Below are 56,211 nucleotides of genomic sequence, written 5' to 3'. Positions count from 1 at the left end.
GCCCTTGCCCATAATGTCGAACGCCGAACCGTGGATCGGCTCGAACATCGACGGAAAGCGGCGTTCCGGATCGATGTTGCCGGTCGGCGCAATGCCGAGGCTGCCGGCCAGCGCGGCGGCCAGATCGCTGAGAATGTCGGCGTGCAGATTGGTCGCGACGATGGTGTCGAGGCTCGCGGGTCGGTTGATCATGCGCGCAGTCGATGCATCGACGAGTTCCTTGTCCCACGTTACGTCGGGAAATTCCTTCGAGACCTGCAGCGCGATTTCGTCCCACATCACCATGGCGTGACGCTGGGCGTTGCTCTTCGTGATCACGGTCAGCAGCTTGCGCGGGCGGGATTGCGCGAGGCGGAACGCGAAGCGCATGATGCGCTCCACACCGGCGCGGGTCATGATCGACACGTCGGTTGCCGCTTCGATCGGATGCCCCTGGTGAACGCGGCCGCCGACGCCGGAGTACTCGCCCTCCGAGTTTTCACGCACGATCACCCAGTTGAGGTCTTCGGGCTTGCAGCGCTTGAGCGGGGCGTCGATGCCCGGCAGGATGCGCGTGGGGCGCACATTCGCGTATTGATCGAAACCTTGGCAGATCTTCAGACGCAGACCCCACAGCGTGATGTGATCGGGAATGTCGGGGTCGCCTGCGGAGCCGAACAGGATCGCATCCTTGTCGCGGATCGCGTCGAGCCCGTCCGCCGGCATCATCACGCCATGCCTGCGGTAGTGATCGCCGCCCCAGTCGAAGTTCTCGAATTCGAATGCGAACGACTTCGTGGCCCTGGCGAGCGCTTCGAGCACCTGCGCGCCGGCCGGCACGACTTCCTTGCCGATGCCGTCACCGGGAATGGTCGCGATGCGATAGGTCTTCATGCTGTGTCTCCGGGAATGTTGTGCATGAGGACGACTGTATCGACATCTGTGCGCAAAAACCGGTGCTAAACTCAAAGCATCTTTAACTTTCATTCACAAGTGCCGCCCATGCGCGATACCGTTCAGCCGGCCGATCTGAGCTTTTTTTCGACGCTTGCGGCGTCCGGCAGCCTAAGTGCGGCGGCGCGTGAACTGGGATTGACGGCGGCGGCCGTCAGCAAGCGGCTCACGCAGATGGAGCGCCGCGCGGGCGTCGCGCTTGTCAACCGCACGACGCGGCGGATGATGCTTACGCCCGAAGGCGAGTTGTATCTCGGGCACGCGCGCCGAATTCTCGACGAAATCGACGAACTGGCCGAGTTGCTCGGTTCGGCAAAGAAGAGCCCGAAGGGACTGCTGCGCGTGAATGCCACACTCGGGTTCGGGCGCAGTCATGTCGCGCCCGCCATTTCGCGCTTTGTCGCGAAGTACCCGCAGGTGTCGGTGCAGCTTCAGCTATCGGTGACGCCGCCGCCGCTCACGGACGATACCTTCGACGTGTGCATCCGCTTCGGCGAGCCGCCCGACACGCGCGTGATCGCGCGGCGCCTCGCGGGCAACCGGCGTCTGCTCTGCGCGGCGCCGGCGTATATTGCGGCGCACGGCATGCCGATGACGCCGCACGATCTCACGCGGCACAACTGCATCGGCATTCGTCAGGGCGACGAAGCGTATGGCGTGTGGCGCCTGACTTCGGGCAAGGGCGCCTCGCAGAAGACGGAGGCGGTGCGCATCAAGGGCACGCTCACCACCAACGACGGCGAGATCGCAGTGAAGTGGGCGCTCGAAGGGCACGGCATTCTGATGCGCGCCGAATGGGACATCAAGCAGTATCTGGCCGACGGCTCGCTCGTTGTCGTGCTGCCCGGTTACGACACGCCGAACGCCGATATATTCGCCGTGTATTCGCAGCGGCATCAAATGTCGAACCGCATTCGCGCATTCGTGGATTTTGTCGCGCGGGAGCTCGGCGAAGTCGGGTGATGAGGCCATCCGCGGTGGCGTCGGCTCGTCGGTTTCCCGTAGCGTGTGTGCTGCGCGTCGGCGCTATTTCTGCACGGGCATGGGCATGCTCTGCATGGCCGGGTCCTGATCCATGAGCGCGCTCTTTTGTGCCGCATGCATGGCGGCGACTTTTCTTTCGGCTTCCTGAATGTCGGCAGGATACTGGCCGTCGTCGCCGAGCGACGGGTTGTATCCGGCGGCTTCCAGTTCTTCGAGTTCATGCATGACTTCGGCACGCGTGAGCGGATGACCGGTCTCGGGCGATGCTTGCGCACGTGCCCATGGCGACGCAATCATGAAGGCGACGGTGGAAATAAGGGAGAACAACGCGCGGGACGCCGCGCGGTTTGCATGGCTGGATTTCATGGCACTGCTCCTCGATGGACGAGCGAATCGTTCGAAAGCGGTTTGCGTTCGAGATGACTCGCTCTGCATCGGTAAACCAGTGACATCGGATAGTTATTCCCGCGAGGGCTCCGGCGCCCCGCGTTCAACGCTCCACAGCGCTAGCGTGATTTGATTCCGACCACCATCGAGTCCGGCCCCACCAGAGGCTCGATCCGCACGTCGGCAAAGCCCGCCCGCTTCATCCATTCGCGGCATTGCGCACCGGTGTAATCGAACCCGCCCGGCGTTTCGATCAGCATGTTCAGGCTCATCAGCAAGCCGAATGCATTGCTGCGTCGCTCGTCGTCAATGATGGCGTCGTAGACCACGAGCGAGCCGCCCGGCGGCAATGCGGCGTGGCATTTCGACAGGAGTTCGAGCTTTTGCGGCAGCGGCCAGTCGTGAAGAATATGGCCCATGATGAGGACGTCCGCGGAAGGACAGGGGTCCTTGAAAAAGTCGCCGGGATAAAACTTCAAGCGCTCGGTGAGGCCATGCGCCGCGACATATTCGTCGAATACGGGACCCACGAGCGGCAGGTCGAAGCCCCCGCCGCTCAAATGAGGATGGGCGAGCGCGACCTGCACGGGCAGCGCGCCTTGTGCCGCCCCGATATCGATGAACGTTTTGTACTCGCTCCACGGAAAGCGCTGCGCGATAGCACGCGCGGCACCGAGACTCACGCCGCTCATCGCGCGCAGAAAGCCGCGCAGCGACGCCTCGTCGCGGTAGATGGCGTCGAACAGGCTGCCGCCGGTTTTGGCTTCGTTTTGCGGCAGGCCGGTTCGCAACGCTTCGGTGAGCGAGCCCCAGAATGGATAAAGCCGCGCATTCGCCATTTCAAGCAGGCCGCCTACGTAGGAGGGTTTCGCCTTGTCGAGGAAAAGATCGGCATCCGGCGTATTGCTGTATGCACCGTCGCGACGTTCCAGTAGCGAGAGCGCTACCAGCGCATCGAGAAAGTCGAGCGCGGAGCGCGGATGAAGCCCGAGCGACTCCGTGAGCGCCGCCGCCTCGCGCGGGCCGCTGGCCAGTTGCGTGAATAGGCCCAGTTCGACGGCGGATAGCAGCGTCTTGGAAGCCCAGAATGCCATGCCCAGTTGCAGCAGCCGTTCAGGCGAGGGTTCCGGCGATGCCTCGCTTGAGGAGGCTGCGAAAGCACTGTCCGGCTCACGTTCCATAAGTCCTCCGTTCAGTTCACCTACGATTAAACCGCACGCAGACAAAACGTAAAGCAGATGAAGGCGCTTTGAAAAAGGTAGGGCGCTCGTTTCGCACGGTCAAGACGGATTTCTGCGCTGCTATGTGCGGGAGCGAACAGAATGTGTGCTGCGCGTGCTGCCGGTGCTTGCAGCCGCGCTAGTCTGCCTTCACGAATCCGCTCACCGATGCGCTGAGCCCCCGCCCATCGGCGTTATTGCGCAACGACAATCGCAACTGCTGCCGCTGCGCGATGCGCGCGGCGATGGCCAGTCCGAGTCCGCTGCCCGTGCCCTTGGTGTGCTGGCCGCGATAGAAACGATCGAGTACACGGTTCAGATCTTCTTCGGGAATCCCAGGGCCGGTGTCGACGACCTCAAAGCCGAAGCGATCGCCGGTGCGGGTCAGCACGACATCCACCTTGCCGCCGGGCGGCGTGTAGCGGATCGCGTTGTCGACGAGATTGTTCAGCAGCACGCTCACGCCGTGCGCGTCGGCGAGCACATTGCAGGCGTCGTCGCGGGTCACCGGTGGCCGGGATTCGAGGCCGAGGTCGAGCTGCTTGTCGTCGGCGAGCAGCGAGAAATCGCCAACCGCCTGCTCGCCGATTTTTCGCAAACTGACCACGGCGGCCGTGCTGGTCGATTCGGCATCCTCATGCGCGAGCGTCAGCAACTGGTGCACGAGGCGGATGAGCCGGTTAAGACGCGTGTCGATGCGTTCGAGCGTTTGTCCGTCGCCCGTCAGCGTGCCGTTCTTTTCCGCGGCCTGCAATTGCAGCTTCAATGCCGTGAGCGGCGAACGAAGCTCATGGGCGGCATCGGCGATAAACGTGCGCTGCGCTCTCGACGCCACATTCAGGCGCTGCAGCAGATCGTTGAGGGCATCCACGAGCGGTCGGATTTCGACCGGGACCTTGTCGTCCAGACGAATCGGTTCGAGCGATTCCAGCGAACGTGTGCCGAGCAGGCGCGATAATCCGCCGATCGGCGCAAGACCTTTGCCCACCACAAACAGCACCAGCACAATGGTCACCGGCATCAGGACGGCAAGCGGCCACAACGTGTGCAGCGCGAGGCGCAGCGCCAACGCGTCGCGCACGGAAACGGGCTGCGCGACCTGTACGAAGCGATCGGGTTGTTGCAGCGCCAGCACGCGCCAATGCACCTCGTTCCGCTCGATGGTGCGGATACCCTCGGGCACGCGTGTGAGAACAGGCGCCTGCCGTGAGTGATACACCAGTGTGCCTGACTTGTCCCAGATCTCGATCAGGATGAGATCGTCGGAAATGCCCTCGAATTCGGGGCCTTTCCGGTCGACGGTTTCCGCGGTCTCGAGATTGGTTGGCAACGACAACGCGACGGTGCGCAGTTCGTAGTCGAACAGCTCGCTCGCTTCCTCCCGTGCGGTGCGAAAGATACCGAACGCGGCCGCCGCCGAAGCTGCTGCGAGGCCGCAAATCAGCCAGCCGAGCAGCCAGCGGCGAATCGACGTCATTCGCACCTCTTCAGGCGATACCCGACGCCGCGCACCGTCACGATCTGCTCTGCACCGATCTTGCGGCGCAAACTGTGCACATGCACTTCTATCGTATTGCTGCCGACTTCCTCGCCCCAACCGTACAGCTTGTCTTCCAGTTCCGCCTTGGTGAAGACACGCGCCGGCGCCTCGATGAGGACTTGCAGCAAGGTGAATTCGCGCGGCACGAGCGGCACGGGCACGCCGCTTTTCGTCACTTCATGAGCGGCGGGATCGAGTGTCAGCTCGCCGTGCGTGTAGACGGGCTGCTTCTGTCCCGTGCGACGACGTGACAGTGCACGCACTCGCGCGGCCAGTTCGTTGAGATCGAATGGCTTGACGAGGTAGTCGTCCGCGCCGGCGTCGAGTCCGCGAATGCGATCGTCCACCGCATCGCGTGCAGTGAGAATGATGACGGATGCTTCGCCGCCTTGACTGCGATAGGCGTTGAGCACCTCGATGCCGTCTTTGCGAGGCAGGCCGAGGTCGAGCAGCACGAGGTCGTACACGCCGTTACCAAGCGAGAGCTCGGCGGCCCGGCCGTCCTGTGCCCAATCGATCGCGTAGCCTTCGCGGCGCATCGAGTCGAGCACCGGCTCGGCAATCATTTCATCGTCTTCTACGAGAAGCAGACGCATCGCATTCCCCGCGTTGTCGTTATTCCCCATTGTCGCGCAGATGAGGTTAACGCTTCCTTAAGGTACCTGTGCGGTGCCAGCGTGGTGACCGCGGCCTGCCTGCGAGGCATGCGATACGTGCACAGACCGCTCAATGATGCGCAAAAAGTGCTGCGCGTGCGCTGGGCAATATTGCATGCCCGGGCAACGCGCGCGATTCGGATGAGCCGCCGGCCTGCGTGCCGTAGCCGCCCGAGTCGACGGATTGATCCGGGCGCGCAGCTTGCTGCGAACCAGGGTAATGCACCTTCGAGCTCATGCGGTGGTCTTGCGCCGCCTGTGCGCTTTGCGCTCTCACATCCGCGCGGGTGAGCGGGCCGTTGGCGGTCTGTGCGAAAGCCGCTGCGGGCAGGACTGTCGCGATGGCGAGGGCGCTGGTAAGCAATAGACGTTTCATGGTGATCTCTCCGTTTTCGATTCCGGTTTGGCCGATGACATCGCGAAAACCGCGACGTACGGCTTCAGATTAAGCATCGAAAGTTAACGGACGCTTAGCCGGTTCGCGCCGCACGCCCAGCGGTTCGCGCCCGCTCGACGTCATGCCCTTAAGCAAGCGTTAACCTCTCGCCTATAGATTGGCGTGCCAATGCAACTGCCAGGAAGGAGCAAAGTGATGAACGACAGCTTGAAGAACTTCGCCGACGATGCCGTCAGCAAAGTGCCGCAAGTGACGCTAGGTTTCTGGATCATCAAGGTCGCGGCGACCACGCTGGGAGAAACCGGCGGCGACTGGGTGTCGATGTCGCTGAACCTCGGCTACCTGATCGGTTCGGCGATCTTTCTCGTGTTCTTCATCGCGCTGGTTTCCGGTCAGATCAAGGCGCGTGACTTTCATCCGTTCCTCTACTGGGCAACCATCATCGCGACCACCACGCTCGGCACCACGATGGCGGATTTCGCGGACAGGTCGCTCGGCATCGGCTATCCGGGCGGCGTCGCTGTGGTCGTGGCATTGCTCGCGGCGAGCCTCGCGATCTGGTATCGCTCGGAAGGCACGGTCTCCGTGCAGAGTATCGTCACGGCGAAGGCGGAATGGTTTTACTGGATCACGATCCTGTTTTCGCAAACGCTCGGCACGGCACTCGGCGATTGGGTCGCGGGCGAAGATCGCGGCGGTCTCGGCGTCGGCTATGAATATGGCGCGATGATCTTCGGCGCGGGTCTGCTGGTCGTCGCAGCGCTGTATTTCTGGTCGCGCGTGTCCCGCACGGCGCTCTTCTGGGCCGCGTTCATCCTGACGCGCCCGCTCGGTGCGACGCTCGGCGACCTGCTCGACAAGCCGGTTGCCGAGGGCGGCCTGCATATCAGCCGTCTCTATGCTTCGGGGATTCTCGTGGTGTTTATCGTCGCGTGTATCGCGCTGTTGCCGCAGCGTTCGGCGAGACGCGAGCCGGCGGTGTAAAGCAGAGTTGAACCGAGCGAAAACGCCCCTTCCGAGAGACCTATACGCTAAACATACATACGATGTGAGTGAATTGCTGCAAGTCATTGACAGTAATCAGCTTTCAGGACCGCCTCACTACGATGTGGCGATACATCGTAATACATCGAAACTTTCAAGCGCCGACGGCAACTTCGGCGCTTTTTTTCATGGAAGTTTGGGAATGACATCGCCCAGCACCTTGCGAACGGCACGGGCAAAGCCGACCTCGAACACCGTTCGTCCGCGCTCGTTGACGATTTCGCCGTGGCTTCCTTCCTTCAGGCCGCGCTCTTCAAGGTAGCTGGCCGACACCGCCTTCTGCAAGGCTTCGCGCTCGGATGACGTGAGCTGCGCGGACAAGGCAACCACGGCCACCGACTGTGTCCCTGGGGCAGATGAGACGGTCGCGCCCAAGGGACGCCGGTCCACGGTCACCTGCGTGTTGGCCTTCAGCACGTTGAGCTGCGCCTTGAGCTTGTCACGCTCGGTGACGATGGCCTGCATGATGGAGCGGATGGCCGGGTCGTCGATGCGCATCAGGTAATCGTGGCTCGCCAGGGTTTTAGGTGGCTTGGGCGCGGCGGGGCCCGCGTAGGCTGCCCAAGTTTCGATGAGCGTCCGATAGTCGGCGGACGGGGCGTTGTAGAGCGCTCGCCCCTTCAGGATGCCTTCGGCTTCTGCTAGGCGGCCGATGGCTGGCAGGGAGAAGTCGCGAGAGCCCGCCTCGTATTGCCTGCGGCAAAGCTCGTGCATCTTTGCCAAGTTCGCCCGCCGGTTAGAGCGCCCGCCCTTGTCGAGCAGCGACGTGAGCACCGCGTCAGGATGGATGTTCGTCATGCCCTTCATGCTTCAGCTCCCGTCAGGGTCCGGGGTCCGGCGGGGAACGTCTGTACGGGTCGGGAAGCATGCGGCAGCGAGGAGAGGTCAATGTCGAAGTGTTGGCTGAGGCGCACCCCTGCGTCCATCAGGCGAATCACTTCCCGCTGGCCCAGCGCGGGATTCGCAGGGTTCATCTGTTGGGCGAGTCGCCGCATGAAGGCATTGCCCGCGAGCAGTTGCTCTTGTTCGCTGAGAAGCATGAAGACGGGTGACCGGTCGTCACGGTAGAGCACGCCATCGAGCAGCTGGCTGCGGCGGAAGACCGCCTTGCCCGGCTGCAGGTCGGGGTAGACCTCGACGCTTTCGCAGACACCGGCCAACTGGAGGAGCTCCGACTCGGTCTCCTCAAAGGCCACCTGCACGTCGGCCACGGTGCCGGCCGTGACCAGTTGCGTGCCGTCGCCCTGCGGAGTATCGAGCGCCGCCTTGCAGCGTTCGATGAGACGCCAGCAGGCCACCAAGTCTTCCGCCATGTCGCTGAAGCGCTTCATTGCGCTTTCCCACACCCGCTCGGCCTGTCGGTAGGCGTCCTGACGGGCAAACGGCTGCCCCGAATCCTCCGCATCTATCCTCTGCTTCTTCAGACCTTGCAACTCATCTTCGCGTGCGAGACAGACGTTGCGTGCCTCGTCGAAGTGATAGGCCAGGGTGTTGAACTGGGCTGCCAGCGCGGGCAAGTGGTGCGGCTCGGTCACGAACCACCGACAGCGCACGCAGTTGCGGCTGCCGCCCGGAACGGGCCCATACTTTGGACTTGACGGTGAGCCAAGGTTTGGCCCGCCGTTGAAGCAGCCGCCCACCGAGCCGTTGTCCTCGACCTCGCTTGTGTTGCCACCGACCAGGCACATGCCGTGGTGCATTGGCATCCAACCGGCCGGGTTACGTGCGGCCGGATGCTGCGGGATGGCGGCGGCAAGGCTGGGTACGCTGTTGCAGATGGCTTTTTTCAGCAGTTCGTCGTGTGCGGTGTCGGGCAGGAAGTTCTGGATACTCGCTTCCTTGTTCGCCTCCAGCCGCTCCGTCGCGCCAAGCAGCAAGTCGCGGATGTGAGTCGCGCCGGGTTTGGTGTAGTAGATGGTCATCAGCAGGCGGCTATGGCCGACGAGCTTTTGCAGCACGGGGAACGGCACCCGTCCTTCCAAGGCCAGCGCAGTGATGAGAGAGACACGTAGGCTGTGCAGAGGGAAGAGGGTTTTCGGAGCGCCTGACCGCTCTTCAACCGCAGGTAGAAACACAATCGGCGAGCCATTGCGATGAGTCTCGCCCCGGTCGGCAAGCCGTAGCTCCAGCGCTTCGAGCATCGAAAACCAGCAGACATCGAGCCCCCCGTCCCTGATAGGCAGATGACGCTCGCCGTCTTGTGCCTCCGGCAACCTAAAAAGGAAGCAGGCGTCCGGATAGCCCGCGAGTTGTACGTCGCTTTTCACATTCATGTGGCGGCCATCCAGTTCCGCCCAAGATGTGCGCCTCGTCACGGGGTTGTACTTCTCCTGCCAGTTGCGCAGCTTCTCTAGCCAATAGAATACGTCCTGATGGACCGGCCCGCTAACAGACCATGGCAGCACGTAGCCCTTTTCAATCCCGGTCTTGGCGATGTCGGCGGTCTTGTTGGTGTTGATGTAGAGCACGGCCGGGACGGCCTCGCCGTCGGCGAGTGGGTTGCTGCGACGGAACACCCCTTGCTGGAGGGGGCGACGTTCGCTGCCCTGCGCGAGCCCGCTGGGACTCAACACCCAGACGCCCGCCTCGTAGCGCCAGGTATCAGCTTCGCCTGAATCGAGCATGCGGACCTGGAAGGTCCGCAGCGGCAGGATGAGTTTCACGAGCAGCGCAACCCAACGCACTGGGCTCCACATCTCTAGGCGTGTGCCGTTCTTCATCGGACGCTCACGCCACACGCAGTCCGGGTCGTTCCGGTCTATCTGGTCCTCGGCCACCTCGAACCAGTCGGGTCCGCTACGCCCGCGCTGGCCGATGTCGGCACCAAGCGCGCCCTGCGCCCACTGCCAGTCACGGAAGCTCGGCCCCGCCGCGAGCATGCGCCGCAGTTCGTCAATGTAGCCATATGGCAGCGGCGAATGCACGCTCTCGTCGCGCTTGGGAAAGCCAGCCATGGTCATCTTGGGGATAGGGTTGCGGAAGGCCGGTGAGACGACCATCTGGCCGTCGTCGGTCGCTTCGCTGAACTCGCGCAACAGCACGAAGTGCAGGAAGGCATGGACGTAGTTGTTGTAGTTGATGCCGTCCACCGAATCCGGACAGGTTGTGCGGTAGAAATCGGGCACGACAGTGTTGCGGGCCAGTAGCACCGCCGGGTCGACCGGCAGCCCCTGCTGGACGAGATAGCGCTCGAAGAAGGCGGCCAGAGCGAGGAGCCTTTTAGCAACCCCGCGCGTTTCGCCCTTGAGCCACATCAATGCCAAGGTGCGCCAGGCAGCCAGTTGCGGATGCTGGCGCTCCACCCACCCAAGGGATGTGTCCGATTCGCGCCGTACCCCTTTCACCTTGGAGGCCGTGGCTGCAAAAGCTTTAGGCGCGGTCGCTTTCTTCTTTTCGGTCATGCGGAATTTTCAGTCATTGAGTTTGATGCCCGTCGGCAGTCCGCCCGGAACGGAGGAAGTGCCGGCGGGGTTGTCCCGAAGCTGCCGAGCGGCTACCTCAAGCGCGGCCATGACCTCGCGAGTGGTAGCCTGCGTGTAGACCTCCTGGCTTTCCACAGAGGCGTGATGCATGAAGCGGCGGATGAAGGGTTTGTCGACGCCAGCGTTGCGCAGCCGCCGGCCGTAGGCGTGGCGGTGGCCGTGCGGGGTGGTACCCAATGCCTTGCCGACCGTTAGGCCGATGCGTTCACAGGCGGCGGCATGCGCCTTGTTGTATTGGGTCAGCGTGTACATCGCGCCCACGGGTTCGCGGCTCAGATTGATGAAGGCGAACGGGTGGTCACGCTCGACACGTGCTACCTGTTCCAGGTAGCGGTGCCACAGTTGCAGGAACCACTCGCCATACTCCGGCAGGAACCAGTACGCCTGCTTGTAGTAGGCCGCGTCGTGCATGCCGCCTTTCCAGCCGGCGTGACGTCGGTCCATCACTTCGGTGCGGGGCGCGAGGCCGAACTGCTGGGCGAGGTATTCCACGCGGTTGCCCTTACGCGTCTTGCCCCTCGCATCGCGCCAGTCGGAGGGTGCGGCGCCATGGCTCGGGTGATGGATGAGTACCTTGGCCTGGTGCGGGTTGGCAGGGTCCGGGAATACGTCAGAGATGTAGAGGTGGAAGGGCTCTGACTCGCGGAACCCCGCCCCATGCAGCAGCAGCGTGATGAGCATGCCGCGATAGTCCTGGCGTCCGCCCGCGCGGAATCCCTTGACGAGCAGTTCTTCGAAGCGCTCATCTGGGAAGGCCGGCGGCTCGCCTTTTTCGACTTTCGGAAGACGCTCACCCCGGACACGGTGCCCAGTTTCGGTGGGAGATGCGTTCGCCGCCCACGTGTGTCCGAGGAAAGCCTTGCTACGCCGAAACTGGTAGGCAGCCTCGTCGGTCTGCCGGTCGAAGGCCCCGCCCGCGTAACGCGGGTTCACTTGAGCCGTCTCGGGACGCATCTCGCCGAGCCAGTCGAAGAAGTCCGTCAGGTGGGTGACGATGTGCGAGGCGTCCTGCGGCGAGCGCGGCGTCCAGCACAGGCCACTGGGGTCGAGGCCGGTCGCGCGGTCGAAGGTGCCAGTATAGAGCCGCTGAGCAAAATTCTGGAACAGCAGGTAAGTGTCGCGCTCGGCCGGGTTGGATTGCAGGTATTCGAGGAACATCACCACCGCGCGTCTTACCTTTGTCATCCAAGTCAGACTGCGGTCGTGGCTACGATGCAGGCAGTAGTCGAGCAAGGGCTCCAGCACCCCAACTGGAGTCAACAGTGCGGGCAACTCGGTGTAGACCCCGGTAGCATCGGTGTAGACACGGGCTTTGACGTTCACGAACATGAGAACCCTAGACGGCCAGACGACGCAACAAGTCAGCCGCGCCTTTGAAGTCGACATGACGCACATGCATGACCAAGTCCACGGCACCCCCTCCGCCACGCTGTAGCCTGGTGTCGAAGAACTTGGGGCCGTGAAGCAGCAACTCAAAGTCCTTTCCGTCAGCGGTAACGTGGTAGCGCGCAGTACCCTGAGCCTTTATGGGCTCGAATGTGTTGTCCGCCTTCGCATAGCACCCCAGCTTCTCCAGCACTAGCAAGGCATCAAGCTGCCGCCAGCGCTCTAAAGTCAAGTTATCCACAGACCGTCGTCCCACGCGTTCCTCCCCCGGACCCCCACCCGCTACTCGTCTTTCAAAAAAAAGACGGCTACTCGAAAGCCAAAGACATCGCTGTATCGTCGGCCGCCATCTTACATGTGATGCATAAATATGGAATAGCTTCAAGAAAAACAATACAAGAAAAAGCCCCTGCGAGAGGGGCTAAGGAATCTTTCGGCCGCTAAACCACCCTAACTATGCATCAAGTGCCGGGGGGAATAATAAAACAGGGGCGTTTTCACGTTGAGCACCGGCGAAGGCAAGCGCCCTCGCGCGGTACAAACGGGGTTTAGAACTTGTGACGCACGCCCACGCGGAACGCCAACTGGTTGTCCGCGCCCGTGCCCGACGTGCTGAAGTAGCTCGTGCTCGAACCGATTTGCGCCTGCAGATCCTGCGTGCCGTTACGGCCCGCCGCGATCTGATAGATGCCGAGCGCGTAGACGTCGGTGCGCTTGCTCAGCGCGTAATCGACGCTCAGATCGACCTGGTTCCAGTGGCCGCGGTTCGCGTTGCTCAGGTGCATGTACGTATAGCCCGCGCCTGCCGTCAGTGCCGGCGTGAAGGCATACTTCGCGCCTGCTTCGTATGCGGCGAACGTCGTCGCGCCGCCGGTGATCGGCGCGAGGCGCGTGTTCGTGTACAACGCCCACAGCGTCGCGGCGGCGATCGTGTAGCGGCCGCCCACGCCGAACGTGCGCAGATCGCGGATGTTGCCCGTCGTCACGTTTGCGATGGTCGTGGAGAAGGCCGGGGTGGCCTGGCTCGGGTAACGGATGTCCGTGTATGCCGCGCCCACGCCGAACGGACCGTTCGCGTAGTTCACGCCGAAGCTGTAGGCACGCGACGAACCCGCGACCGGCGCTGCGGCCGTGCCCGTTGCCGGCGCGCCCGCGAATGCGCCGGCCTGGTTAGAGAAGCCGTACATCGCGCCGAACGTCAGGCCCGCGAAATTCGCGCTGCTGAACTTCACCGAGTTGTTGATGCGGCTCGACGTCAGCTGGTCGACGTCGTTGATGTGGTACGCGTAGTTGCCTGCAACCGTTTGACCGCCGTTCGAGTAGCTGCCGCCGAGGTAATCGGTCGAGAACGAGTACTGGCGGCCGAACGTCAGCGAGCCGACATTGTTCTGCGACAGACCCACGTAAGCCTGACGGCCGAACATCGCGCCGCCCTGGCCAAGCGTGCCGTTACCGCTGTTAAAGCCGTTTTCGAGCACGAAGAGCGCCTTCAGGCCGTTGCCGAGATCTTCCGTGCCGCGCAGGCCCCACCGGCTGCCTTGGGCGACGCCGTCGTCGTACTTGAAGAGATTGTCGTGACCGGTAGCGGTCTTCGAGTTGTTGACATAGCTGATGCCGGCGTCGATCACACCATAGAGCGATACGCTGCTCTGTGCGTGTGCGGCGTTGGCGAAGACGGCGAGCGTAGCGGCGGTCAATAGTTTCTTGTTCAAAACGTTCTCCAGTGAAAGATTGAGCGATCGCGGCGCCGCGCTCTTTGGCGAGGTCGCGCGATGGCCGGAAATTTAAGGGAACGCTGAGTAAGGTATGTGACAGGTAGATTCATTTCGGAATCTGTCGCGCCTACGCCACAGTTGGCGGCATAGAGGCCGACGCTTGCGGCGCATCGCCGAACGCATCGGGTGCATAAGCTTGTTCCGGCTCGCCCATATAAGCGTGTGAAAAACGATTGGTTTCAGGCTGCGGGAGCCGCGTGCGACGATGCGTCGCCTGTCAATCAAACCGCTTATGGGGAAACGCATGCAACGCCGCATCATCATCAGGAATCTGCTTACCGTGGCGAGTGCCGCCGCGCTTTCGTTCGCGGCGACGTTCGCGCACGCGGACGGCAAACCGCTCAAGATTGGCACCATGAGCGGCCCGGACGCGCAAATCTGGTCGGTCGTCACGAAAGTGGCCGCGCGCGAAGGGCTGAACGTGAAGGTGATCGAATTCAACGACTACGTGCAGCCGAACGCAGCGCTCGATGCGGGCGATCTCGACGCCAACGGTTTTCAGCACCAGCCGTTTCTCGACAGCCAGATCAGGCAGCGCGGCTACAAGATCGTCAATGTCGGCCTCACGTATGTCTCGCCGATGGGCTTTTATTCGAAGAAGCTGAAATCGCTGAAGGATTTGCCGGAAGGGGCGAAGGTCGGCATTCAGAACGATCCGTCCAACGGCAATCGCGCGTTGCTGCTGCTGCAGAAATACGGCGTGATCAAGCTGAAGCCGGGCGTCGGCACGAACGGCGTCAACGCGACGCCGCTCGACGTCGCCGAGAATCCGAAGAAGATCAAGCTGGTGGAACTGGACGCCGCGCAGTTGCCGCGCGCGCTGGGCGATCTCGACGCGGCGTCGATCAATACCGACTATGCCGTGAAGGCGGGCTTGCAGCCCACCCGGGACGCGATTGCGATCGAAGACCTGAAAGGGCCGTACGCGAACCTGATTGCGGTGCGTGAGCAGGACCGCAACCAGCCCTGGGTGAAGAAACTGGTCGCGGCGTACGAGTCGGACGAAGTGCGCAAGTACATCGACACGCAGTTCAAAGGCGCCATTATTCCTGCGTTTTAAGCCTTCTTTCTGGGGCTCAAGTCGAACCGGAAGGCGCCTTTTGGGGCGTCTTCCGTCTGTTTGCTGCGGCTTCGCCGGCCGATCAATTGCTCAACAGCGAGCCGCTGCGAAACGCTGTTGCGCCGGCAATGCGCGCGAACTCGAGACCCGCGGTGGCAAAGCGCGTGAGATGCCGCGCATACAGCACGCCGGCCACACCGCTCTTTAACGTGACGACGCGATCCGTCAACGGATCGACGATGTCGGCGATTTCACGGCCCACGTCGACCCATGTGCCCACTTCGCAGCGATACACCAGCACGCCGCTGATGGGCGCCACGATCGGCTCCGCGCCGGCGAGCGGCGTGGCCGCGAATTCGAGCGGCGGCAGCGGCGCGGCCGTGCCTTCGATCACCCCGCGCGAGGTCAGATATTCGACGATCGCCTGTGCGTCGCGCTCCGCATACTCGTACGACACTTCGCGCTGGCCGCGCAATTCGATGGTGACCGAGATGGAGCCGTTCGGAATCGGGAAGCGCTCGCCGAAGCGGCCGCGCAAATCGGACCAGCAGAAGCTGTGAATTTCGTCGAACGGATTGCCGACCGAGTTCAGCGCAAGCAGCGACGCCTTCGCATCGAGGTAGCGCGCCAGCGGCTCGACTTCCGGCCACAGGTCCGGGTTCGTGTACAGATGCATGGCGGCTTCCCAGTCGCAATGCAGATCGAGCACGACATCCGCGTCGTACGAGAGCTTTTGCAGCGCGAGACGTTGCGATTCGAGCTCCGTGGTGGGCTGCTGCGCGTCGAGCGCCTCGCGCATCGCGGCGCGGATGGCGGCGCGATTGGCGTTCACGTCGTGGGTGAGGCGCTCTTCGATCACGGGCGACACCAGTGCCGACAAGTCGTGGAAATTGCGGTTGAAGTTTTGCGCGGTGTTGGTTTCGAAGCGTCCCGTCAGATGACCGAGGAAGTGCTGGTTCAGGCCGATCGGATTGGCCACCGGCACGATCACGATTTCGCCGCGCAGCTTGCCGGCCGCTTCGAGCGCCGCGAGCTTGCGGCGCAGTTCCCACGAGACGAGCATGCCGGGCAATTCGTCGGCATGCAGGGATGACTGGATATAGATCTTCTGCCCGCCGCCCGGACCGTAATGAAAACTCGTCAGGTTGCGTGCGGTGCCGAGCGTCGGCGCAATCAGCGGATGGGATTGGGTTTGCATGGTTGTCGAATTCGCGGGGAAAGTGCGGCGCGCCGCTATCTCGTTGATTACAAGGGGGGAAGTCTGCAGGATGCCGGCGGACGGCGGCACCTCGATCGCACGATCTTAGCCGATACGGCGAGGCGTGTCTTTCGAGGGTACCAAACGAAACGGGCTCCGCGTGTGGCGGAGCCCGTTCAGTAGGCCGTGCGGCGCGCCGCTGGAGGCGCGCGGCGGGCCTCGTGGACAACGAGGCGGCTGTGTTAGCTGCCGTACACGTCGAAGTCGAAGTACTTCTTTTCGAGCTTCTTGTAGGTGCCGTCCTTGATGATGTCGGCGATTGCCTTGTCGACCTTCGCCTTCAGGTCCGTATCTTCCTTGCGCATGCCGATGCCCGCGCCGTTGCCGAGGATCTTCGGATCGTCGAGGTCCTTGCCGACGAACTGGAAGCCCGTGCCGCGCGGCGTCTTCAGGAAGCCGATGTCAGCTTGCACGGCGTCCTGCAGCGCTGCGTCGAGGCGGCCCGACAGCAAGTCTGCGTACACCTGGTCCTGGTTCTGATACGGCACGACCTTCGTGCCCTTCGGTTCCCAGTAGGTCTTCGCGTAGGTTTCCTGGATCGTGCCCTGTTCGACGCCGACCGACTTGCCCTTCAGCGAGTCAGCCGTCGGCAGGATGCCCGAACCCTTCTTCGCGACGAGGCGCGTCGGCGTGTTGAACAGTTTCGACGAGAAAGCGATCTGCTCGGCGCGTTGCGGGGTCATGGACATCGACGACAGCACGCCGTCGAACTTCTTGGCCTTCAGAGCCGGGATCATGCCGTCGAAATCGTTTTCGACCCACACGCACTTGGCCTTCAGGCGCGCGCAGATTTCGTTGCCGAGGTCGATGTCGAAGCCAACGAGCTTGCCGTCGGAGCCTTTGGACTCGAACGGGGGATAGCTGGCGTCGACGCCGAAACGGATGGTGGACCAATCTTTAGCGTGTGCGCCAATCGAGACGGTGGCAAGCAGAGCAACCGTCAAAGCCGCTAGCAGTTTTTTCACTGTTTAACTCCTCGGTGTAGTTCAAATTCTCCCGCATGCGGTTATGCCGCTGCGGGAAACCCGGCGCGACTTACGACCGGGCCTGGGTTGAAGCCGCCGGCCGGGGCGGCCAGCAGCGCGCGCCAAGCTTATCAGTTCAAAAATATTGGGTAGTTAGTGAAACACCGGATGGCGTATGAGAACCGCCTCTAGAATTAAAACGCTCCGGCTTGGAGGCGCCGCGGTCGATGCATCCAGCATTGGCTTCCTGACCGGGATCAAACGCGTAATGTCGCCGTAATGGCGTCGTAATGCGAATCGTTAAAACGCAAAATTCCCCGACCGCGGCGTTCTTGTATTTCGTCGCAAGATTAAAGAAAAGATAAATGTGTGCCGTTATCACGTGATGATTGCCCGTCGTGTGCCGACCATGTTGAGTTATTTCCTGCAACGAGGCGTTAAGGAGGCCAAAAACATATTGCTTGGCGCTATCATCGTTGCTCCTCCCGCTTCGCATGCAGCGCAACAGAGCAGTACTGTCTGAGGAAACGTTTTCCATTGGTAATTCGCGATTGATTAACGCGGGCATCGGCTCGCGGGAACTGCCTTCTGCTTAACGGTGTTGTATATGCACATGATTTCGACGGCAGATGAAAAGCGCTGCAAGGAGCGGCGCGGCCAGCGGCGAATTACTGCGGCTTTGCGGGGCGCGCGCTGTGCGGCGCGTCACGTTTGCGGGGTTTTACTGCGACTCGTGCTGAGCGCGTTTCTTTGCGCTGGGATGCTCCCGGAAGCATCGGCGCAGGCCGCGAAAAAAGTCCTGCATGTGCTTGCATGGCCCGGTTATGCGGACGCCGACGTCGTAAGAGCGTTCGAGTCGCGCTATGACGCTAAGGTCGAAGTCACGCTCGTCGATTCGGACGAAGCATTGTGGACGCAGATGCACGCGAAAAATGCGCCGCCTTTCGACGTGCTCGCCGCCAATACCGCTGAAATCCAGCGCTACACGCGCGCCAATCTTCTCGCGCCGCTCGATCTGCAAAGCTTGCCCAATACGGCAAGACAATTGCCGCGTTTCCAGGCGCGCTCATCGATTGAGGGAATTACGTCGGACGGCAAGGTCTTCGCGATTCCGTTCACCTATTCGTCGATGGGCCTCATTTACGACCGCAGGCAGGTTCCGGTTGCGCCGCGCTCGATGCGCGAGCTCTGGAACCCGCGCTACCGCGGCAAGGTGCTCGACTTCAACAGCGCGCAGCACAACTTTTCATTCACTGCACTGGCGCTCGGTTATCCCGATCCGTTCAATCTGAACGACACGCAGATGCGCACCATTGCTCACAAGCTCGTCGAGCTGCGCCGCAACCTGTTGACGTATTACACGTTGCCCGAAGAAGCGACGGCGTTTTTCATCCGCCACAACGTCGCGTTGATGTTCGGCAACTACGGCACGCAGCAAGTGGAACTGCTGCGCCGCGCGGGCGCGGACGTCGGCTACGTGATTCCCGACGAAGGCGTGCTCGCATGGCTCGATTGCTGGTCGATGACGCGTGCGGCCGCCGATCCCGCGCTCGCGCTTGCCTGGATCAATTACATGCTCGAACCGGACGTGAGCCGGTTGCTGACACAGCGTCAAGGGCTCGCCAATACATTGACCGCGCCTGCCGCGAATGAAGGTAACGCGCGCATCGTGTGGATCGGGCCGGTGGAGAACATCCAGCGGCGCGAGGACCTGTGGGCCAGAATCGCGTCCGGCGACCGCTCGGAGCGCTTCTGATGATCCGTCCGGGCCTCACCTTCAAACTATCCGTTCTGCTCGCATGCATCGGCGTGCTGGCATCGGGCGCGACCGGCTATTACGCGTATCACGCGAATCGCACGATGCTGGTGAAGGAGGCCGGGCGCAGTTTGATGACATCCACGGAACTGCTCGGCGAGCGCTTCTCCGCATCCGTCGACGATGTCGGCGCCGACGCGCTCGTGCTGGCGAGCCTGCCGTCGTCGGCCCAGGTCGTGTCGAGCGACGACGGCCTCGGCGCGAGCCTGCCGCGGGAACGGCTCGCGCAGGTGTACTCGAGCTTCATGATCCATCACCCCGAGTACCTGCAGATACGCCTCATTAGCCGTGCGCATTACGGGCTGGAAATCATTCGTTTCGATCGCGACGCCGACGGACTCATCCGCGTGGAAGGCGGCAATTTGCAGGAAAAGGGCCAGTTTTCGTATGTGTTCGAGCCGCTCTCGTTTTCGCCGGGGCGCCTCTACACGTCGCCGATTTCCGTGAATCATGAATACGGCGCGCATGCGGCGCAGGGCAAGCCGACGCTGCGGATCGGTACGCCGGTCGCCGACGCGCAGGGCGCGGTGGTGGGCGTCGTCGTGATCGACGTCAACCTCACCGATCTTTTAAAGCGTCTGCAAAGCGACTTGCCGAGCGATTACCAGGTTTATCTCGCGAACGAGTGGGGCGACTTCCTCGTTCATCCCGACCCCGACAAGACGTTCGGCTTCGACGTGGGCCGCCGCGTGTTGATGCAGGACAGCTTCGCCGTGACCAGGCCGCTGTTCGATCAGAAGGAGAGCGAAGTACTCGTGAACGGACTCGCGCGTCCCAAACAGGCAGAAGGACAGGTGCTGGCTTTCGTGCGCAGACCGTTCGGCGCGTCCGAGGGCAACCGCTTTATCGTGCTCGGGCTCGGCAAGCCGCTGGAGGACGTGCTGTCCGGCGCGCATCTGCTGGGCGGCAGCATCGTGCGCATGGTGTTGATTTTCAGCGTGCTGGCCGTGCTTCTCGCCATTCTCTTCGCGCGCGCGCTCACCAAGCCGCTGCATATGCTCGCGTACGCGGCGACGCATCTGTTCGCCGAACACGCGATGGAAACACTGCCGCTCAGGCGCACCGACGAGATCGGCGTGCTCGCGCGTTGCTTTGATCGGCTGCGCCGCGAGATCAGATCGCAAATGGATGCGCTGCATGTCAAACAGCGCGAGCTTGTGCATCTCGCCACGCACGACGTGCTTACCGGATTGCCGAACCGCATGCTGTTCATGGAGAAACTCGAGCGCGCGATCCAGGAAGCGACGCGTCGCCGTCAGGGGCTCGCGGTGCTGTTCGTGGACCTCGACCGCTTCAAGCAGATCAACGATCAGTTCGGCCATTCCGTCGGCGACAAGGTGCTCGTTGCGGTGGCGCTGCGGCTCAAACAGGTGCTACATGCCGCGGATGTCGTCGCGCGTCTGGGCGGCGACGAATTCATCGTGCTGATCGAGGGACCGCGCTCAGCCGAGGCGGCGCCGGGCATCGCATCGCGCATCATGACGACGCTGAACGAAGAGATCGTGATGGACGGCCAGGGCATGACGGTGGGCGCGAGCATCGGCATCAGCCAGTTTCCCGACGACAGTGGTACGGCGGAAGAGCTCCTGCTCAATGCGGACGCCGCCATGTATGCGGCGAAATCGGGGGGACGCTGCGCCTATCTGCGTTATCACGACGTGCTCGAAGCACGGCGGCGCCAGCAGGCGGAGCTTGCGGCAGCCGCGCACGTGCCGGCCGGCGAGGGCGCCACCGAAGGACACGAAGCCGAGCCGACCGCGTGAGGCCCGCGCGGCAAGCGGCGCTTCATTCCAGTGCCGCGGTCCACGTGAAAACGTTGCGCTGAACGCATCCCTAAAGGCCCACGCACTGCCGTCTTGTGGCAAAGTGTCCGGTTTCGGAGCCACGAGGTGAGGGGCCAATGACAGGTCGCCTGGTCTATGTAATGGGACCGTCCGGCGCGGGCAAAGACGCGTTGCTAGGGTTTGCGCGCAAGCGCCTTGCGGGCGAGCCGATTCTGTTTGCGCATCGTTACATTACGCGGCCAAGCGGCAATGGCGAGGAGCATATCGCGCTTTGCGTCGAAGAATTTGCCGCCCGTTCGCTGCTGGGTCTCTTTGCGCTCGAGTGGTCGAGTCATTCGCTGCGCTATGGCATCGGCATCGAGGTCGATGCGTGGCTCGCGCGCGGGTGTACCGTGGTCGTCAACGGTTCGCGTCAGCATCTGCATCATGCGCTCGCGCGCTATCCTCGCGCCGAAGTCGTGCACGTGGACGCGGCGCCACATATTCTCGAAGCGCGGCTCGGCGCGCGGGCGCGCGAATCGGCGGAACAGGTGGCCGCGCGGCTCGCGCGCCACGCGCCTTTCACGTTGCCCGACGGCGTGCGCTGCGAGTCGATCGACAATTCCGGCGAACTCGAAGACGCGGGCCACGCGTTGATCGCCTTTCTCAAGTCACATGCCGGGCGGTAGTGCCGCCTCGGCGTTTGCATCCATCCTGCGTTCCTATTGCCCTACATCACGGAGTCCCTTGCAAAATGAGCGAAACCGCGCGTTTCACCGAAGTAGCCGATCTGGTACCCGCCGCCGAGAGCCTGCGCGAGATTCGCCATCACATTCATCACCATCCCGAACTGGCTTACGAAGAGTTGCAGACCGCGGCGCTGGTCGCCGACAAACTCGAACAATGGGGCTGGCAGGTGACGCGCGGCGTCGGTCAAACCGGCGTGGTCGGCACGCTCAAGGTGGGCGACGGCACGCGCAGCATCGGCATTCGCGCGGACATGGACGCGTTGCCGATTGTCGAGCGGACCGGTTTGCCTTACGCAAGCGGCACGCACGGCAAGATGCACGCGTGCGGGCACGACGGCCACACGACGATGCTGCTGGGCGCGGCACAACGTCTTGCGGCCACCCGCAATTTCTCCGGTACCGTGCATCTGTACTTTCAGCCGGCCGAGGAAAGCGGCATCGACAGCGGTGCCAAAAAGATGATCGAAGACGGCTTGTTCGAGCGCTTTCCGTGCGACGCCGTGTTCGGTTTGCACAATCATCCGGGCGCGGAGCCGGGGGTGCTGCTGTTCCGCAAGGGGCCGTTCATGTCGGCGGGCGACAAGGCGATCATCACCATTGAAGGCGTAGGCGGTCACGCGGCGCGCCCGCATCTGACGGTCGATCCCGTCGTGGTGGCCGCCAGCATCGTGATGGCGTTGCAGACAATCGTCGCACGCAACGTGGATCCGTCGCAGCCGGCGGTCGTCACCGTCGGCTCCATGCATGCGGGCACGGCGAACAACGTGATCGCCAGTACGGCAAAGCTCGAACTCAGCGTGCGCTCGTTCAGCGCCGAAGTGCGCGCGCTGTTGAAAAAACGCATTACCGAACTCGCCGAAACGCAGGCGGCGAGTTACGGCGGCAAAGCTATCGTCGACTATATCGAAGGCTATCCGGTCGTCGTTAATTCGGATGACGAAACAGATTTCGCCGTGCAGGTGGCGCGTGAACTGGTGGGCGACGATAAGGTTGTCGCTCAGACGGATATTCTGATGGGCAGCGAAGACTTCGCGTTCATGCTGCAAAAGCGACCGGGTACGTTCCTGCGGATCGGCAACGGCGTCGGCGAGGACGGCTGCATGGTGCACAACCCGCATTACGACTTCAACGACCGCAACCTGCCGGTCGGCGCCGCGTTCTGGACGCGGCTCGTCGAGCGGTATTTAGGCCGCTAGATGAGCTGGCGGGCCGGAAGCTGCCAGACGCCACGGCGCGCGCCGTGGCGCTCGCCGGCCGCGCGCGCTTCACCCTTGATAACCCGCCGCGGCCGGCATCAACCGCGCCGCGCCACCATCTCCGAGACGCTTTGCGCCGCCTGCTGCAGCGGCTCGAGAAACGCCTTCACCATCTGCTTTGCGGAGTTACGCTGCGCATTGCCGCTGATGTTCATGGCCGCGATCACCCGCCCCTGGCGATTGCGGATCGGCGCCGACAGCGAAATCAGCCCGCCTTCCAGTTCCTGATCGACGATAGCCCAGCCCTGGCGGCGCACCTGCGCGATCAGCTTCTTCAGTTCTTCCTTGTCGGTCACCGTGCGCGGCGTGTGTGCGTAAAGCGGCGACGAATTGAGCGTCGCGTCGAGCGTTTCGTCGTCGAGTGCGGAGAGCAGCACGCGGCCCATCGACGTGCAATACGCCGGCAAGCGGCTGCCGATCGACAGATTGATCGTCATGATCTTGTGAGTCGGCACGCGCAGCACATAGACGATCTCGGTCCGGTCGAGCACGGCCGCCGAGCAGCTCTCGTGGACCTGCGCGGACAACTCCTCCATGACCGGCTCGGCAAGGTTCCAGAACGGCATCGACGTCAGATACGCGAAGCCGAGTTCGAGAATCTTCGGCGTGAGGCGAAAGAGGCGCCCTTCGGCTTCGACATAGCCGAGCGTCTGCAACGTGAGCAGAATGCGGCGTGCGCCCGCGCGCGTGAGGCCGGTGGCGGCGGCGACGTCGGTCAGCGTCTGTTCGGGGCGGGTGGCGTCGAAGGCGCGGATCACCGCGAGGCCGCGCGCGAACGACTGCACGTAGGAGTCGCCCGGTTTGTCCGGGGCCGGTTCGGCGCTGGCGGAGACGTCGGAAGACGGCGGCAAGGCTTTGCTCATGGACCTGGAAGAATGCGTTCGGAAGGCTCGGACACCGCTCGCGCCGGGGAAGCGACGCAACGGTGCGCAAAGGCGTGACGATAGCTTAAGCCTTCAGTTTCGCCAACTTCGCCGCGGCGCGGATCCGAAACCACGAAAACCCAGGGTTAGCGCGGATGCAGCGTGCATCCAAAAATTTGTATGATGACCCGATGACATGACAATGAGGCATGGGATGTTCGACAAGATTCCAGCGCGCGCATTGAGCGATACCGTCGCGCAGCAGCTTCTCAAGCAGATCGACAAGGGCACGTTCGAGCGAGGCGGCAAGCTGCCGACCGAAGCCGTGCTCGCGCAGCAGTTCGGCGTGAGCCGCACGGTGATTCGCGAGGCGATCTCGCGGCTGAAGAACGAAGGCGTGGTCGAGCCGCGCCAAGGCAGCGGCGTGTTCGTGGCGGCGCACGGGGCGGTGCGGCCGCTGCGCATCGACTACGCGGAAGCGGTCGAGCCCGGCTCAGTCGTGCAGATTCTCGCGCTGCGCCGGGCGATCGAGGCCGAAGTCGCGTCCGAGGCTGCCATGCGCCGCACCGACGCCGACATGGTGGCGATCGACGCCGCGCTCGCGAAAATCGACGAAGCCGTGGCCGAGGGCGAGGACGGCGTAACGGAAGACGTCGCGTTTCACCGCGCAATCGCGGCCGCCACTGGCAACCCGTACTTCCTCAAGACGCTCACGTTCCTGAACCAGTATCTCGAGGCCGGCACCGTCGTGACGCGTCGCAACGAGGCGTTGCGCGAGGACTTCTCGCGTCAGGTGCGCGAGGAGCACGCGGCCATTGCCGCCGCGATCCGCGCGGGCGATCCCATGGCCGCGCGCAATGCCGCGCGAACCCATATGTACAACGCGGCGCGGCGCCTGGCGGAAGCCGGCATTTGCTGACGGATCGCCGCGCCCGGCGAAGCTTGCCCATTTCCGCGCCAGTCCGCCTGAGCGCGTAACAGATTCCAGAGAGGTTCGAGCATGTCCAGAAATGTCGGTGTCATCGGTCTTGGCGCAATGGGACTCGGCGTCGCGCGCTCGCTGCTGCGCGCGGGCTTTCGCGTTCACGCGTGCGATTTGCGCAGTGAAGTCCTGCAGGCGTTTGTGAAGGAAGGTGGCGTGGGCTGTGCTACGCCGGCGGAACTCGGCGCGCAATGCGACGTGGTCGTCACGCTGGTCGTGAATGCCGCGCAAACCGAAGCCGTGCTGTTCGGCGCACCGGGCGCCCACGGCGAAGGCGGAGCGGTCGCGGCGATGAAGCCGGGCGGCGTCGTGATCGCGAGCGCGACGGTGGCCCCCGACTTCGCGATCGAACTCGGCAAGCGCATTGAGGCGGCCGGTCTGCAGATGCTCGATGCGCCGGTCTCGGGCGGCGCCGCGCGCGCCGCAGCGGGCGAAATGACGATGATGACCTCCGGCCCGGCCGCGGCTTACGCGGCGTGCGAGGACGTGCTCGCCGCGATGGCCGGCAAGGTCTACCGCCTCGGCTCGGCCCATGGCGCCGGATCCATAGTAAAGATCATCAACCAGTTGCTCGCGGGCGTGCATATCGCGGTGGCGGCGGAAGCCATGGCGCTCGGCCTGCGCGAGGGTGTCGATCCCGACGCGCTGTACGACGTGATCACGCACAGCGCGGGCAATTCGTGGATGTTCGAAAACCGCGTGCCGCACATACTCAACGGCGATTACACGCCGCTCTCGGCCGTCGATATTTTCGTCAAGGATCTGGGGCTCGTGCTCGATACCGCGCGCCGCTCGAAGTTTCCGCTGCCGCTGTCCGCGGCGGCGCACCAGATGTTCATGATGGCGTCCACAGCCGGTCACGGCGGCGAGGACGATTCCGCGGTCATCAAGATTTTCCCGGGCATCGACGTGCCGGCGGCGAAGTAACCAGGAGCGCCCGTCATGACGGCTACGACCCAACGCCCGCTGCTCGGCTGCATCGCCGACGACTTCACCGGCGCGACGGACCTCGCGAATATGCTGGTGCGCGGCGGCATGCGCACGGTGCAGACCATCGGCGTGCCCGAGCGCGGTGAGACGCTGCAGGCGGACATGGCTGCGGACACGGACATGGCCGCGGACGCCATCGTGGTCGCGCTGAAATCGCGTACTATTCCTGCTGCCGACGCGGTCGCGCAATCGCTCGCCGCGCTCGACTGGTTGCGTGCGCAAGGATGCCGCCAGTTCGTTTTCAAATACTGCTCGACTTTCGATTCGACCGACGCGGGCAATATCGGCCCGGTGACGGACGCGCTCCTCGACGCGCTGTCCGCCGGCAACAACGCAAACAGCGAGGCGAGCGCTTTTACGATTGCGTGCCCGGCGTTTCCCGAGAACGGCCGCACGATTTTTCGCGGACATCTGTTTGTCGGCGACGCGTTGCTCAACGAGTCCGGCATGGAGAACCATCCGCTCACGCCCATGCGCGACGCGAACCTCGTGCGCGTGCTGCAGCGCCAGACGCGCTCCAAAGTCGGACTCGTGCGTTACGACGCCGTGGCGCAGGGCGTCAACGCGGTGCGCGAATCGTTCGACGCGCTGCGCCGCGACGGCGTGCGCATGGCCATCGCCGATGCCGTCTCCGACGCCGACCTCTATGTGCTCGGCGAAGCATGCGCCGATCTCACGCTGATCACCGGCGGCTCGGGCATCGCGCTCGGTTTGCCGGGCAACTTCCGCCGCGCGGGCCTGCTCGAGCCGCGCGACAATGCCGCGCAACTGCCGCGCGTCGAGGGCTTGCCGGCGGTGCTCGCGGGCAGCGCGTCGAAAGCGACCAACGCGCAGGTCGCGGCGTGGCGCGCATCGCGCCCGGCGTTTCGCATCGATCCGCTCGCGGCGGCGCGCGGCGAAGCCGTCGTCGAACAGGCGCTTGCATTCGCGCAGCCCTACCTCGACAAGGGCGAGCCGATGCTGATTTACGCCACCGCCACGCCCGACGAAGTGAAGGCGGTACAACGCGAACTCGGCGTCGATCAAGCAGGGCATCTGGTGGAAGCCACGCTGGCCGCGATTGCCCGCGGCCTGCATGAGCGCGGCGTGCGCAAGTTCGTGGTGGCGGGCGGCGAGACATCGGGTGCAGTGGTGCAGGCGCTGAACGTGCGTAGCCTGCGGATCGGCGCGCAGATCGATCCGGGCGTGCCGGCCACGGCGACGACGGGCGCGCAACCGCTCGCGCTCGCGCTCAAGTCGGGCAACTTTGGTGCGACCGACTTCTTCGAAAAGGCGCTGCGCCATCTGGAAGGAGGCGTGCAATGAGCGGCGCGACGCAAAGGCCGGATAACACGACGATAAGCGCACCCGCCATTCACGCGACCAGCGAATCACGCGTGCGCGAGGAAATCTGTGTGACGGGCGCGAGCCTCTATCAACGCGGCTATACGGTGGGCAGGGCGGGCAACATCAGCGCGCGCCTCGACGACGGCTGGCTCATCACGCCGACCGACGCCTGCCTCGGCCGGCTCGATCCCGCCAACATCGCCAAAGTCGATTTCGACGGCAATGCCGTTTCCGGCGGCAAGCCCTCGAAGACGCTCGCGCTGCATCGCGGCATCTACGCGCGCAACGGTGAAGCGCGCGGCATCGTCCATACGCATTCCACGCATCTCGTCGCGCTGACACTCGCGGGCGTCTGGAGCGAGCACGACGTCCTGCCGCCCATCACGCCGTACTACGTGATGAAAGTGGGCCACGTCCCCTTGATTCGTTACAGCCGCCCGGGCGACCCGCAAGTCGCCGCGCAAATTGCGGCCCTGGCCGATCAGGTTCGCGCCGTGCTGCTCGAACGCCTCGGCCCGGTGGTATGGGAGCGTTCGGTTGCCCATGCGTCGTATGCACTCGAAGAACTCGAGGAAACCGCGCGCCTGTGGCTCATGACGAATCCGCGGCCCGCGCCTTTGAACGAGGCGGCGCTCGACGAACTACGCAGCGTGTTCGGCGCGCGCTGGTAGCCGATCACACCTTAGCCGTCCACACCTAGATCGCCCCAGGCGACGCATCACACTTCCACTCAAGGAGACATTGCATGAGTTCGTATCAGGCCGTATCGGGCCAGCCGGTTGCGGCGGCCGTGGGACAACCCGGCGCCGCCGAAGTCGAGCGTACATACAAGAAGGTGTTCTGGCGCATCGTGCCGTTCCTGATGCTGTGCTATGTGGTCGCGTATCTCGATCGCGTGAACGTGGGCTTTGCCAAGCTGCAGATGTCGCAGGACCTCGCCTTCAGCGAAACGGTGTTCGGCCTCGGCGCGGGCGTGTTCTTTATCGGCTATTTTTTGTTCGAACTACCAAGCAATATTCTGATGCACAAGATCGGCGCGCGCATCTGGATTGCGCGGATCATGATTACGTGGGGCGTGATGTCGGCGCTCTTCGTGTTCGTCAAGACGCCGGCTCAGTTCTATATCTTGCGTTTTCTGCTCGGGCTCGCCGAAGCCGGCTTTTATCCGGGCGTGATCCTGTATCTGACTTACTGGTTTCCCTCGCATCGGCGCGCAAAGATCATTGCGGTGTTTATGTCGGCGATTCCGGTGTCGGGCATTTTCGGCAATCCGCTCTCGGGCTGGATCATGCAGGCGTTTCACAACAGTTCGGGTCTGGCCGGCTGGCAGTGGATGTTCCTGATCGAAGCCGTGCCGGCGGTTGCGGTCGGCATCGCGACCATTCTGTATCTTGACAACGGGATTGCGGGCGCGAAGTGGCTGAGCGAACCGGAAAAGCGCCTGCTCGCCGACGAAATCGCCGCATCGCAGCCGAAGGAAAAGGCCAACGCCCATTCGCTGCGCGCCGTGTTCCGCGATCCGCGCACGTGGTGGATGTCGCTCATCTACTTTGCGTTCGTGACCGGCCAATACGGGCTCACGTTCTGGATGCCGACACTCATCAAATCGACCGGCGTGAGCGGCGCATTCAATATCGGCTTGCTGAGCGCGATTCCGTTTATCTGCGCGATCGTCGTGATGAATCTGCTGGGTCACAGCGCCGACAAGCGACGCGAACGCCGCTGGCATCTGATCGTGCCGGCGCTGTTCGGCGCGGTGGGCTTTACGGTGGCCGCATCGTTTGCGAGCAACACGGTGGTGTCGATTGCCTTTCTCTCGCTCGCCGCAGCGGGCGTGCTGACCTGCGCGCCGCTCTTCTGGTCGCTGCCTACCGCGTTCATGTCGGGCGCGACCGCCGCTGCCGGCATCGCGATCATCAACTCGATCGGCAATCTGGCGGGTTTCGCGAGCCCTTATATGATCGGCTATCTGAAGGATCTCACGCACAGCACGCAGTCGGGCATGTATGTGCTGGCCGGCATGCTGGTGATCGGCGCGATTGCCACGTGGCTCACGCCGGCGAAACTGGTCAACCGTTAACCCTCTGGTGCGCCGCGCAAGCCTGGCTGTCGCAGCGCTGCTTGCCGCGCACGGAAATACCGCTTCAAAGGAGTTGCCGCCATGCCTCGCTTCGCCGCGAATCTCTCGATGATGTACAACGAGCACGCCTTTCTGGACCGCTTCGCCGCCGCCGCCAAAGACGGCTTCAAGGCGGTCGAATTTCTGTTTCCCTACGATTTCCGCGCGGACGAGATCAAGGCGCGGCTCGATGCCAACGGCCTCACGCAAGCGCTCTTCAATGCGCCGCCGGGCGACTGGGCGAACGGCGAGCGCGGCATCGCCACCCTGCCGGGGCGCGAAGACGAGTTCCGCCGCAGCATCGACACCGCGCTCGACTACGCGCGTGTGATCGGCAATCGCAAGCTGCATGTCATGGCGGGCCTGATCGGCGCGGATCAATCGCGCGAGCGGCATCGCGAGGTGTATCTGCGCAACCTCGCGCATGCGGCCAACGCGGCGCAAGCCGAGGGCATCACGATTCTGATCGAGCCGATCAATACGCGCGACATGCCGGGCTTCTTTCTCAACCGGCAGGACGAGGCGCAGGCCATTTGCGCGGAAGTCGGCGCGGCCAATCTCAAGGTGCAATTCGACTGCTACCACTGCCAGATTGTCGAAGGCGATCTCGCGACGAAGCTCCGACGCGACCACGCGGGCATCGGCCACATTCAGATTGCCGGTGTGCCGGAGCGGCACGAACCGGATACGGGCGAAATTAACTACCCGTATCTGTTCGAGGTGATCGACTCGCTCGGCTACGACGGCTACGACGGCTACATCGGCTGCGAATACCGGCCGCGCGCCGCGACATCCGCGGGACTGGGCTGGGCGAAGCCGTATCTGAACGCCGCCTGATACCACCTGGTACCGGACAACGAATACGAGGGCAAAGCGAATCATGAAAGTACTGATTACCGGCGGCGCGGGTTTTCTCGGCCAGCGCCTCGCGCGTGAACTCCTCGCGCGCGGTTCATTGAAAGACGCAAAGGGCGCGCCGCAAGCACTCACGCAACTGGTGCTGCTCGACGTCGTGCAGGCAAACGATTTCGGCGACAGCCGCGTGCGCACCGAAGTGGGTGATATCGCAGAGCAGAGCGTGCTCGAACGTGTAATCGACAGCGACACCGCAGCCATTTTTCATCTTGCCGCGATTGTCAGCGGCCAGGCCGAGGCGGATTTCGATCTCGGCATGCGCATCAATCTGGATGCGTCGCGCCTGTTGCTGGACGTATGCCGGCAACGCGGGCACCGGCCGCGCGTGCTGTTCACGAGCTCGGTCGCGGTCTACGGCGGCGAGCTGCCTGAGATCGTGCAGAACGACACCGCGCTCAATCCGCAATCGTCGTATGGCGCGCAAAAGGCAATTGCCGAATTGCTGCTGAACGATTACTCCCGGCGCGGTTTCGTCGACGGGCGCGTGCTGCGCCTGCCCACCATCAGCGTGCGGCCGGGCAGGCCGAATGCGGCGGCGTCGTCGTTTGCGAGCGGCATCATTCGCGAGCCGCTGAACGGCGAGCAGGCCGTCTGTCCCGTCGACGGCTCGACGCGCCTGTGGCTGCTGTCGCCGCGCAAAGCCATCGAGAGCCTGATTGCGGGCCTCGAACTGGACGGCGCCGCGCTCGGCAACCAGCGCGTGCTGAATCTCCCGGGCATTTCCGTCAGCGTCGACGAGATGGTCGCGGCGTTGCGCGAAGTGGCCGGCGACGCAGTCGCGAAACGGATCGTGTGGCAGCCCGATGCGCGCGTGGAAAAAATTGTCGGCAGTTGGCCGGGGCGCTGGGACACGGCCCGCGCCGAGCAGCTCGGCCTGACCGGCGACCGGAATTTCGCCGACGTGATCCGCGCGTATATTGCCGACGAAGGCATCCAGGTGCGCTGAACGCCGCGCCGGCCTCGCGCTGACCTGGTCCGCCGGCTCGCTGCCGGGCGGGCGACGGCGCGGGCGGCGGTGCGCACATCAATCGTCAGACGCTTTTGCGCTCCGTCCGCAGCCCCTCGCGTATTCCCTGATGTCGACCCGCGGGCGCTTGACAGCGTTTCCGCCGCGCGCCTATTATCGAGTCTCGTTGTTCGATATATGACCTAATGTTCGTATAAAGAACAAAGCGGCGGGCGACCCGAACACCCCGTTCACCATCCTGCGCTAAGCTGAATTCGCGCGAGGCTAGTCCTCGTCACGCCCGTCCGGCCGGTGCCCGGTTCATCCGTGCACATCCGCCCGCGCCGCGCACGCATCCAGACAGACGCAGACGGCGCGGCGCACGCAGCACATCACTGGAGACATCACATGACCGAAGCATTCCTGTGCGACGCAATTCGCACCCCCATCGGCCGCTACGCGGGCTCGCTGTCGTCGGTTCGCGCCGACGATCTGGGCGCGGTGCCGCTCAAGGCCCTGATGGAGCGCAACCCGAACGTCGACTGGAACGCCATCGACGATGTGATCTACGGCTGTGCGAATCAGGCGGGGGAAGACAACCGCAACGTCGCGCGCATGTCGCTGCTGCTGGCGGGTCTGCCGCAAGCCGTGCCGGGTTCGACGGTGAACCGTCTGTGCGGATCGGGCATGGACGCGGTCGGCATTGCCGCGCGCGCAATCAAGTCGGGCGAGGCCGCGCTGATGGTCGCGGGCGGCGTCGAAAGCATGAGCCGCGCGCCGTTCGTGATGGGCAAGGCGACCAGCGCGTTTTCGCGCCAGGCCGACATCTACGACACGACCATCGGCTGGCGCTTCGTCAATCCGTTGATGAAGCAGATGTACGGCGTCGACTCGATGCCCGAGACGGGCGAGAACGTTGCGACTGACTATAAGATCAGCCGCGCCGATCAGGATGCGTTCGCGCTGCGCAGCCAGCAGAAAGCGGCGCGCGCACAGAAGGACGGCACGCTCGCGCAGGAAATCGTCGGCGTGACGATTGCACAGAAGAAGGGCGATCCGATCACCGTGTCGCAAGACGAGCATCCGCGTGAAACGAGCCTCGAGGCGCTTGCGAAACTGAAGGGCGTGGTGCGCCCGGACGGCACGGTGACGGCCGGCAACGCGTCGGGCGTCAACGACGGCGCGGCAGCGCTCCTGCTTGCCAACGAAGAGACGGCGAAGCGCTTCGGCCTCACGCCGCGAGCCCGCGTGCTAGGCATCGCCACCGCGGGCGTCGCGCCGCGCGTAATGGGCATCGGTCCCGCGCCCGCCACGCAGAAGCTGCTCGCGCGCCTCAATATGAGCATCGATCAGTTCGACGTGATCGAGTTGAACGAAGCGTTCGCCTCGCAAGGCATTGCGGTGTTGCGCACGCTCGGTGTCGCCGACGACGACGCGCGCGTGAACCCGAACGGCGGCGCCATCGCGCTGGGCCATCCGCTCGGCATGAGCGGCGCGCGGCTCCTGACCACTGCGATGTATCAATTGCAACGCACGCAAGGGCGCTTCGCACTGTGCACGATGTGCATTGGCGTGGGACAGGGCATCGCGATCGCCATCGAACGCGTGTAAGGTTTCAACGCGGATGCGTTTGCTCGCATCTGCACGCGGTGACAGAAAGCGGCCTCTTCGCAGCAGCGAAGAGGCTTTTTTTTGCTCCACGGGCGCGAGGCGGCATGCAGGCACGCTGATCGAAACATGCTCGCATGCCGCACGCCTATCAACGCGGCGTGGGCGGTCCGAGACTCAAGCCTGCAAGCCGGCTCAAACAACGCCTGAAGAAGCCTTGCGCGGGCAACAGGCAAGTCAGCGAGACATGGGCGGTGCGTTCGCCGTCGGTGCTGAGCCAGATGCGTTCGCCGCGCTGCAGGCTGAATGTTTGACCCGGCACGAGCCAGTGATCGTAAGGAGAACTGATGCGCGTAAGCCAGAGCCGCGCACCGTTCACTGCGAGCGTGCTGTCCGCCGCGACACGCCAGGTCAGCGTCGCACCGGGCGCGATCTGAAAATGCACCACCATCTTCGGCAGACGCTCGTTTTGCCGATGCTCGAAAAATTGCGCGTCGTCGTCCATGCACTGCGGGCTTGCCTGATCCATCTTGCTCTCCGTGATAAAGCCGGCTGACGGAGGCGCCCTCAAAACAAAAGGCCCCTTCCGTTACCGGCGGGGCCTTGGGGGTCTTGTTTTACAGATTCAGACTGCTAACGCGCACAACCTCCCAAAGGCCAGCCGATGACGGCTCGCTTCGGGTGATTAATCGCTACGGCGATGGAGGTGTGCGTGAACATGAGTCGAGTGTGCCGTTTTGCCGCAGGTCGTGTCAACAGAATTCAGCTGTGGTTTTCCGTAGCCACGTTGCCGTGCCTTGCGCTGCCGCAGCCCTCGACACTGCGTGCGTTCTTCTGCTGGAAATTATGTCGGCCCATGTCACGGCACCGGAAAAACGCTCGCGAGGCCTTGCGCAGCGGGCTTCTTTCGCGGTGAAACAGCGCGACATATCTTACGTGCTGATTGTTACGGCGCGTCCTTCTATAGTCCGCTCATCGCCACGCAGCGCAGCAGCAGTCGCACGAAGTGGCCCGAACTCAAAGGACATACCGTGAAATCTCATTCGTTCGCAGTCCCGGCTACCGGCGCATTGTCTGCCACCGCCACCTCGCGTGCCGCGCGTCGCGCGCTGCGCACGCTCGCGCTCGGCGCGACTGCCGCCACGCTCGCCTTCGGCAGCGCGTCGGCCTTCGCGTGGTCGCAGCACGGCACCGCCTACACGTCGCGCGGCGTGTATAACGAAGGCCACGTCGGCTCGTGCGGCGGCGGCAGCTGTTCGCATGCGGGGGGCGTCGTTGGTCCCTATGGCGGTCTCGCGACGAACACCGGCACGGTGACGCGCAACGCGCCCGGCCAGTTCTCCAATTCGGGGACGGCAACCGGCCGCTACGGCAACTCGGTCCAGCACGCGGGCGATACGAGCTGCGCCGGCGGCACCTGCTCGCACACCGGCACGCTTACGGGGCCGGACGGCAAGACCGCCAGCACGTCCGGCGAAGTGACGAAGACGGGCGCGGGGCAATACTCGTCGTCGGGCACGGTGACGGGGGTGAACCGCAACACGGTCAACCACTCGGCGTCGACAAATTGCGCGGGCGCTTCGTGCTCGCGTTCGGGCACCGCGACGGGTTCGGACGGCGGGACGGTCACGCATTCGGGCACGGCGACACGCGTGGCGCCAGGTGTCGTCACGACGTCCAGCAGCGTGACGGGCACGCACGGCAATACGGTGAGTTCAAGCGGAACGGTGGTGAGCACGGGCGTGGTGGCGACGGGTGGGACGACTGTCGTGGTCGCGCCGAAGCCGGTGTACGTGCCCCCGCCTGCGCCGGTGGTGGTCGCGCCGAACCCGGTTGTCTACGTTCCGCCGGCCGCGCCGGCCGCGCCGGCTGTCGTCGTGGCGCCCGCGCCGGTTGTCCCGGCACCGCCGCCGCCCGCGACGGCCGTCGTGGTCACGCCGAAGCCGGTTGTTTCCGCACCGCCGCCCGCGCCGGCTGTCGTGGTGGCGCCGAAGCCCGTGGCATATGTGCCGCCGCCCCCGGCTGTCGTCGTGGCACCCAAGCCCGTCGCTTATGTTGCGCCGCCCGTGGTGTATGCGCCGCCGCCCGTCGTCTACGTGGCGCCGCGCCGTGTCTACGTCGCACCGGCGCCGCGCCCGGCCGTCTGGGTGCCGGCGCATTGGGTCGGCCGCGTGTATGTGCCCGCGCACTGGTCCTGATGAGCCAGGCCATGCGATTCAGACTGCGCTTTGCTCGCGGTAACCGCGGTGCCGGCCCGGGACTTGCCAGCCGCGTGCGGCACGCCGGCTATCTCATGCGCACACCAAGGGGGGCGCCCCACCGCGCGAACGCGGACTTGACACGGCTTGCGAAAGCGCGCCGGCGTGTTCTGCGGGCATCGGACGAACGCGGCTCTCGCAAAGCAGGCGTATGGGTCACTCTCATCGTGGCGGCAGCGTTGTTGATCGCCGTGCAGCGCTTCGCCGCCAACACCGACGTGCCTCGCGAACTCCGCGCGATGGTCGCCTCGACGAATTGCGCAGCCCGCTACGCGGCCTTGCTGGATCTGGCGGAACTGGCGCGCCGCGACGGGACGGCGTCGGACGTGGTCATGCGGGGCTTGAGCACCCGGAGCGGCGCGCGCGGCGCACTGAGCGAATGCCCGCGCCTGAGCCCCGGCGGACCGGAGCAATAGCGGGCGGGCGCTGAAGACGCCAGCAGCTGGTTCGCCTTTTTACTGCTCCGACGACTCCGCCGCGAGCGTCAACGGAAAACGGATCGTGAAGGTCGTGCCCACGCCCTCGCGCGACGCGAAGTCGATGTGTCCGCTCAGCACGCGGCACAGTTCCTTCACGATGGCGAGTCCGAGCCCGGTGCCGGGAATGTCCTCGTCGGCGGCGCGCTCGAATTCGTGGAACACGCGGTCGGCGTCGGCAGGCGCAATGCCGACGCCTGTATCCGACACGCGGATCGACCAGTGTTCCGCGCCGGCCATGGCAAAGTGCAACTCGACCTGTCCGGATTGCGTGTATTTGATTGCGTTGGAAAGCAGGTTGACGGCGATCTGCTTGAGCTTCAGACGGTTCGACGTCACCACTGGCAGCGCGGGATCGAATGCCGGGCGCAGCGTGAGCCCCTTGGCCTCGATAGACGGCCGCGACGACACCACGAGTTCCTCGTAGAGCTCACGCAGGTCGACCTGGTCCAGCGTCAGCGGCGCGCCGTCGCCGAGTATCACCGAGTACTCGACCATCTGGTCGACGAGCGCTTTCATGTCTTCCGCCTGCCGGTTGGCCAGCGTCAACGCGGTGTCGGCCCTCGCGGGCGCGCGCGCGATCAGTTGCAGCGCCATCGAAAACGCATTGAGAAAATTTCGCAGATCGTGAACCACGCTGCGCGTGATGTGCATGCGCGACTCGTACAACTCGCCGACGAGCCGCTGTTTCAGCTTCAGTTCGTGGTTGGCGCGCTCGAGCCGGCCGGTGTATTCGTCGATCTTGCGGTCGCGTTCGCTGACCACTTCGCGGATCGACGTGAGCGTGACGACGCTCAGCGCTTCCGCGATCATGCGGCGCGCGCGCCTTTCGTGGCGGCGCGTGAACGCGTTGTCGGTCGCCGCGTAAGTGTCGAGCGCATCGGCGAGAACCTGGTGGAACAGATCCAGCTCGCGCACCAGCTCTTCGATCCGGTAGCCCTGGCGCCAGCGCACGATGCCGTGCTTTCGCGCATCGCGTTCGATGGCCGGTTCGACGCGTTCCAGGTCTTCGATATCGAGCGCCGCGCACAGGCCGTCGAGAATGTCCGGCAGATGGTCGGCGAGTTGCTGATAAGTGAGCTTGTCGGCTTCCACGAGGTCGGCGTCGCCGAAGACCGCTTTCATCCATTGCTCTGTCAATCGAACCCGCTCGGCGCGAACGAAATCGGCGAAGTTGCGCAGCGGGCTAACGCGTATCTCGCTCATAGTGCCCCGGTGGATAAGGTTTTGAAATTGTGCGCGTACCTGGAAAACGGCAAGTCATTATCGCCGCAATTGGACCGGATGGCGTCGAATTTGCGGGCTGGTGAAGTCATCCGCCGTGATCCTTCAGGAAATCGACAAACGCGCGCAGCGGCGCGGGCACATGGCGGCGGCCCGGATAATAGAGAAACGGTCCGGAAAAAGGCTGCCACCACGGCTTAAGAATCGGCTCCAGCGCGCCGCTGTCGAGATGCGGACGGAGCATGTCTTCGAACAGATGGATGACGCCGACGCCCGCGACGGCCGCGCTGATGGCGAGGTCCATCGCCGCGCCGGGCCGCACGAGCAGCGGTCCGGACGGATTCAGCTGCACCACTTCGCCGTCGCGCTCGAAAGACCAGGTCGGCGTCGCGCCGCTCGCGAACTGACCGCGCAGGCAGGCGTGCGAGAGCAGCTCGCGCGGATGCTGCGGGCGGCCGCGCGCGTCGAGGTAGGCGGGCGCCGCGGCGGTCGCAAAGCGCTGCACGCGCGGGCCGATCGGCACGGCGATCATGTCCTGTTCGAGCCGTTCGTCGTAGCGGATGCCGGCGTCGCAGCCGATCGAGAGCACGTCGACAAAGCCGTCTTCGACCAGCACTTCCACGCGAATGTCCGGATACGCTTTCAGAAACGGCGCGATGACGCCGGGCAGCACGATGCGCGCAGCGCTCGCCGGCACGTTGAGCTTGAGCGTGCCGCTCGGCTGCTCGCGGAATACATTGAGCACGTCGAGCGCCGCTTCCATTTCGCTGAAGAGCGGCGTCAGCTTGTCCAGCAGACGCAGGCCCGCTTCGGTCGGCGCGACGCTGCGCGTCGTGCGGTTCAGCAGGCGCAAACCGAGCCGGCCTTCCAGGCGGCGCACGGCCATGCTCAGGCTCGACGCGGAAACGCCGCCGCGGCGGGCCGCGTCGCGAAAGCCCCCGGCGCGCGCCACGGAGATAAAGGCGGTCAGGTCGTTGAGTTCCATGGCAACTGTTCATTAATGTGAACAACCCGTGCACGTTAGCCCGCTTTATTGAACGATGCAATCCCGGCGATACTCGGCCTGAACGACCATCAAGGAGAGCGTTATGCCCACTCTGAATACCACCGACACATTTCTTTTCGCCGATCGCCCGGTGCGGCGCATGGGCTATGGCGCGATGCAACTAGCGGGGCCCGGCGTGTTCGGGCCGCCGAAAGACCGCGACGCCGCGCTTGCCGTGCTGCGCGAAGCGCTCGCGCAAGGCGTCAATCACATCGACACCAGCGACTTTTACGGCCCGCACATCACCAACCAGCTGATTTGCGAGGCGCTGCATCCCTATCCGGACGATCTCGTCATCGTCACCAAGCTCGGCGCCGTGCGCGGCAGCGACGGTGCCTGGTTGCCGGCGCAGGAGCCGAAGGATCTCGCGCGCGGCGTGCACGACAATCTGCGCAATCTGCGCCTCGACGTGCTTGAGGTGGTCAACATGCGCCTGATGGGCGACGTGCATGCGCCGAGCGAAGGGTCGATCGAAAAGCAGATCACCGCGCTCGCCGAGATCCAGCAGCGCGGCCTGATCCGCCACATCGGCCTGAGCAACGCGACGCGCACCCAGATTGCCGAGGCGCAGCGCATGACCAGGATCGTCGGCGTGCAGAACCACTACAACCTGGTGCACCGTGCCGACGACGCGCTGATCGACGAGCTGGCGGAGCAGGGCATCGCCTATGTGCCGTTTTTTCCGCTCGGCGGTTTTACGCCGATTCAGTCGTCGGCGCTGACGGACATTGCGCGGACGCTCCGCGCGACGCCGATGCAGGTGGCGCTCGCCTGGCTGCTGCAGCGCGCGCCCAACATCCTGCTGATCCCGGGCACGTCGTCCGTCGCACATTTGCGTGAGAACCTGGCGGCGGCAAGTCTGGAACTGAACGGCGAAATTCTCGCGAAGCTGGATGCGATCGGCGCTGCCGGCGGTCGGACACACTATTAGGATGGCGAAGCATCGCGCCTCACACCGAATCCACGATGTGAGCGCGCAGCCACTGATGCGCCGGATCGCGATGCGAGCGCTCGTGCCACAGCATGGCCATTTCATAGCCGGGCACCTCGACGGGCGACTCGACCACGCGTAGCGCCGGGTTGTTGCGCACGAGCCGCGCGGGCACCATCGCCACGAGGTCGGTGTTCGCGAGCGCCGAAATGAGAAACAGGAAGTGCGGGACGGACAGCACCACTCGGCGCGACAGGCCGGCTTTCGCGAGCACGTCATCCGTCGGGCCCGCGAAGCCGCCGCCGTCGGGCGACACAATGGCGTGCTCGAACTTCGAGAATTGCGCCAATGTAGGCCGCCGTTTCAGCCGCGGATGATCCGCGCGGCCGGCAAGCACATAGCGCTCCGCAAACAGCACGCGCCGGCGTAAGCCGGCAGGCGCGCCTTCGCTCGTATGAAAGCCGAGGTCGATCTCGCCCTGTTCCGCCTGCTTCGCTATACGCGGGGGCGCCGCCTCGACAATCGCGAGCCGCGTGCCCGGCGCTGCCACGCGCAGCCGCTGCAGCGCCGGAAGTACGATCGTGGACTCCGCGTAGTCCGTCGCCGCAATGCGCCACGTTTGCGTGGCCAGCGCGGGGTCGAAAGGACGCGCCGGCGCCACGGCCTGCTCCAATGCTTCGAGCGCCTGTCGCAGCGGCTCGCGCAAGGCCTCCGCGCGCGCGGTTGCGCGCATGCCTCGCGGGCCGGGCAGCAGCAGCGGATCGCCCAGCACGTCGCGGAGCTTGGCGAGGTGCACGCTCACCGAAGGCTGCGAAAAGTTCAGACGCTCCGCAGCGCGTGTCACGTTGAGCTCCGCGAGCAGAACGTCCAGCGTGACCAGCAGGTTGAGGTCGAGCTTGCGCAGATTATTCATGGCAATACCTGTCATATCAGCAATTCATTTCCAATATACCGTGACGGCGCCTATCGTGTGCGTATCCCCACATCAATCAAGGCAAGCAAAATGAACGTGCTGATTGTTTATGCTCATCCCGAACCGCGGTCGTTGAACGGATCGCTGAAGGACTTCTCCGTGAGGCGCCTCCAGGAGGCGGGGCACGCGGTTCAGGTTTCCGATCTGTATGCGATGAACTGGAAGGCCCTGCTCGATGCGCACGATAGCGTTGCGCCCGCAACGGGCGACCGCTTCGACCCCTCGCGTGCGTCGAAGCATGCATTCGAGAACGGACTGCAAAGTCCGGACATCGCAGCCGAACAGGCCAAACTGAGGTGGGCCGACGCGGTCATTCTGCAGTTCCCGCTGTGGTGGTTCTCCATGCCGGCGATCATGAAGGGCTGGGTGGAGCGCGTCTACGCGTATGGTTTTGCGTATGGCGTGGGCGAGCATTCCGATGCGCGCTGGGGTGATCGCTACGGCGAGGGTACCTTCGCCGGCAAGCGCGCGATGCTCGTCGTCACCACGGGAGGATGGGAATCGCACTACAGCCCGCGCGGCATCAATGGCCCGATCGACGACGTCCTGTTCCCGATCCAGCATGGCATTCTCTATTACCCCGGCTTCGACGTGCTGCCGCCGTTCGTGGTGTATCGCACGAGCCGCGTCGACGAAGAAAGATTTCTGCAGGTGCGCGACGCGCTCGGCGAGCGCCTCGACAATCTCTGGACCACGGCGCCGATACCGTTTCGTCCGCAAAACGGCGGCGATTATCGGATTCCCGAGCTGACGCTGAGGGAAGACATCGCGCCGGGCCGCGCGGGTCTTGCTGTGCACATCAAATAGGTGTACTGCGCATGCATGTTACGACGCATGCGTTGCGCATCGAGCGAGGTCAATCGTAGGGTTCGCTGAAATTTGGCTGTAAGTCGCTGTTGTTAGAGTCGTCGCTGGAATTTGCCGCCCCGTATGCAGTTGTGTATTGCCTGCTGCATCGACTGTGTTTGCCGCACATGTAGACAGGGAGAGCGACGAATATGAGTACCGCACTTGATGCACTTAGGGCCAGCAGGTCACTTGGCGCACGTGGCGCACGGTTGGGCTGGCTGGTCGCGATGCTGCTGCTTGCAGCGCCTGCATGGGCGTTCCAGTCGCGCGTCGTGACGATTCCGAGCGCGGCCATGCACAAGTCGCTAGAAGCGACGGTCGTGTTGCCCGACCGCTATGCACGCGGCAAGGCGGCCGACCGGTTTCCGGTTGTCTATCTGCTGCACGGTTCGGGCGGCGATTACACCGACTGGGCCGCCAATTCGCCGATCGGCAAACTCGCGGACCGCTATGGCGTGATTCTCGTCATGCCCGACGGCGGCCGTGAAAGCTGGTACATCGACAGTCCCGTCGATGCAGGCAGCCGTTACGCCACTTATGTCGGCAGCGAAGTCGTCGCTTACATCGACATGCATTTCCGCACCATTGCGACGAAAGACGCGCGCGCGATCACCGGCTTGAGCATGGGCGGATTCGGCGCACTGCATATCGCGCTCGACCGGCCCGACGAATTCGGCGCTGCCGGCAGCATGAGCGGCGCAGTGGACCCGCGCGGCTGCGAGGACGAGCCGGGCATCGACCAGGTGTTCGGCGATCCCGCCGGCCACGCCGATTTCTGGAACCGCGAGGCGATTGTCGAGCACGCGCGCAGCTTTGCCAGCGCGCATATTGCGCTGATGATCGACTGCGGCATGAACGATTCGCTCGTGCATTCCAACCGGATGCTGCATGCACGCCTGCTCGAGCTCGGCGTGCCGCATCGCTATGCCGAGCGGCCCGGCGGCCACACGTGGAAGTACTGGTCCAATGCGGTGCAGTACCAGGTGCAGTTTTTTGCCGCCGGTTTCAGGCGCAATGGCAGCAGCGCTGTGGCTTGAGGCGTGCCGGCGGTTTTATTTCGGTTGCCGAAGCAAATTGTCTCGCGCATCAGTCGATAATCAGTCGATGCCATGAAAGACAGCGTCGTCGGGACCGAGATACGCGGGCGGGCGCCAGGCCGCGTCGCGCATGGAATGCTGAACCAGCTTTTCGACGCCGAGCAGCACCGCGAATATCGCCATCCGCACTGGAATGCCGTTGTCCGTCTGCCGGAAAATGGCGAGCCGCGAGTCGTGATTGAGGTCCACGCTCAGGTCGTTCGCGCCCGGCCGGCTGTCGCGCGGCAGCGGGTGCATGATGAGCGTGTCGCTGCCGCACACGCTGTCCACCAGCGCCTGATTGATCTGGAAATCCGGCGTGTAGCCTTCGAATGATTCGTCGGTAAAGCGCTCTTTCTGAATGCGCGTGGCGTACACCACGTCGGCGCCGCGCAGCCCGCTCGGCAGGTCGTGAGTCTGTTCGATCACATGTCCGTTGCGCGCAATCTGCTCGATGATATAGCCCGGCATTTCCAGCATGGGCGGCGAGATCAGCGTGAACTTGATGCCGCGATAAAGCGCCAGCAGCTTGACGAGCGAGTGCACTGTGCGCCCGTATTTCAGGTCGCCGACAAGCGCGATATGGGCGCCGTCGACAATCTTGCCGAGCCGCGAGAACTCGCGCTGAATGGTGTACAGGTCGAGCAGGGCCTGGCTTGGGTGCTCGCCGGGGCCGTCGCCGCCGTTGATCACCGGCACGTTGGTCGCACGCGCGAATTCGGCCACCGAGCCTTGCTCCGGGTGGCGGATCACCAGCGCGTCGACGTAGCCGCTCATCACGCGGCTCGTGTCGTAGATCGACTCGCCCTTGGCCATCGACGAAAACGTAAAGCCTGTGGTGTCGCACACGGAGCCGCCCAGCCGGCAGAACGCCGCGCCGAAGCTCACGCGCGTGCGAGTGCTCGCCTCGAAAAACAGATTGCCGAGCACCGCGCCTTCGAGCACGCGCGAAATTTTGCGGCGCCGCGCGATGGGCTGCATGATGTCCGCGACTCGAAAGAGCGCCTCCACCGAGTCGCGCGAAAACTGGTCGACCGACAGCAACTGCGGCTTGCCTTCCCACAGCATCTGGCTCGCCAGTGATTGCGAATCTACGCTTTGCGTATACTTTTCGCCCGGTTCGCCGTTTACCACGATCTCGGAGACGAAACGCTCGACAATCTCCGGCATGGCCCGCGACTCCTGCGAATCGTCAGGGAGAAGCCATGTGTCGAGCGCTCGCCGCGACACGCCGATGCGGCCCGCGAAGGTATCGCGCGTCATGTTCAGGCGCCGCATGGCGTCGCGGAGAAAGGCTTGTTGGGGGACGCTCATGGAGGCACCTGTCGGAAAGTGTGCGCGCGGACTATACGCGGTGCGTATATTAGTTTGGCTGCCGCAGAAGTCAAGTCATTTCGAGATACGCTTTGCCAATTCGCTTTGGGCGCGGTTACACTGCGCTTCATGCTCTTCGGCCCGACTCCTTCCCTCCGCGCGTTGACCGCGACGCGTTCCGCCTTCGCAGACGCGGCGCTCGCACGCGCGCGCCGTTCGCTCGCGATCGCGCTGTGCGTCGAGCAATGCCGTCCGGAACTCGGCGCCAAAGCCAAAAAACAGCCGCTCATCTGACCGGAGCACGCTGTTCCGTCAGATGCGACGGAACAGCGGATCGCGCGCTCCAGCGGTCTTTCCTGTCTTTCCCCTTCGCACGCTGCCGGAATCGATACGGTCGCTCATCGACGTAAGAGGAAAGACATGTCTATTTTTTCGGGTATCTGGATTCCGCTCATCACGCCTTTCGCGGATGGCGCGGTGGATCACGCCGCGTTGCGCGCGCTCGTGCGCCGTTACGGGGATGCGGGCGTCGCCGGCATCGTCGCGTTAGGCACGACGGGTGAGCCAGCCGCGCTCGACGACGCGGAACAGGACGCCGTCATCGCGACCATTCTGGAGGCGGCGGGGGCCGGCCGCGGCGGTACCTCGGAGCCGGGCGCGCCGTTGCCGGTGGTGGTCGGCGTGTCGGGCAACTACACCGCCAGCATGCGCGAGCGCATTCAGCAACTGAATGCGCTGCCCATCGCGGGGGTGTTGATGGCCGCGCCGTACTACGTGAGGCCGTCGCAGGCGGGCATTGTCACTCATTTCATGACGCTCGCCGATGCCAGCGAAAAGCCCGTCGTGCTCTACGACATTCCCTATCGCACCGGCGTGCGGCTCGAACTCGACACGCTGCTCACGCTGGCCGCGCATCCGCGGATTCAGGCGGTGAAGGACTGCGCCGGTTCGCTCGACACCACGCTTGCGCTGATTCGCGACGGACGCTTGCAGGTGCTGACGGGCGAAGACATGCAGATCTTCAACACGCTCTGCCTCGGCGGCAGCGGCGCGATTGCCGCGTCGGCGCATGTGCGCACGGAGCAGTTCGTCGCGCTTTATCGCGCGCTGGCGGCAGGTGCGCTCCAAGAAGGGCGGCGCATTTTTCACACGCTCGTGCCGCTGATCCATGCGTTGTTCGCCGAGCCGAATCCCGCGCCGGTGAAGGCGTGGCTCGCATCGCAAGGGCTGATACGCGACGAACTTCGCCTGCCGATGACGCGCGCGAGCACAACGTTAGCGGAGCGCCTCGCGGCATGGGAGCGGGACTGAACGCGGCGGTCGCAGCCTCACGCGGCGTATTTGAGATGCTGCTTCCGGCTGCAAGGCGATAATCGGCGCCCTCTATCGATTATCGTCGCCGGCATGGGTCCGGCTCATGCCGCATGCAGTCAGTTGAGTTGATCGGATCCTTGTTTGCCGTCCATGTGCCGGCCGCGTGCCGCTTGCGGCGCGCGGCATGCCGCGCGCGTGCCGGAGCACGCTGATGGGGACCACGTTTCGAGCGCGCGCCCGGCTCGCCAGCGGTTCAGTGGGCCTCGTGACGCGCCGTTCTGCGACGACGCTTGCGCTTGCCGCCGCGCTGCTTGCTGCGGTGCTTGCGCTCGCCGCGGGCATTGCGATCGGCCTGCATTGGTCCGCACGCGACGCCTCCGGCATGCAAACCGCAAACCGCATCGAGCGCGATTATGCAATCGACCAGCTCGGTAAGCTCGACGCTTCGGTCGCGCAAATCGAGCCGCGCATTGCGCGCCTCACCGCACAGGTCGATGCGCTGCGCGATTTCGAAGCACGGCTGAATACGCCACGGCCGGCGCCGCGCGCGCCTGCCGCGGCGCCGTCGGTGTCGTCCGTTCCGTCCGCTTCACCGGCGCTGCCCGCTTCCAGCGGCGATACGTCCGCGACCGATAGCGAAGGCGAGGGCGGCCCCGCCTTGCCGCCACGCCGCTGCACGGGCGGCACGGGCCGCACGTCGCGCTTCGGCGCCCGCCCCGACGTGACGCGCACCGGCGAGCAACTGGACTGCATCGCGGCCACGCTGGGCGCGCTCGAGCAACAAACCCTCGCGCATGCGGTCGCTTACGCCGCGTTCCCCGGCCGCATGCCGGCCGACGGCGCGCGCTTCGGCTCGCCATTCGGCAACCGCACGGATCCCTTCTCGCATCGGCTGAGTTTTCATCCGGGCCTCGACCTCGTCGCGAAGACGGGCACGCCGATTCTTGCCGCGGCAGGCGGCCGCGTGGTGCTTGCGGGCGAGAAGTCCGGCTACGGCAACGCAGTCGAAATCGATCACGGCAATGGACTCATGACGCGCTACGGCCACGCGTCGCGCATCGTCGTGCATGCCGGCGATCTGGTGCTGCCGCGCCAATACATCGCGGACGTCGGCTCGAGCGGACGCTCGACCGGCCCGCATCTCCATTTCGAAGTATTGATCAACGGCGCGCCCGTCGATCCAGCTGCCTACCTTGCGCTTTTCGACACTCGTTCGCATGACTAACCGGTTTTTTTCTCGCGACGCATGTTCCCTGACGCGTCGCGCGTACGCGCTGGCGCCGGTGCGTCGCCTACGCGTTCGCGTGGCGGTATGGGCGCTGGTTGGCAGCTTGAGCGCGCTGGGCGGCGCCGCGGCAGTGTTGATCGGCGAGGCATGGCGCGCCGGCCTGCCGCTCGCACAATGCCTGCCGGTTCCCGTCGATAAGAGCGCCGAGCAGGCCGAACTGGCCCGCGTGCGGTTTGCCTTGGCTGAGGAGTCGGCGGCGCGCGCGGCGGTGCAAAAGACAGCGGACAGCGCCGCGGCCGAGGTTGCGCGGCTCAACGACGAATTGCAGTTCCTGCGCGGCCAGAGCCGGACGGCACGGCGCTAGGTTCGCTCGACACGTTTTATTTTCGGAGTACTTATGTTCAGCAAGAAAAAATCCGCAGGCATCCGGCAGTCGAAGCTTGCCACTCTGATTGCGCACGACGTGCGCGTGACAGGCGACCTCCAGTTCACAAACGGCCTGCGACTGGACGGTTACGTGAAGGGCAACGTCAGCGGCGAGTCCGGCAGCCAGACACTGCTCGTGCTGAGCGATCGCGGTTCGATCGAAGGCAACGTGCACGGCTACGACGTCGTGATCAACGGCAAGATTGTCGGTGACGTCATTGCCGATCACTTCGTCGAACTGCAAGCCAACGCGCATGTCACGGGCAACATCTACTATCAGCAACTGCGCATGGACTGCGGAGCCTCGGTGGACGGCAAGCTCACGCGTCGCGAGAGAGCGGAAGCACCTGTGCCGCTTACGTCGATGGTCGATCCTGCCCGCGAATAAGGCTCAATGACGCCGGATCCCCCTCATACCATGCCCGACAGCGACCGGCGTTGGCTCGGTTCGTCGTGGTGCGGCAGAGGCTCGCGAGCCGTTGCCGGGCCCAGACTGGTCCGCGAATTCCGCGCGAGAGCGAGCCGTTCGCTGGCGCTGCGGTCCAGCGTCGCGAGCATGTCGCGTTCGAGAATCAGCAGTTTGAAGGCCAGCACGATGAGCCCGCTTGCGAGCAGGACATCCCCGGCGAACACCACGGCGTAGACCGCGGACGTGGTCCGCGGATTGCCGATCAGCAGGGCGAGATTGGCGTGGTCGAGCAGCACCAGCGTGAGCGGTACGATCGCACCCAGCGTGGCGATCGTCGCGCCGATTGCGACGACGGTGCGCGCCATGCCGAGATGCGGACGGCGCCGGCGGCACACTTCGTACAGCGTGGCCGCGCGATAAGGCGCGAAGAACAGCGCGAGCAGCACGGCGCGCGGCAACATGGGCAGCTCGAGTAGCAGCGCGCCGCCATACAGCACGCAGAACGCGCACGTGACGATAAACGCCGTGCGCCATGCCATCGGCACACCGAATAATGCCCGCGTGCCGGCCCAGATCAGGATGCGGCTTTGCAGCGCGAACGCCGCGGTGGCGAAGAGGAGAAAATCGGTGCGCCACGCCGAACGCAGCGCGAAACAGGCGGAGGCCGCGGCGAGCAGATAAAACGCGGCGGCCCAGAGGCGGAATGCGCCGACTTGCGCGAACATCCGCGAAAGCACGGTGGCGATCAGCGCGCAGCACAGAAACGTGATCAGGCACAACGAGGTGAACGTCGCTACATCGAATCTCATGAAGTCTCCAGCACCTGTGCAGCGTTTATTGTTTATTGTTGAACCGTACTACTGTGCGGCGACGTTTGCCTGAGCGGGGTAGGACCTGCGCGCACGGAGTGCGACGCGCAGACGGCGCGGCGCTGCCGGACATTGCGCCGCTGCATCGGCATAAAACGTCCGCACAGAACGTCCGCATAATGCGTCAGCAGGCGTCCGCCGTCAGGGTCTGTCCTCGCAACAAATCCCCGAAGGCTTCCGCAGTGAGCGGCTTGCCGAGCAGGAAGCCTTGCATCTCGTCGCACCGCATGGCCTTCAGCATGTGCAGTTGCGACTCGGTTTCCACGCCTTCCGCCACCACATCCATTTCCAGCGAATGCGCGAGCGCGATGATCGCGGACACGATCGCGCTGCCTTCCTCGCCGTGGGCGTCAAGGCCGTTCGTGAAGAAGCGGTCGATCTTCAGCTGCTTCACGCGAAAGCGCTGCAGATACGCGAGGCTCGAATAGCCGGTGCCGAAATCGTCGATGGCGATCTCAAAGCCGCTTGCCTGAAATTCGCGGAGCATCTCGATCGTTCTGGCCGCGTCCTGCATGGCCACCGTCTCGGTAATTTCGAACATGATCTGCTCGCAGCGCACGCCCTCTGCATTGACGATGTCGAGCATGGTCGGCACAAGGTCGGCCTGCAGGAGCTGCCGCGGCGACAGATTGATCGCCACCTTGATGGGCGGCAGGCCTTGCGCGATCCAGCGGCGGATCTGCCGGCACGCCTCGCGCAAAACCCAGTAGCCGATCTGCACGATCTGCCCCGAGCGCTCGGCAATCGGAATGAACTCCAGCGGCGCCAGTGTGCCGAGTTGCGGATGATGCAAGCGGATCAGCGCCTCCGCGCCCGCGAGCGTCTCGCTCTTGCCGTCGAATTTGGGCTGGAAATGCAGCGTGAAATGACGCTCGGCGAGCGCCTCCCGCAACGCGTTCTGGATTTGCAGCGTGCGCGTCGCGGCTTCGTTCATGCGCCGCTCGAAGAAACGGTAGGTGCTGCGGCCCGCGCGCTTCGCTTCGTACATCGCGGCGTCCGCGTGTTTGAGCAGCGTGTCCACGCTATCGCCGTCTTCGGGAAAGAGCGCGATGCCGATGCTCGGCATCACCTGCAGCGGTTGCGAATCGGCCCACGTGTCGCGCCGCATCCGCTCAAGCACGCCTTCGGCGAGCGCCGCCGCATCCGTGCGCGAAGCGAGGTTCTCGGAGAGCACCACGAACTCGTCGCCGCCGAGGCGCGCCACCGTGTCGCCCGCGCGCACGCAGATCAGAAGACGCTGCGCGAACGCGGAGAGCACCTGATCGCCGGCGGAATGACCGAGCGAGTCGTTGATCGTTTTGAAGCCGTCGAGATCCATGAAAAGGATCGCGAACAGCGACCGCTGGCGCCGCGCCGCATGAATGGCCCGCTCGATGCGCTCGGTCAGCGTGGCGCGGTTCGGCAGTCCGGTGAGCGTGTCGAGCGTGGCGAGCCGCACGATCTGCCCGTTGAGCTTCGACACGGCGCCGACGAGAAAGCTGGTGCGCGCATCGAATCGCGACAACAGCAGCGTGACGATCAGAATCGCGAAGGTGAACAGGATCACGGAGGTGGCGAGCCACGCGGCATTCACACCGGCGGCGGCGCCGCAGATCGCGCCGGGTGCGAAATCGGCCGCGGCCATGGCCACGTAATGCATGCCGCTGATGGCAATCGCCATCACGAGCGCGGCGCCGAAGCGCTTGCGCAGCACATGGCGCGCGTCGTCGTTGCTGAGCGCGCGCGCCATCCACAGCGCGGCGCTGGAGGCGCCGATCGCAATGGCGAGCGAGGCCGCGAACCACGCCGGTCGATAGCTGATGCCGGGCGACATGCGCAACGCGGCCATGCCGCTATAGTGCATGCCCGCGATGCCGAGGCCCATGAACGCCCCGCCGCCGACAAGGCGCGCGGCCGTCAGCTGTGTGTGCGTGGTCAGGCAGAGGGCGAGATAAGAGGCGCCAATGGCGAGCGCGAGCGAATAGGCCGTGTCGGCGAAATCGTAGCCGAGCGGAATCGGCAGCGAAAACGCGAGCATGGCCACGAAGTGCATCGACCAGATGCCGACGCCGAGCGCCAGCGCACCGCCCATGCGCCAGACGTGCCGCAACCGCGGCGACGCCAGCACGTAGATGCGGCCGGTCAGATCGAGTGCCGTGTACGACGCGAGCGTCGCGACGACAAACGACATGGCCACCAGCCAGGGATTGTATGAGCTCTGCATGTCAGGTCCAACCGCGAGGGAGACGCGGTTGAACTTGTTATCGACACTTCAGCGCTTTTATTTAATTGAATTTCAATATGTTAGCGATTGGCTGACGGTGCTGGCCGCGGGCAGTCGCGCGACATCGGCCTCACAGCGACTGCGCTGAAAAGGTATCGCATTGGCGGATGTCGCCCGTCGTCATGCCGCGCTTGAGCCACCGCTGGCGCTGCTCGCTCGTGCCGTGCGTGAATGCTTCCGGCACGACGCGCCCTTGCGATTGCCGCTGCAAGCGGTCGTCGCCGATCGCGCCTGCGGCGTTCAATCCCTGCTCGAAGTCGCCCGGCTCCATCAGCTTCGCGTTCTGCTGCTGCGCGACTGCCGCCCACACGCCCGCGAAACAGTCGGCCTGCAACTCGAGGCGTACGGACAACGCGTTGCCGCGTGCCTGCGACATGCGCGCCCGCGCGGCTTCGTACTTGTCCGAGATGCCGAGCACGTTCTGCACGTGGTGCCCCACCTCGTGTGCGATCACATAGGCCTGGGCGAAGTCGCCGCTTGCGCCGAAGCGATCGCGCAACTCGCGGTAAAACGACAGATCGATATAAACAGTGCGGTCGGGCGGACAGTAGAACGGCCCCATCGCGGACTGACCCGTGCCGCAAGCGGTCGGCGTGGCATCGCTGAACAGGACGAGCTTGGGCGCAGGGTAGTCCTGATTGAACTGCGTGCGGAAAATGTGTTGCCAGGTCCGCTCCGTGTTGCCGAGCACGCGGCGCACGAAGTGACTGCCGGCGTCCTCGGGGCGCGCGTTGGTCGGCGCGGTGGCCTGCGGCGCGTTGCCTTGCAGCACCTGCGCGCCGTTGATGATGGTCATCGGATTAATGCCGAAGAAGTACGAGGCGGCCAGCGCAATAATGATCGTTCCAATGCCGATGCCGCCGCCGACCCGCATCCCGCCGCCGCGCCGGTCTTCGACGTTCTGGCTTTCCACTTCATCATCAAGGCGCATGGTGTTTTCTCCGTGATCGCGTGCAACAGGCTGTGACGCATTGCGGTCCACTGCCGCAATGGAGCAGTAAGCATACCCGCGCGGTGTGCCCATGTGGGACGGCGCGCGGACGGATGGTCACGGTTCCTTCAGACCTGACAAAATGGCTAGCGATTTTCCTCCGGTTCGGCCGAGCTCAGCGTATATCCTTCGTCGAGCCATCCGGTGACGCCGCCCGCCATCAGCTTGACGGGGCGTCCAAGCCGCGCGAGGCGGAGCGCGCCGCGTGCCGCGCCGTTGCAATGCGGACCGGCGCAATACGTGACGAAAAGCGTACCGACGGGATAGCCGGCAAGCTTCGACTCGACGATCTTGCCGTGCGGCAGGTTGAGCGCGCCCGGCACGTGGCCGGCCGCGAAGTGTGCCGGGCTGCGCACGTCGAGCAGCACGAAGCCCGGCGTGCCGCTTTGCAATGCGGCGAATACATCGGCGCAATCGGTTTCGAATTGAAACTGGGCTTCGAAGTGGGCGATCGCCGCGGCGCCGGGCGCGGCGGGCACGGCCGTGACGGCGTTGGCGGCGCTTAGGGGCGTTATGGCGCTTGTGGTGCCGAGCTCAGACATGATGAGACCTCCGTGAAATAGCGTGTGCGTGAGATGAGGGCGTCGTTTTGCGATTCAGGCCGCTCATTGTGTCGCCTGGGTGCGCACCGGATAAGTGGCGCAATCGACAATCTTCGGTAACATCACGCCATGCACAATCATCTTGTCGTCGCGCTGGCCTACGACCGGCTCTGCACGTTCGAATTCGGCTGCGTGACCGAGTTGTTCGCGCTCGAACGCCCGGAGCTCGGCGTGAACTGGTATCGCTTCGGCGTTTGCGCGGCGGAGGCCGGGCCGATTCGTGCGGCCGGCGGTATCACGCTTGCAGCGCCGTACACGCTTAGGCTGCTGGATCGCGCGGACACCATCGTGATACCCGGCTGGCGCGATGCCGACGAAATGCCGCCCGAACCGCTGCTGAAAAAGATTCGCGCCGCGTACAAACGCGGTGCGCGCCTGTGCTCGATCTGCTCGGGCGTGTTTGTACTCGCGGCAGCCGGTGTGCTCGACGGCAAGACGGTCACCACGCACTGGCGTTATGCCGCGAAATTGCAGGCGCGTTATCCGAATCTGCGCGTGCAGCCCGACGCGCTCTATATCGACGAGCAGCAGATCATCACGTCGGCGGGATCGGCGGCGGGGCTCGACATGCTGCTGCATCTCGTGCGCCGCGATCACGGCAGCGCGGTCGCAAACCGCGTCGCGCAGCGGCTCGTCGTGCCGCCGCATCGCGAAGGCGGTCAGGCGCAGTTCGTGCCGCGTCCCATGCCCCACGACGAAAGCGGGCGCCTCGCGAGACTCATGGTCTGGGTGCGCAGTCATCCCGCGTTGCCGCACACGCTGCGCTCGCTCGCCGAGCGCGCCGCGATGAGTCCGCGCACGCTGCAGCGGCAGTTTCGTGACGCGACAGGCATGGCGCCGTATGAATGGCTGGTGCGCGAGCGCGTGGCCGTCGCGCGGGAGTTGCTGGAAGCGCCGAATCCTCTGCCGATGGCGCGCGTCGCGCAACTCGCCGGCTTCGGCTCCGAAGAATCGCTGCGGCGCCACTTCAGGCGCATCGCGCTGACGAGCCCGGGGGCGTATCGTAAGAAGTTCGGCGCTACCATGGCGTAGCCGCGCGAGCGTACCGCAAGCCGCAGTTCGATGGCGCAACAGGGCGCCTGCAAGGAACCCCACATGATCGACGTTGCCGAGACTATCGCCCGCTTTAACGCCGGGCGCGATCCCGAACGGCTCGCCATGAAATACAAGGCGATGCGCACGTCGCCTTTCGTATTCCTGCGCGGCACGTGTCATCTGTTTTACGAGCGCCTGCCGCAAGCCGGCGTGCTCGACGACGCGCCGCCCGTGTGGATCTGCGGCGACATGCATCTGGAAAACTTCGGCAGCTACAAGGCGGACAACGGCCTCGTCTATTTCGACAACAACGATTTCGACGAGGCGTGCCTCGCGCCGAACCTCGCCGAACTGGCGCGTTTGCTCACCAGCGTGCTGGCCGGTGCCGCCGATCTCAAGCTGAGCCGCGCGCAGGCGCTGGCGCTCTGTCATACGGCCGTGGAGGCGTATGGCGCGGCGCTCGCCTTCGGCAAGGCGCGCTGGGTCGAGCGCGAGACGTCCTCCGGCATGGTGCGCGACCTGTTCGATGCATTGGTGAGCCGCACGCGCGCCGCGCATCTGGACCGCCGCACCACACTCAAGGGCAAGACGCGCACGCTCAAGGTAGACGGCAAGAAAGCGCTGCCCGTGAGCGATGAACGGCGCGCCGCGGTCACGCAGTTCATGCAGCAGTTCGCTGCCGGCGAAAGCGATCCGGATTTTTATCGCGTGCTCGACGTCGCGCGTCGCATTGCGGGAACGGGAAGCCTCGGCGTGGACCGTTATGTGATTCTCGTCGAAGGCAAGGGCTCGCCGGACGGCAACTATCTGCTCGATCTGAAAGAAGCGCTGCCTTCTTCGGTCGTGCCGCATGTGCGCACGCCGCAGCCAGCATGGCGAACCGAAGCGGAGCGCGTCGTCGAGATTCAGCGGCGAAATCAGGCGGTTTCGCAGGCGTTTTTGCACGCGGTGGATTTCAACCAGCGCTCGTATGTGCTGCGCAGCTTGCAGCCTTCGGAAGACCGCGTCGCGTTGCAGGATTGGGACGGCAAACTGCCCAGGCTCGAAGCAGTGGTCGGCAGCATGGCCGAGTTGAGCGCATGGGCGCATTTGCGCAGCGGCGGCCGGCAGAAGTCGTCCATTGCCGATGAAATGATCGCGTTCGGCAATCGCGCCGACTGGCACTCGCCGCTGATCGAACTCGCGACACAGTGCGCGGCACAGGTCGCGGCGGACTGGAAAACGTATTGCGACGCTTACGATCGGGGTGCCTTTGCGGTCTAGTTCGATGAGGCCGGTGCGCACCTGAAGATAAAAACCAGGAAAACGTTTGCGTGTTCAAACAGGCGTTTGCCGTTCGCACCGGCCTGCACGCGTTGCTCGCCGTCATCAGGTTTACCCGCTGTTTCAGAGCTTAAAATGCGCCACTATCGTGCACCGGCGCGACACACGTGTAATAGACCGCAACAGTGCTTTGCGGTTTTCCCTCATTTAATTCACCCTCTTATGACGTAGACTTCCCAGTAACAAAAATGGTTACGGGGTGCGAGATGTTGGCCGTTTTCATCATCGCCTGTCCGATCTGCATTGCGGCGCTTTTCGGTTTTGCGCGGCATGTCGATCCACGGACGGGCCACTTCAAGCGTTGACGTTCAACGTCGCGATTTCGGGCCGAGCCGGCACGTAGGGTCTGCTGCCGGCTTTCAGCATTGCCGGTCGCGGTCGTATTCGCAGGCCTTGCCAGAGGTGCCGCGTCGCGGCACGATGCGCGATTACCTGAGCGTGGGGCAGCATCGCGTATGCGAGACTTTCTGGCGAATTGGACGGCGCGCGGGAGCGTGCTGAAGGGCGTGCTTCCGTTGAACCGCGCGGCCGCCATGCGCGACGCGCTGGCGGGCGTACAGCTCGCGTCAATGGACATACCGCAGGTGCTCGGCTACGCGCGCATTGCCGGCATGCCTGCCGTTACCGGTCTTTACACTGTCTTTCTGCCGCTTATCGCGTTCGCCTTGTTCGGCGCGTCGCGACACCTCGTCGTTGCTGCCGATTCGGCCACCGCCACCATCTTCGCAAGCCGCCTGTCGACCATGGCGCCGGTTTCGGGCGCCGAGTATGCGTCGCTCGCCGCGATGGTCGCGTTGCTGACCGCCGCGCTGCTGCTCATCGCGCGCATTTTCAAACTGGGCTTTCTCGCCGACTTCCTGTCGCGCACGGTGCTGGTCGGTTTTCTTGCCGGAGTCGGCGTGCAGGTCGGCATCGCAATGCTGGGCGATATGCTGGGCTTGCCCGGTCACGCGGCGCGCACGACGGATCAGCTGGTGCTCGTCGCGCTCCACTGGGCGCAGCTCAATGTGCCGACGCTGGCCATTTCCGTGCTCGTCGTGAGCGCGGTGCTGGTTTTCAAACGCGTCTGGCCGCGCCTGCCCGTGCCGTTGATCGCCGTGGTGGGGGGCATTGCCGCGAGCGATCTCTACGGTTTCGCCGCGCACGGCATTGCCGTACTGGGTCCGGTGACAGGCGGCTTGCCGGCGCTGCGCATGCCGTCCGTCACCTGGCAGCAGATGCTCGATCTCGTGCCGGTCGCCGCCTCCTGTTTCGTGATGATCGTCGCGCAGAGCGCCGCGGCGAGCCGCGTGTTCGCCGAGCGGCATCATGAAGCGGCCGACACCAATACGGACCTGCTCGGCATCGCCGCGGCCAACGCAGCGGCGGCGTGGTCGGGCGCCTTCGTCGTGAACGGCAGTCCGACGCAGACCGCCATGGCCGACCGCGCGGGCACCCGCAGCCAGTTCGCGCAGATCGTGTTTGCAGCGGTGGTCGCCGTGGTGCTGCTGTTCTTCAGCCGCCTTTTGCAGTATTTACCGCGCTGCATTCTGGCCAGCATCGTCTTCACGATCGCAGTCGGACTGGTGGATATCAGGACGCTCATTGCGATTCGCCGCGAAAGTCCGGGGGAATTCGCGCTCGCCGTCTCCACCGCGGCGGCCGTGGTGCTGATCGGCGTCGAGCACGGCATTCTGCTTGCGGTGGCCGTGTCGCTGCTGCGTCACGTGCGCCACAGCTATCGCCCGCATACGATGATTCTCGCGCCCGGCGACGACGGACTATGGATTCCGGTGCCCGCGGTTCCAGGCACGCAGACTGCGCCGGGGCTGATCGTTTATCGCTTCGGCGCCGATCTGTTCTATGCGAACGACCACTTTTTCGTCGACGATACGCGCAGCCTGATCAACCATGCGCCGAGCACGGTGCGCTGCTTCGTGATCGATGCGAGCGCAATTACCGACCTCGACTATTCGGCGGCGCGCTCCGTGGGCGAGCTGTGCGGCCTCCTGAAGCAGAGCGGTATCCAGGTGATGTTCGCGCGCGTGAACCGCTATCTGCGCTCGGACATGGACCGGCACGGCATTACGCCGATTATCGGCGCAAGCTGTATTTTCGGCACCTTGCACGAAGCGCTGCATGCAGCGGGGGTCGTGCAGCCCGCCGACAAATGAGGCGGTTTAATTTTTTGACGTCAGCAGTCTGAGGCCGGCAATGCCGAACATGACGGCGAGCGAGCCGTCGAGCCAGCGGCGCACCGCGATGTAAATGCGCCGCGCCGATGCCGTCGAAAACAGCAGCGCATAACTGCTGAACACCGACACGCCGATGCACATGCAGCCGAGCACGACGGGCGCGGTGTGCGCCCCATGTGCACCGCTACCCGCCGACGACATGGCAAGCGACACGATCGACATCCACACCAGAATCGCTTTCGGATTCGTGAGATGCAGCAGCAGGCCGCGCATATAGAGCCGCCTGAGCGGTTCGTCCTCACGCGCGCGGCCCGCCGGCAAGCCGGCCGGCGCGAGCGCCGAGCGCGCCGACTTGACGCCGAGCCAGAGCAGATACAGACCGCCGGCGATCTTGATCGCGACGAGGCAACCCGAGTAAGCGGCGAGCACCGCCGACAATCCTAGCCACGCGAGCAGCGCCCAGAAAAACGAGCCCGACACGACGCCGAGCGCAAACGTGAGCGCCGCGCGGCGGCCCGCGCTCATCGCGAGAGACATGATGGCCAGATTGCTCGGGCCGGGGCTTGCCGTGCCGACGAAGTAGGCGCTGTAGGCGATCAGGACATCTGCGGTGAGAAAAGCGCTGGGCGTCATGGGCTCGGACTCGCGGGCGGGCAGGGAACCACCATTGTGCGCGCCGCGCGGGCGAGCGCACAGATACAGTTGAGCAAGCGCTGATCGGCACAATCGTGCTGCGCCGGCAGTTGGCGGGACACCCATGCTGCCGGCAGGCCGCGGCTCATGCCTGTGCCGCGCTCCCGATGCAGTCGGCGAGCGCCGCGGCCACCGCTTGCCGGCTATGGCGCGGGCGCTGCACCAGCCCGATCTCGCGATGAAACGTCGCCTCGTCGAGCGGCAGGGCCGCGACGCCAGCGGGCCATTTGCCGAGGCCTGCCGTGTCGGGAATCAGGGCGATGCCGATGCCTCGCGCGACCAGTTGCGCGATCGCCTGCAATTCGTCGAGCTCCAGCA

General features: G+C 64.3%; 53 protein-coding genes (2 of these 53 cut by a window edge). 27 read left to right on the top strand and 26 right to left on the bottom strand.

Annotated features, from left to right (window positions below; translation table 11 throughout):
* Positions 1–873 carry the 5' portion of a tartrate dehydrogenase gene (locus tag ACEN8U_RS11395; protein ID WP_310109369.1) on the bottom strand. It extends 222 nt beyond the left edge of the window, so the window shows 873 of its 1,095 coding nt (coding positions 1–873); it begins with the start codon at positions 871–873; its stop codon lies beyond the left edge, outside the window.
* A 108-nt stretch (positions 874–981) separates the two neighbouring features.
* Between ACEN8U_RS11395 and ACEN8U_RS11390 the strand changes: the two genes are divergently transcribed.
* A complete protein-coding gene (locus tag ACEN8U_RS11390) occupies positions 982–1,896 on the top strand; it encodes a LysR substrate-binding domain-containing protein (protein ID WP_310109367.1) in 915 nt (304 codons plus the stop codon).
* Between the two features lie 63 nt (positions 1,897–1,959).
* On the opposite strand, the gene ACEN8U_RS11385 is transcribed toward ACEN8U_RS11390, so the two are convergent.
* The 5 genes from ACEN8U_RS11385 to ACEN8U_RS11365 all read right to left on the bottom strand — a co-directional run bounded on the left by ACEN8U_RS11385 (position 1,960) and on the right by ACEN8U_RS11365 (position 6,096).
* Entirely contained in the window at positions 1,960–2,283 is a 324-nt protein-coding gene (locus tag ACEN8U_RS11385; RefSeq protein WP_310109364.1) for a DUF4148 domain-containing protein, read from the bottom strand.
* Positions 2,284–2,423: 140 nt separating this feature from the next.
* Complete coding sequence (locus ACEN8U_RS11380) at positions 2,424–3,485, bottom strand: methyltransferase (RefSeq protein WP_310109363.1); 1,062 nt, start codon at positions 3,483–3,485, stop codon at positions 2,424–2,426.
* 178 nt (positions 3,486–3,663) lie between these two features.
* Positions 3,664–5,001 (bottom strand): ATP-binding protein, encoded by a 1,338-nt coding sequence (locus tag ACEN8U_RS11375; protein WP_310109360.1) that lies wholly within the window; start codon positions 4,999–5,001, stop codon positions 3,664–3,666.
* Positions 4,998–5,660, bottom strand: coding sequence for a response regulator (locus ACEN8U_RS11370; protein ID WP_310109357.1), 663 nt, complete (start codon positions 5,658–5,660; stop codon positions 4,998–5,000). Before ACEN8U_RS11370 ends, ACEN8U_RS11375 begins: the two co-directional genes overlap by 4 nt.
* 130 nt (positions 5,661–5,790) lie before the next feature.
* Positions 5,791–6,096, bottom strand: coding sequence for a DUF4148 domain-containing protein (locus ACEN8U_RS11365; RefSeq protein ID WP_310109355.1), 306 nt, complete (start codon positions 6,094–6,096; stop codon positions 5,791–5,793).
* Between the two features lie 216 nt (positions 6,097–6,312).
* Between ACEN8U_RS11365 and ACEN8U_RS11360 the strand changes: the two genes are divergently transcribed.
* Positions 6,313–7,101 carry a hypothetical protein gene (locus ACEN8U_RS11360; RefSeq protein ID WP_310109352.1) on the top strand — a complete coding sequence of 263 codons (789 nt, stop codon included), beginning with the start codon at positions 6,313–6,315 and terminating at the stop codon, positions 7,099–7,101.
* Between the two features lie 186 nt (positions 7,102–7,287).
* Here the strand turns inward: ACEN8U_RS11360 and gmtX are convergent, their stop codons facing one another.
* The 5 genes from gmtX to ACEN8U_RS11335 all read right to left on the bottom strand — a co-directional run bounded on the left by gmtX (position 7,288) and on the right by ACEN8U_RS11335 (position 13,741).
* A complete protein-coding gene (gene gmtX, locus ACEN8U_RS11355) occupies positions 7,288–7,968 on the bottom strand; it encodes a gamma-mobile-trio protein GmtX (RefSeq protein ID WP_310109349.1) in 681 nt (226 codons plus the stop codon).
* On the bottom strand, positions 7,965–10,562 hold the full coding sequence (locus tag ACEN8U_RS11350; protein ID WP_310109348.1) for a VPA1269 family protein: 2,598 nt from the start codon (positions 10,560–10,562) through the stop codon (positions 7,965–7,967). Before ACEN8U_RS11350 ends, gmtX begins: the two co-directional genes overlap by 4 nt.
* Before the next feature lie 9 nt (positions 10,563–10,571).
* Positions 10,572–11,972, bottom strand: a complete 1,401-nt coding sequence (gene gmtY / locus ACEN8U_RS11345) for a gamma-mobile-trio recombinase GmtY (protein ID WP_310109345.1) — start codon at positions 11,970–11,972, stop codon at positions 10,572–10,574.
* Between the two features lie 7 nt (positions 11,973–11,979).
* Positions 11,980–12,270, bottom strand: coding sequence for a hypothetical protein (locus tag ACEN8U_RS11340; protein ID WP_310109343.1), 291 nt, complete (start codon positions 12,268–12,270; stop codon positions 11,980–11,982).
* 307 nt (positions 12,271–12,577) lie between these two features.
* Complete coding sequence (locus ACEN8U_RS11335) at positions 12,578–13,741, bottom strand: porin (RefSeq protein WP_310109340.1); 1,164 nt, start codon at positions 13,739–13,741, stop codon at positions 12,578–12,580.
* Between the two features lie 307 nt (positions 13,742–14,048).
* Here ACEN8U_RS11335 and ACEN8U_RS11330 point away from each other — a divergent pair, with 307 nt between their 5' ends.
* The gene (locus ACEN8U_RS11330; protein WP_310109337.1) at positions 14,049–14,864 is read left to right on the top strand and encodes a MetQ/NlpA family lipoprotein; all 816 of its coding nucleotides are present in this window, start codon (positions 14,049–14,051) and stop codon (positions 14,862–14,864) included.
* A gap of 82 nt (positions 14,865–14,946) precedes the next feature.
* On the opposite strand, the gene ACEN8U_RS11325 is transcribed toward ACEN8U_RS11330, so the two are convergent.
* The 3 genes from ACEN8U_RS11325 to ACEN8U_RS11315 all read right to left on the bottom strand — a co-directional run bounded on the left by ACEN8U_RS11325 (position 14,947) and on the right by ACEN8U_RS11315 (position 17,625).
* Positions 14,947–16,062 carry a M14 family metallopeptidase gene (locus ACEN8U_RS11325; protein ID WP_310109334.1) on the bottom strand — a complete coding sequence of 372 codons (1,116 nt, stop codon included), beginning with the start codon at positions 16,060–16,062 and terminating at the stop codon, positions 14,947–14,949.
* 242 nt (positions 16,063–16,304) lie between these two features.
* Positions 16,305–17,087 (bottom strand): ABC transporter substrate-binding protein, encoded by a 783-nt coding sequence (locus ACEN8U_RS11320; RefSeq protein WP_310109332.1) that lies wholly within the window; start codon positions 17,085–17,087, stop codon positions 16,305–16,307.
* Positions 17,088–17,223: 136 nt separating this feature from the next.
* Complete coding sequence (locus tag ACEN8U_RS11315) at positions 17,224–17,625, bottom strand: hypothetical protein (RefSeq protein ID WP_310109330.1); 402 nt, start codon at positions 17,623–17,625, stop codon at positions 17,224–17,226.
* Between the two features lie 69 nt (positions 17,626–17,694).
* Between ACEN8U_RS11315 and ACEN8U_RS11310 the strand changes: the two genes are divergently transcribed.
* The 4 genes from ACEN8U_RS11310 (at position 17,695) to ACEN8U_RS11295 (ending at position 22,611) form a co-directional block, all read left to right on the top strand.
* On the top strand, positions 17,695–18,843 hold the full coding sequence (locus tag ACEN8U_RS11310) for an extracellular solute-binding protein (protein WP_310109328.1): 1,149 nt from the start codon (positions 17,695–17,697) through the stop codon (positions 18,841–18,843).
* Positions 18,843–20,666 carry a diguanylate cyclase domain-containing protein gene (locus tag ACEN8U_RS11305; protein ID WP_310109326.1) on the top strand — a complete coding sequence of 608 codons (1,824 nt, stop codon included), beginning with the start codon at positions 18,843–18,845 and terminating at the stop codon, positions 20,664–20,666. The genes ACEN8U_RS11310 and ACEN8U_RS11305 overlap by 1 nt, the downstream gene beginning before the upstream one ends.
* Before the next feature lie 137 nt (positions 20,667–20,803).
* Complete coding sequence (gene phnN, locus ACEN8U_RS11300) at positions 20,804–21,355, top strand: phosphonate metabolism protein/1,5-bisphosphokinase (PRPP-forming) PhnN (RefSeq protein WP_310109324.1); 552 nt, start codon at positions 20,804–20,806, stop codon at positions 21,353–21,355.
* Between the two features lie 65 nt (positions 21,356–21,420).
* Entirely contained in the window at positions 21,421–22,611 is a 1,191-nt protein-coding gene (locus ACEN8U_RS11295; RefSeq protein ID WP_310109321.1) for a M20 aminoacylase family protein, read from the top strand.
* Positions 22,612–22,709: 98 nt separating this feature from the next.
* Here ACEN8U_RS11295 and ACEN8U_RS11290 read toward each other — a convergent pair whose 3' ends face one another.
* Complete coding sequence (locus tag ACEN8U_RS11290) at positions 22,710–23,534, bottom strand: IclR family transcriptional regulator (protein ID WP_013591734.1); 825 nt, start codon at positions 23,532–23,534, stop codon at positions 22,710–22,712.
* A gap of 214 nt (positions 23,535–23,748) precedes the next feature.
* On the opposite strand from ACEN8U_RS11290, the gene ACEN8U_RS11285 reads away from it, so the two are divergent.
* The 8 genes from ACEN8U_RS11285 to pcaF all read left to right on the top strand — a co-directional run bounded on the left by ACEN8U_RS11285 (position 23,749) and on the right by pcaF (position 32,423).
* A complete protein-coding gene (locus tag ACEN8U_RS11285) occupies positions 23,749–24,453 on the top strand; it encodes a FadR/GntR family transcriptional regulator (RefSeq protein ID WP_013591735.1) in 705 nt (234 codons plus the stop codon).
* Between the two features lie 81 nt (positions 24,454–24,534).
* Positions 24,535–25,443 carry an L-threonate dehydrogenase gene (gene ltnD, locus ACEN8U_RS11280; protein WP_310109318.1) on the top strand — a complete coding sequence of 303 codons (909 nt, stop codon included), beginning with the start codon at positions 24,535–24,537 and terminating at the stop codon, positions 25,441–25,443.
* A gap of 15 nt (positions 25,444–25,458) precedes the next feature.
* Positions 25,459–26,811, top strand: coding sequence for a 3-oxo-tetronate kinase (gene otnK / locus ACEN8U_RS11275; RefSeq protein ID WP_310109315.1), 1,353 nt, complete (start codon positions 25,459–25,461; stop codon positions 26,809–26,811).
* Complete coding sequence (locus ACEN8U_RS11270; RefSeq protein ID WP_310109313.1) at positions 26,808–27,503, top strand: aldolase; 696 nt, start codon at positions 26,808–26,810, stop codon at positions 27,501–27,503. The genes otnK and ACEN8U_RS11270 overlap by 4 nt, the downstream gene beginning before the upstream one ends.
* Before the next feature lie 74 nt (positions 27,504–27,577).
* A complete protein-coding gene (locus ACEN8U_RS11265; protein ID WP_310109310.1) occupies positions 27,578–28,912 on the top strand; it encodes an MFS transporter in 1,335 nt (444 codons plus the stop codon).
* An 81-nt stretch (positions 28,913–28,993) separates the two neighbouring features.
* Positions 28,994–29,788 (top strand): 2-oxo-tetronate isomerase, encoded by a 795-nt coding sequence (gene otnI / locus ACEN8U_RS11260; protein ID WP_310109308.1) that lies wholly within the window; start codon positions 28,994–28,996, stop codon positions 29,786–29,788.
* A gap of 43 nt (positions 29,789–29,831) precedes the next feature.
* Positions 29,832–30,812 (top strand): D-erythronate dehydrogenase, encoded by a 981-nt coding sequence (denD, locus tag ACEN8U_RS11255; RefSeq protein ID WP_310109306.1) that lies wholly within the window; start codon positions 29,832–29,834, stop codon positions 30,810–30,812.
* Positions 30,813–31,220: 408 nt separating this feature from the next.
* A complete protein-coding gene (gene pcaF / locus ACEN8U_RS11250; protein WP_310109304.1) occupies positions 31,221–32,423 on the top strand; it encodes a 3-oxoadipyl-CoA thiolase in 1,203 nt (400 codons plus the stop codon).
* A 148-nt stretch (positions 32,424–32,571) separates the two neighbouring features.
* Here the strand turns inward: pcaF and ACEN8U_RS11245 are convergent, their stop codons facing one another.
* Positions 32,572–32,949, bottom strand: a complete 378-nt coding sequence (locus ACEN8U_RS11245) for a DUF2917 domain-containing protein (RefSeq protein ID WP_310109301.1) — start codon at positions 32,947–32,949, stop codon at positions 32,572–32,574.
* A gap of 502 nt (positions 32,950–33,451) precedes the next feature.
* On the opposite strand from ACEN8U_RS11245, the gene ACEN8U_RS11240 reads away from it, so the two are divergent.
* Both ACEN8U_RS11240 and ACEN8U_RS11235 read left to right on the top strand, forming a co-directional pair.
* Positions 33,452–34,618 (top strand): hypothetical protein, encoded by a 1,167-nt coding sequence (locus tag ACEN8U_RS11240; protein WP_310109300.1) that lies wholly within the window; start codon positions 33,452–33,454, stop codon positions 34,616–34,618.
* Positions 34,619–34,629: 11 nt separating this feature from the next.
* Positions 34,630–35,094, top strand: a complete 465-nt coding sequence (locus tag ACEN8U_RS11235; RefSeq protein WP_310109297.1) for a hypothetical protein — start codon at positions 34,630–34,632, stop codon at positions 35,092–35,094.
* A gap of 39 nt (positions 35,095–35,133) precedes the next feature.
* Here the strand turns inward: ACEN8U_RS11235 and ACEN8U_RS11230 are convergent, their stop codons facing one another.
* Complete coding sequence (locus ACEN8U_RS11230; protein WP_310109295.1) at positions 35,134–36,360, bottom strand: sensor histidine kinase; 1,227 nt, start codon at positions 36,358–36,360, stop codon at positions 35,134–35,136.
* 106 nt (positions 36,361–36,466) lie between these two features.
* A complete protein-coding gene (locus tag ACEN8U_RS11225; RefSeq protein WP_310109292.1) occupies positions 36,467–37,363 on the bottom strand; it encodes a LysR family transcriptional regulator in 897 nt (298 codons plus the stop codon).
* 103 nt (positions 37,364–37,466) lie between these two features.
* On the opposite strand from ACEN8U_RS11225, the gene ACEN8U_RS11220 reads away from it, so the two are divergent.
* A complete protein-coding gene (locus ACEN8U_RS11220) occupies positions 37,467–38,354 on the top strand; it encodes an aldo/keto reductase family oxidoreductase (RefSeq protein ID WP_310109287.1) in 888 nt (295 codons plus the stop codon).
* Between the two features lie 19 nt (positions 38,355–38,373).
* Here the strand turns inward: ACEN8U_RS11220 and ACEN8U_RS11215 are convergent, their stop codons facing one another.
* A complete protein-coding gene (locus tag ACEN8U_RS11215) occupies positions 38,374–39,282 on the bottom strand; it encodes a LysR family transcriptional regulator (protein WP_310109284.1) in 909 nt (302 codons plus the stop codon).
* A 75-nt stretch (positions 39,283–39,357) separates the two neighbouring features.
* Here ACEN8U_RS11215 and ACEN8U_RS11210 point away from each other — a divergent pair, with 75 nt between their 5' ends.
* Positions 39,358–40,134: an NAD(P)H-dependent oxidoreductase gene (locus tag ACEN8U_RS11210; RefSeq protein WP_310109281.1), complete on the top strand. Its 777-nt coding sequence runs from the start codon at positions 39,358–39,360 to the stop codon at positions 40,132–40,134.
* A gap of 269 nt (positions 40,135–40,403) precedes the next feature.
* Positions 40,404–41,213 (top strand): alpha/beta hydrolase, encoded by an 810-nt coding sequence (locus tag ACEN8U_RS11205; protein WP_310109278.1) that lies wholly within the window; start codon positions 40,404–40,406, stop codon positions 41,211–41,213.
* A 60-nt stretch (positions 41,214–41,273) separates the two neighbouring features.
* Here the strand turns inward: ACEN8U_RS11205 and ACEN8U_RS11200 are convergent, their stop codons facing one another.
* Positions 41,274–42,566: an aspartate carbamoyltransferase gene (locus ACEN8U_RS11200; RefSeq protein WP_013591752.1), complete on the bottom strand. Its 1,293-nt coding sequence runs from the start codon at positions 42,564–42,566 to the stop codon at positions 41,274–41,276.
* A 420-nt stretch (positions 42,567–42,986) separates the two neighbouring features.
* On the opposite strand from ACEN8U_RS11200, the gene dapA reads away from it, so the two are divergent.
* From dapA to ACEN8U_RS11180, 4 genes are all read left to right on the top strand, one after another.
* Positions 42,987–43,877: a 4-hydroxy-tetrahydrodipicolinate synthase gene (gene dapA, locus ACEN8U_RS11195; RefSeq protein WP_310109276.1), complete on the top strand. Its 891-nt coding sequence runs from the start codon at positions 42,987–42,989 to the stop codon at positions 43,875–43,877.
* A 214-nt stretch (positions 43,878–44,091) separates the two neighbouring features.
* Positions 44,092–45,105 (top strand): M23 family metallopeptidase, encoded by a 1,014-nt coding sequence (locus tag ACEN8U_RS11190; RefSeq protein WP_310109273.1) that lies wholly within the window; start codon positions 44,092–44,094, stop codon positions 45,103–45,105.
* A 106-nt stretch (positions 45,106–45,211) separates the two neighbouring features.
* Positions 45,212–45,472 carry a hypothetical protein gene (locus ACEN8U_RS11185; protein ID WP_310109270.1) on the top strand — a complete coding sequence of 87 codons (261 nt, stop codon included), beginning with the start codon at positions 45,212–45,214 and terminating at the stop codon, positions 45,470–45,472.
* 33 nt (positions 45,473–45,505) lie between these two features.
* Positions 45,506–45,922 (top strand): polymer-forming cytoskeletal protein, encoded by a 417-nt coding sequence (locus ACEN8U_RS11180; protein WP_310109266.1) that lies wholly within the window; start codon positions 45,506–45,508, stop codon positions 45,920–45,922.
* A gap of 23 nt (positions 45,923–45,945) precedes the next feature.
* Here the strand turns inward: ACEN8U_RS11180 and ACEN8U_RS11175 are convergent, their stop codons facing one another.
* The 4 genes from ACEN8U_RS11175 to ACEN8U_RS11160 all read right to left on the bottom strand — a co-directional run bounded on the left by ACEN8U_RS11175 (position 45,946) and on the right by ACEN8U_RS11160 (position 50,608).
* A complete protein-coding gene (locus ACEN8U_RS11175; RefSeq protein ID WP_310109264.1) occupies positions 45,946–46,752 on the bottom strand; it encodes a hypothetical protein in 807 nt (268 codons plus the stop codon).
* 184 nt (positions 46,753–46,936) lie between these two features.
* The gene (locus ACEN8U_RS11170) at positions 46,937–49,015 is read right to left on the bottom strand and encodes a putative bifunctional diguanylate cyclase/phosphodiesterase (RefSeq protein ID WP_310109261.1); all 2,079 of its coding nucleotides are present in this window, start codon (positions 49,013–49,015) and stop codon (positions 46,937–46,939) included.
* A 130-nt stretch (positions 49,016–49,145) separates the two neighbouring features.
* Positions 49,146–50,006: a neutral zinc metallopeptidase gene (locus tag ACEN8U_RS11165; protein ID WP_310109258.1), complete on the bottom strand. Its 861-nt coding sequence runs from the start codon at positions 50,004–50,006 to the stop codon at positions 49,146–49,148.
* A gap of 146 nt (positions 50,007–50,152) precedes the next feature.
* Positions 50,153–50,608: a rhodanese-like domain-containing protein gene (locus tag ACEN8U_RS11160; protein ID WP_310109257.1), complete on the bottom strand. Its 456-nt coding sequence runs from the start codon at positions 50,606–50,608 to the stop codon at positions 50,153–50,155.
* 129 nt (positions 50,609–50,737) lie between these two features.
* On the opposite strand from ACEN8U_RS11160, the gene ftrA reads away from it, so the two are divergent.
* The 3 genes from ftrA to ACEN8U_RS11145 all read left to right on the top strand — a co-directional run bounded on the left by ftrA (position 50,738) and on the right by ACEN8U_RS11145 (position 55,179).
* Positions 50,738–51,700, top strand: a complete 963-nt coding sequence (gene ftrA, locus ACEN8U_RS11155) for a transcriptional regulator FtrA (RefSeq protein ID WP_310109254.1) — start codon at positions 50,738–50,740, stop codon at positions 51,698–51,700.
* Positions 51,701–51,763: 63 nt separating this feature from the next.
* Positions 51,764–52,966 (top strand): DUF2252 domain-containing protein, encoded by a 1,203-nt coding sequence (locus tag ACEN8U_RS11150; protein WP_310109252.1) that lies wholly within the window; start codon positions 51,764–51,766, stop codon positions 52,964–52,966.
* 515 nt (positions 52,967–53,481) lie between these two features.
* A complete protein-coding gene (locus ACEN8U_RS11145; RefSeq protein ID WP_310109249.1) occupies positions 53,482–55,179 on the top strand; it encodes a SulP family inorganic anion transporter in 1,698 nt (565 codons plus the stop codon).
* 6 nt (positions 55,180–55,185) lie between these two features.
* Here the strand turns inward: ACEN8U_RS11145 and ACEN8U_RS11140 are convergent, their stop codons facing one another.
* Entirely contained in the window at positions 55,186–55,833 is a 648-nt protein-coding gene (locus tag ACEN8U_RS11140) for a LysE family translocator (protein ID WP_310109246.1), read from the bottom strand.
* 145 nt (positions 55,834–55,978) lie between these two features.
* On the bottom strand, positions 55,979–56,211 hold the end of the coding sequence (locus ACEN8U_RS11135) for a LysR family transcriptional regulator (RefSeq protein WP_310109243.1). It continues 643 nt past the right edge of the window; only the last 233 of its 876 coding nucleotides appear in the window; the start codon falls outside the window, past its right edge; its stop codon occupies positions 55,979–55,981.

The sequence above is a fragment of the Paraburkholderia phenoliruptrix genome, from assembly GCF_047325075.1.
In the GTDB taxonomy this organism is placed as follows: domain Bacteria; phylum Pseudomonadota; class Gammaproteobacteria; order Burkholderiales; family Burkholderiaceae; genus Paraburkholderia; species Paraburkholderia phenoliruptrix.
Note: the sequence above shows the minus strand (reverse complement) of the source record. Positions and strands in the feature narration are given on the sequence as shown.

Coding starts and splice junctions, on each gene's coding strand:
- ACEN8U_RS11390 (WP_310109367.1), top strand. CDS start 982: ATGCGCGATACCGTTCAGCCGGCCGATCTGAGCTTTTTTTCGACGCTT.
- ACEN8U_RS11385 (WP_310109364.1), bottom strand. CDS start 2,283: ATGAAATCCAGCCATGCAAACCGCGCGGCGTCCCGCGCGTTGTTCTCC.
- ACEN8U_RS11380 (WP_310109363.1), bottom strand. CDS start 3,485: ATGGAACGTGAGCCGGACAGTGCTTTCGCAGCCTCCTCAAGCGAGGCA.
- ACEN8U_RS11375 (WP_310109360.1), bottom strand. CDS start 5,001: ATGACGTCGATTCGCCGCTGGCTGCTCGGCTGGCTGATTTGCGGCCTC.
- ACEN8U_RS11370 (WP_310109357.1), bottom strand. CDS start 5,660: ATGCGTCTGCTTCTCGTAGAAGACGATGAAATGATTGCCGAGCCGGTG.
- ACEN8U_RS11365 (WP_310109355.1), bottom strand. CDS start 6,096: ATGAAACGTCTATTGCTTACCAGCGCCCTCGCCATCGCGACAGTCCTG.
- ACEN8U_RS11360 (WP_310109352.1), top strand. CDS start 6,313: ATGAACGACAGCTTGAAGAACTTCGCCGACGATGCCGTCAGCAAAGTG.
- gmtX (WP_310109349.1), bottom strand. CDS start 7,968: ATGAAGGGCATGACGAACATCCATCCTGACGCGGTGCTCACGTCGCTG.
- ACEN8U_RS11350 (WP_310109348.1), bottom strand. CDS start 10,562: ATGACCGAAAAGAAGAAAGCGACCGCGCCTAAAGCTTTTGCAGCCACG.
- gmtY (WP_310109345.1), bottom strand. CDS start 11,972: ATGTTCGTGAACGTCAAAGCCCGTGTCTACACCGATGCTACCGGGGTC.
- ACEN8U_RS11330 (WP_310109337.1), top strand. CDS start 14,049: ATGCAACGCCGCATCATCATCAGGAATCTGCTTACCGTGGCGAGTGCC.
- ACEN8U_RS11325 (WP_310109334.1), bottom strand. CDS start 16,062: ATGCAAACCCAATCCCATCCGCTGATTGCGCCGACGCTCGGCACCGCA.
- ACEN8U_RS11315 (WP_310109330.1), bottom strand. CDS start 17,625: ATGGAAAACGTTTCCTCAGACAGTACTGCTCTGTTGCGCTGCATGCGA.
- ACEN8U_RS11310 (WP_310109328.1), top strand. CDS start 17,695: ATGCACATGATTTCGACGGCAGATGAAAAGCGCTGCAAGGAGCGGCGC.
- ACEN8U_RS11305 (WP_310109326.1), top strand. CDS start 18,843: ATGATCCGTCCGGGCCTCACCTTCAAACTATCCGTTCTGCTCGCATGC.
- phnN (WP_310109324.1), top strand. CDS start 20,804: ATGACAGGTCGCCTGGTCTATGTAATGGGACCGTCCGGCGCGGGCAAA.
- ACEN8U_RS11295 (WP_310109321.1), top strand. CDS start 21,421: ATGAGCGAAACCGCGCGTTTCACCGAAGTAGCCGATCTGGTACCCGCC.
- ACEN8U_RS11290 (WP_013591734.1), bottom strand. CDS start 23,534: ATGAGCAAAGCCTTGCCGCCGTCTTCCGACGTCTCCGCCAGCGCCGAA.
- ACEN8U_RS11285 (WP_013591735.1), top strand. CDS start 23,749: ATGTTCGACAAGATTCCAGCGCGCGCATTGAGCGATACCGTCGCGCAG.
- ltnD (WP_310109318.1), top strand. CDS start 24,535: ATGTCCAGAAATGTCGGTGTCATCGGTCTTGGCGCAATGGGACTCGGC.
- otnK (WP_310109315.1), top strand. CDS start 25,459: ATGACGGCTACGACCCAACGCCCGCTGCTCGGCTGCATCGCCGACGAC.
- ACEN8U_RS11270 (WP_310109313.1), top strand. CDS start 26,808: ATGAGCGGCGCGACGCAAAGGCCGGATAACACGACGATAAGCGCACCC.
- ACEN8U_RS11265 (WP_310109310.1), top strand. CDS start 27,578: ATGAGTTCGTATCAGGCCGTATCGGGCCAGCCGGTTGCGGCGGCCGTG.
- otnI (WP_310109308.1), top strand. CDS start 28,994: ATGCCTCGCTTCGCCGCGAATCTCTCGATGATGTACAACGAGCACGCC.
- denD (WP_310109306.1), top strand. CDS start 29,832: ATGAAAGTACTGATTACCGGCGGCGCGGGTTTTCTCGGCCAGCGCCTC.
- pcaF (WP_310109304.1), top strand. CDS start 31,221: ATGACCGAAGCATTCCTGTGCGACGCAATTCGCACCCCCATCGGCCGC.
- ACEN8U_RS11245 (WP_310109301.1), bottom strand. CDS start 32,949: ATGGATCAGGCAAGCCCGCAGTGCATGGACGACGACGCGCAATTTTTC.
- ACEN8U_RS11235 (WP_310109297.1), top strand. CDS start 34,630: ATGCGATTCAGACTGCGCTTTGCTCGCGGTAACCGCGGTGCCGGCCCG.
- ACEN8U_RS11230 (WP_310109295.1), bottom strand. CDS start 36,360: ATGAGCGAGATACGCGTTAGCCCGCTGCGCAACTTCGCCGATTTCGTT.
- ACEN8U_RS11225 (WP_310109292.1), bottom strand. CDS start 37,363: ATGGAACTCAACGACCTGACCGCCTTTATCTCCGTGGCGCGCGCCGGG.
- ACEN8U_RS11220 (WP_310109287.1), top strand. CDS start 37,467: ATGCCCACTCTGAATACCACCGACACATTTCTTTTCGCCGATCGCCCG.
- ACEN8U_RS11215 (WP_310109284.1), bottom strand. CDS start 39,282: ATGACAGGTATTGCCATGAATAATCTGCGCAAGCTCGACCTCAACCTG.
- ACEN8U_RS11210 (WP_310109281.1), top strand. CDS start 39,358: ATGAACGTGCTGATTGTTTATGCTCATCCCGAACCGCGGTCGTTGAAC.
- ACEN8U_RS11205 (WP_310109278.1), top strand. CDS start 40,404: ATGCTGCTGCTTGCAGCGCCTGCATGGGCGTTCCAGTCGCGCGTCGTG.
- ACEN8U_RS11200 (WP_013591752.1), bottom strand. CDS start 42,566: ATGAGCGTCCCCCAACAAGCCTTTCTCCGCGACGCCATGCGGCGCCTG.
- dapA (WP_310109276.1), top strand. CDS start 42,987: ATGTCTATTTTTTCGGGTATCTGGATTCCGCTCATCACGCCTTTCGCG.
- ACEN8U_RS11190 (WP_310109273.1), top strand. CDS start 44,092: ATGGGGACCACGTTTCGAGCGCGCGCCCGGCTCGCCAGCGGTTCAGTG.
- ACEN8U_RS11180 (WP_310109266.1), top strand. CDS start 45,506: ATGTTCAGCAAGAAAAAATCCGCAGGCATCCGGCAGTCGAAGCTTGCC.
- ACEN8U_RS11175 (WP_310109264.1), bottom strand. CDS start 46,752: ATGAGATTCGATGTAGCGACGTTCACCTCGTTGTGCCTGATCACGTTT.
- ACEN8U_RS11170 (WP_310109261.1), bottom strand. CDS start 49,015: ATGCAGAGCTCATACAATCCCTGGCTGGTGGCCATGTCGTTTGTCGTC.
- ACEN8U_RS11165 (WP_310109258.1), bottom strand. CDS start 50,006: ATGCGCCTTGATGATGAAGTGGAAAGCCAGAACGTCGAAGACCGGCGC.
- ACEN8U_RS11160 (WP_310109257.1), bottom strand. CDS start 50,608: ATGTCTGAGCTCGGCACCACAAGCGCCATAACGCCCCTAAGCGCCGCC.
- ftrA (WP_310109254.1), top strand. CDS start 50,738: ATGCACAATCATCTTGTCGTCGCGCTGGCCTACGACCGGCTCTGCACG.
- ACEN8U_RS11150 (WP_310109252.1), top strand. CDS start 51,764: ATGATCGACGTTGCCGAGACTATCGCCCGCTTTAACGCCGGGCGCGAT.
- ACEN8U_RS11145 (WP_310109249.1), top strand. CDS start 53,482: ATGCGAGACTTTCTGGCGAATTGGACGGCGCGCGGGAGCGTGCTGAAG.
- ACEN8U_RS11140 (WP_310109246.1), bottom strand. CDS start 55,833: ATGACGCCCAGCGCTTTTCTCACCGCAGATGTCCTGATCGCCTACAGC.